Below are 55,730 nucleotides of genomic sequence, written 5' to 3'. Positions count from 1 at the left end.
AGGCCGAAGGTGAGGCCGACCGCGCCGCGCGCGAGACAGCAGCGATTGCCGCGCGAATCCAGCAGGCCGAAGCGGGCATCGCCGCCGCTCAGGCGCGCATGGTAATGATCGACAGCCAGCGCTCGCAATTGCGTGAGGCATTGGGCGAGGAGCAGCGCCCGCTTATCCGCCTGACCGCCGCGCTCCAGCAATTCGCTCGCCGACCCGTGGCCTTGTCGGTCCTGCGTCCGGGCGAAGTGCGCGATGTCGTGTATCTGCGCGCCATGCTCGCCAATGCCGTGCCGCAGGTGCAGGCGAACACCGCCGGCTTGCGCACCCGCATCGACCGCGCTGCCGCGTTGCGCCGCGAAGCCGAGGTCGCCGCCGTAAGCCTTCGCGCAGAAGAGGCTGCGCTGGACGAGCGCCGCGCTCAACTTGCCGATCTCGAGAGCGCAGCACGCCTTGCTGCCCGCGCCGCTGGAGGCCGCGCCAACCGCGAAGCCGAGCGGGCATTGGCGCTTGCCGAAGAGGCGCGCGATCTCGATGGCCTGGTAGACCAGCTCGATCGCGATGGACGGCTACGCGCCCGGCTTGCTGCTTTGCCCGGTCCGAAATTGCGGCCCGCGTCACCCGGTGAGAGCCGCGCTGCCGAGGTCACCCCTACCGCGACAGCTACCCGCTCGCCCGAAGGCCGGGCTTCGATCATGCCCTACATCCTGCCCGTATCAGGCCGCCTGCTGACCGGGTTCGGCGCGCCCGAGGCCGGTGGTCTCAGCCGCGGGATCACACTTGCCCCGCTTGCCGGAGCGCAGGTCGTCGCTCCCGCGCAGGGCCGCATTGCCTTTGCCGGGCCTTATCGCGGTTACGGGCGGATCGTCATCATCGAGCATCCGGGCGGCTGGACCAGCCTCATCACCGGACTTGTGCGCAGTGATGTGGCAGTTGGTCAGGATGTCGTAGGCGGAGCGCCGCTGGGCATTGCAGGACCAAACCGCCCGACGATCACGCTGGAATTGCGGCGGCAGGGCGAGCCGGTCAACCCGCTGCTCTACACAGGCTAGCCGGAGCTCAGGCCAGTACCCTCGCAATAAGCTGATTCTGCACATCTGGCGTTAAGTGATGGTGTGAGATACACTCGAACTTGGGACAATTCCGTACAGGAACCGCCAGATCATGAAATTCGCTTCCGCCATTCGCGCCGCTGCCTTGTGCACCGCTGTTGCGCTCCTGCCTGCCACAACGGCTGGTCTTGCACAGGTCGAAGGCCGCGCGTCGCCGGAATTCGCGCGCCTGTTCGCCACCTACCAGCGCATCAAGGCAAGCTATGTCGAGCCGGTCGAAGACGAAGTGCTGATTCGCGGCGCGATCGACGGAATGCTGAGCGCGCTCGACCCGCATTCGGCCTATATCGATGGCGCTGCGCTCGAACGGCTCAACACCATGATCGACGGCAATTACCAAGGCCTCGGCATTTCCGTGCAGATGGAAGACGGCGCGGTGAAAGTCGTGTCGCCTTTCCGTGGCAGTCCGGCCGACCAGGCAGGCATCAAGGCAGGCGATTACATTACCCATATCGATGGCCAGCTGATCTACGGTCTGGAAATTGATCAGGCTGTGGCGCAGATGCGCGGACCTGCCGGCAGCAATATCGAACTCACCATCTTCCGTCCCGGACGCGAGGACAGTTTTGAAGTCGTCGTGACGCGCGGCGTTATTGAACTGGAGCCAGTCACGTGGAGCCTGATGGAAGGCAATGTCGGCCATATCCAGGTCAACGAATTCTCCGCCGATGTCGGTTCGGACGTGCGACAGGGACTGGCAGAGCTTCAGGCCCAGGCTACCGGTCGCCTGACCGGCCTCGTGCTCGATTTGCGGCGTAATCCTGGCGGTTCGCTCGATGAAGCGGTGGCCCTGTCCGACCTGTTCCTGTCCGAGGGCCAGATCGTTTCACAACGCGGCCGCCATCGCCGTGACACCATCTTCTACGACGCCGAAACGGTTTACCGCGGCGACGTGGCAGAAGGCCTGCCGATCATCGTCTTGATCGACGAAGGCTCCGCATCTGCCAGCGAGATCGTTGCTGGCGCGCTGCAGGACCACAACCGCGCGCTGGTGATGGGTGAACGCAGTTTCGGCAAGGGCAGCGTGCAGACGCTGCTCCCGCTGACCCGAGATTCGGCGCTCAAGCTGACCACGGCACGCTATTATACGCCTTCAGGCCGCAGCGTGCAGGAAGGCGGCATCGCACCGGACATTCGCGTACCGCAATTGTCAGATCCCGATGCCGAACGTCGCCAGCGCCTCGCGCTGCGGGAAAGCGATCTGCGCGGCCACCTGATCAACGAGATCGGTGTCGAGGATGATTCGCTTACCCGCGACCGGCTCGACGATCCGCGTTTCCAGCTGACCGCTGCGCAGCTGGAGGAGATGGGAATCGATGATTTCCAGCTCGACTACGCGGTGCGTACGCTTCGCCGGACATCGGGCACGAACATTGCGAGGAACTAGGTTAGCAGCCTAAAGGGCCTTGCATGACCAATCCGCTCTCCCGATCCGACAAGCTGGCCCAGCAATTTGCGCTGGCCATACCTGCGCTGTTGCTCGCCGGTGCCTATATTTCGCAATACGGCTTCGGCCTGTTTCCTTGCGAAATGTGCTGGTGGCAACGCTGGCCGCATTTCGCTGCGGTCGGGCTGGCTTTCATCTCCACCCTCGCGCCGCCCAAGCGCATGTGGATTGCACTGGCGGCGGGCGCCGTGTTGACCTCGGGCCTGATCGGGGCGTTTCACGCAGGCGTCGAATACGGCTGGTGGCAAGGCATTACCGATTGCGTGGGTAATGATTACAGGTCGTTCGAAATGGTGCGCTGCGATGTTGCGCCGTGGTCCCTGTTCGGCATTTCGCTGGCGGGATGGAATGCGCTTCTTTCCATTGGCAGCGCAGTCACCATATGGACATTGCTGGCTGCAAAGGACCGCAAGGCATGAGCACATCGCGCGAAGACATGATCCGCGTGGATCAGGCAGGCGAATTTGGCGCCACCCGCATCTATGCAGGCCAGCTGGCCGTGATGGGCGATCGCGGACCGCATTCGGCTGAAATCCGCGCCATGGCAGAACAGGAAGCCGGTCACCGGGCGGAATTCGATGCGCTGATGGCGCGGCGCGGCGTGCGGCCCACCGCCTTGCAACCGTTCTGGAATGTCGCGGGCTATGCGCTTGGCGCTGGCACGGCCCTGCTCGGTCCCGAAGCGGCGATGGCATGCACCGCGGCAGTCGAAACCGAAATCGACAAGCATTATTCGGATCAGCTTGACGAGCTGGAACGCGATGGCGACGATCCCGAACTCGCCGCGATGATCCACCGGTTTCGCGAAGACGAACGCGAACATCGCGATGCGGCGATCGAGGCCGGAGCCGAACGTGCACCTGCATACCCGCTGCTCTCTGCTGCTATCAGGCTGGGCTGCAAGGTCGCGATCAAGGTGTCGCAGAAGGTCTGACGGACTTTCGAGAAACCGCCGCGCTTCATCGCGCGTTAAACCATCAAGGCGCTGTGTCGGTGCCATATCGTATGTCGAGGAATGCCATGACCCGCTTGTTTGCCCTGCCGCTCGCTACCGCCCTTATCGGAGCTTTCGCTGCCAGCCCCGGCGCTGCGCAGGAAGATGGTGGTGACCGGGTGAACCAGGTCATCATTTTCGGTGACGACGAATGTCCGCAATCCGACGACAACACCATCACCGTCTGCGCGCGCCTCGACGAGAGCGAGCGTTTCCGCATTCCGCCCCGCCTGCGCGAAAGCAGCTCGCCCGACAATGAAAGCTGGGCACGCCGTGCGCAGAGCCTTGAGGCCGTGGGCGCATTCGGTCCGCTGTCGTGTACGCCCGCTGGTGCTGGCGGCGACCTTGGCTGTACCATGGAAATGATCGAAGCAGCCTATGCCGAGCGCGCCCAGGGCAGCGATGTCCGTATGGCAGAACTTATCGCGCTGGCGCGTGAGGAACGGCTTGCCGAGATCGATGCCGAAGCGGCTGCCACGCAGGAGCGTGTCGAAGAGCTGGAACGCGCCGAATTCGAACGCCGCCGTGCAGCACAGAGCGCAACGGTCGATGGCGAAGACGATTCGCTGCCGGAACTGGTCGATCCCGATGCGATCCCCGACGCGCCGCCAGTCGTGCCCGAAACTGACGGCTGAGCGCCTAGGTCAGCGCGATGTCGGGCGCGTCTTCCTGCTTCATGCCGACCACGTGATAGCCCGCGTCGACGTGATGGGTTTCGCCCGTCACGCCCGATGACAGGTCCGAACAGAAATACAGGCCAGCTCCGCCGACATCCTCGATCGTGACATTGCGGCGCAGAGGCGCATTCAGCTCGTTCCATTTGAGGATGTAGCGGAAATCGCCGATCCCGCTGGCTGCCAGTGTCTTGATCGGTCCGGCGCTAATCGCGTTCACGCGGATATTAACCGGGCCGAGATCATTGGCGAGATATTGCACGCTGGTTTCCAGTGCCGCCTTGGCGACACCCATGACATTGTAATGCGGCACGACCTTTTCAGCGCCGTAATAGGTCAGCGTGACGATGCTTCCACCTTCCGCCATCAGCGGCGCAGCACGCTTGGCAGCGGCGACCAGCGAATAGGCAGAGATGTTCATCGTCATCAAAAAATTGTCGAGGCTGGTGTCGACATATTTGCCGCGCAGCTCGTTCTTGTCCGAAAAGCCGATGGCATGGACGAGAAAATCCATCTTGCCCCAGCGCTTCTCGATCTCGCCAAAGGCGGTGTCCATTGCGGCCATGTCCGATACGTCGCATTCGATCAGGAAATCGCTTCCGACCTGCTCGGCCAGAGGACCGACACGTTTTTTGAGCGCCTCTCCCTGGTAGGAGAAGGCCATTTCCGCGCCTTGTTCGTGCAGCTTCTTCGCAATCCCCCATGCGAGCGACTTGTCATTCGCCAGCCCCATGATGAGACCCTTTTTGCCTGCCATCAGCCCGCTCATGCCTGCTCGTCCTCCTCGTTTGCATCTTCCGCGTCGTCCGTCGCGGCATCACCATTTTCCGTTTCCAGCCGGTTACGCCGTTCCTCGGGCGTTTCGGTCAGTGCAGCGTTCAGTTCGGCGCCTGCCACCATTCCTAAGCCCACCAGCCAGAAAAAGAAAAGCGCGATCATGAATCCTGCCAGCGAACCGTAGGTAAGATTATAGGTGAACAGGCTGCGCAACACCGGCGGCAAGGCCAGCGTTACGAGTATCCACCAGACTGTCACCAGCAGCGCGCCGGGCCATTTGGGATAGACCTTGCGGCGATAGGCCGCAGGCGTGAGCGCCACGAACAGCATCCAGATCGATCCGAACAGGCCGAGCGCAGGCACGATGCGTGACCACGCAAGCTGACCCATCGCTTCGGTCAGTTCGGGGAAGTAAGCCTGGATCACCTGCTGCGCCGCGCCGATCATCACTTGTGCGATAAGCGACAGGATTAACAGCAGAACGGCGGCAAGGATGATGCCGGTCGAGAATATGCGGTATTTCCAGAAGGCCTGTGTCGGCCGCGTTCCGTACGCGCGCCGCAGGATGTCACGGATTGTCTCGACGAGGCTTCCCACGGTCCACAGCCCGATTGCGCCACCCGCCCATAGCAACCAGCCGCTGCGCGCCTCGATCACATTGCGCGCCACCGGTTCGATCACCCCGCCCACGACGGGAGGCAGCGCAGTCAGCAAGGCATTTATGGTGGCAGCACGCTCCGCCTCTTCCCCGATGGCGGAGAAAATCGCTGCGCCGGTAATGAAGAAGGGGAAAATCGCCAAGATTGACATGTAGGCAAGGTTGCCCGCGTGGATCGTGCCATCGTTGAAAGTGCCGATCACCACCCGCTTCATGACTTCGAAAGCCCGGGTGCCGGGGCCGATCTGGCGCACGATCCGTACATGCGCCTTGGTGGCTTCCTCGGCCCGGCGTCGGCGGGCCTCGGGCGAATAGTCGGGCAGCGGCCCGCCCTGTTCTATTTCCGTGTCGGTCAATCCGTGGCGCGCCATGTCATGGACGTTTTAACAGGCGTTAGACTCCTGTCGAGCCTTCCGGGAGCGGCAATGCCCCGCCTAACCGCCCATATCGCTGCGAATATTGCTGCTATCGCGCCAGCCCTCGAGCTTTCCAGCGAGTTCGCTGACATCATCGGGCAGGTGGATTTCGAGCGTTACAAGCTGGTCGCCGCGACCGCCGCCCTTCTTGCTGAAGCCCTTGCCCTTGAGGCGCAGGACCTTGCCCGAGCTTGATCCGGGCGCGACCGTCAGCATGACAGCGCCATCGACCGTGGGGACTTTCACCTTGCCGCCATTGACCGCTTCATCGAGCGTGATCGGCAGGTCGAGCCGCACATCGTCGCCTTCGCGCCAGAAATGCGCATGCGGCTGGATATCGATCACGACGATGCCATCGCCCGCGCCGCCTGCGCCATGCTGACCCTTGCCCTTGAGGCGCATCTGCGTGCCATCCTCGACGCCTTCCGGCAGCGAAAGGTCGATTGTCTTGCCGTCGGCCAGCGTGATGCGCTGCTTGGCGCGCGTCGCGGCATCGATAAACGGCACTGCCAGCTTGTAGCGTATGTCGGCACCCTTGCGCGGTGGAGGCGGTGGTGGCTGGCGGAACCCGCCGCCCCGCGCACTTCGCGCTCCGCCGCCGCGGCCGAAAAGACCTTCGAACAGATCGCCGATATCGACATCGTCAGCGCCAAAGCCCTGGAAATCGCGCGCGGAATAACCGTTCGGCCCGCCACCGCCCGGTCGCGCGCCGCCAAAACCGCCACCGCCGCCCATGCCAAACGGCATGGCCGGATTACCATCGGCATCGATTTCACCACGGTCGAACTGCGCACGCTTGTCCTTGTCGGACAGCAGGTCATAGGCCTGCGTGACCTTGGAAAAACGCTCGGTCGCGCCGGGATTGTCCTTGTTCTTGTCCGGGTGCAATTCCTTGGCGAGCTTGCGATAGGCGGACTTGATGTCCTTCTCGCTCGCGGAACGGCTGACGCCAAGGGTGGAATAGGGATCGCTCATGGTGTGTTAGCTAGGTAATGCGGGGGGATTCGGCAAGACATGCCTTCCCTACGTATCAGACTGGGTCTAGGTCCGTAGAGATGAAGTTGGCGACCAATTCCCGCATTTCCGACCATTCGACTGGCAGCGTCGCAGGTTTTGGTGCCAGGACACTGCTCCATGTGCTCCACTTTAGATCAAGCAGTTCGACCGGTGACAGATTCAATGCCTGAAAACAGCCCCATCCCTGATGTCGAGCCACTCGCGATTTTCGACGATTGGTTCGCTGCGGCGCGAGAAAGCGAACCGAACGATTCCAATGCGATGGCATTGGCAACAGCCACGCCCCATGGCGCACCGTCGGTCCGCATGGTGCTGCTGAAAGGGCACGGAGCCGATGGCTTCGTATTCTACACCAATGCGCAAAGCCGCAAGGGTGAGGAAATTCGCGCCAACATGCAGGCCGCGCTCTTGTTTCACTGGAAGAGCCTGCGACGCCAGATCCGTATCGAAGGGCCATTGACCGAAGTCAGCAGCGAAGAGGCTGACGCCTATTTCCGTTCACGCGCTTTCGTCAGCCAGGTGGGTTCTGCGGCGAGCGACCAGTCGCGCCCGCTCGACAGCCGCCAGACCTACCTTGATCGCGTCGCCGCGCTGGAAGCCGAATATGCGCAGGCCGGAGAAGTGCCGCGCCCGCCGCATTGGACGGGCTTTCGCTGTGCGCCCAAAGCTATCGAATTCTGGCTCGACCGGCCCAACCGCCTGCACGAACGTCGCCGGTTCCTGCTTGTGGGCGACAGCTGGACAAGCACGCTGCTTTATCCATGACCGATAGCCGCGCCTTCCTTACACGCAGCGCCGCTTTCGCTTCCATCGCGGTCGCGTTGATGCTGGTGGCGCTCAAGAGCTGGGCGAGCTGGCGAACCGGCTCGACCGCCATGCTTGGCAGTCTTGCGGACAGTACGCTCGACCTGATTGCAAGTCTTGCCACGCTGGTCGGCGTGTGGATTGCAGCGCAACCGGCGGATCGCAACCACCGCTTCGGCCATGGCAAGGCAGAGGCGGTTGCGGCGCTGGTGCAGATCATGCTGATCATGCTGTCCGCCTTCGGCATCGCCATCCGGTCGATCCAGCAATTGCTGGAAGGAGCACGCGTTTCCGCAGCGGAGGAGGGCATCGGAGTCTCGATTGTCGCTATCGTGCTCACCCTTGCGCTGTTGGGCTGGCAGCGTTTCGTGCTGGCGCGCACCGGATCGGTCGCGATCGAGACCGACCATCTGCACTACAAGTCCGACCTCTTGCTCAATTTGGCGGTCATTGCGGCGCTGGTGCTCGATGCATTTGTCGGGTTTGCCCTGGCCGACCCGCTGTTCGGCCTCGCTATTGCAGCATGGCTCGCGTGGGGTGCGCGCCGTGCGTCTTCGGAAGTGGTTGCCCAATTAATGGATGAGGAATGGCCCGAGGATAAGCGCCGCGCCTTTGTCGAACGCGCTGCACGCCATCCTGAACTGGCCAATATGCACGACCTGCGTACCCGGACGAGCGGAGCGCATGATTTCGCGCAGTTCCATGTCGACTTGCCCGCCGAAATGACGGTCGAGCAGGCGCATGACATCATCGAGCGGGTCGAGGCGGATCTGTTGCAGGCCTTCCCCAATACCGAAATCCTGATCCACATCGACCCCGAAGGCCATGTCGACGAACCCGGCAATCCGCTGGTAGAAGCCGATGAATTCAAGCAGTTGAAGGACGCGAAATGACCGATCCTGTCGCAATTCCCTACTGGCACATCGACGCCTTTGCCGAGCAGGCCCTCGGCGGAAACCAGGCCGCCGTCGTGATCGTTTCCGCATGGCCGAGTGACGATGTAATGCGCGATATCGCGGCGGAAAACATGTTCGCCGAAACCGCTTTCCTGATCGCGACGCCTGATGGCGAAGCCGATTACAAGCTGCGCTGGTTCACCCCGGCGCTGGAAGTGGCCCTTTGCGGCCACGCCACACTGGCTTCGGGCCATGCGATCCTCAGTGGCGAGGCCTCACGTGACACGGTGACTTTCTCGACCCGCAAGGCGGGCGTACTCGAGGTAAGCCGTGCGGGCGAAGGTTACGAACTGGCCTTGCCTGCAATACCCACCACGCAAGCGAGCTATGATGAGGCGGTTGCATTGCTCGGGGCGGAACCGCTTGAGGTCTGGCGCAACCCCGACGGCTACAATATCTTCCTGTACGAAAACGCACTCGCCATCCGCAATCTCGACCCTGACTTGCGCGCGCTCGCCAAGCTGGGCGACGAGCAGTTCATCTGCACCGCGCCCGGCGAGAATACCGACGTGATCTCGCGCAATTTCGTGCCCGGTGCCGGGGTCGACGAAGACCCGTTCACCGGCTCTGCCCATGCGGTGCTGACGCCGTTCTGGTGCGAGCGGCTCGGGCTGGAGCAGTTCACCGCCTTTCAGGCGAGCGAGCGGGGCGGCCATGCGACCTGTCGGCTGGAACCGGGCGAAGGCGGGGACCGCGCGATCCTCGCCGGTGGCTGCGTCACCATGGTCGAAGGACGGTTCTACCTGCCGGGATAAAGCGCGAAGATATCTGCCATTTCCTCGGCGAGGCGAGCGCGTTGTGGCTGCTCGGTTACGCCAAGCCTGACGAGCACGAGTCGCTGGTCGGGTGAGACGATCATGTACTGGCCGAACCGTCCGATACCGGCGAAGATCGTTTCCGCCCCCGCGTCCCGGAATATGGCGGACGGCTCTTCCCCGCCGTGGTGGTTGAGCCACAAGGTCGCACCATAGCTCTCCGACGCGGGGCTCGGGCTGGCCATGAATTCCACCCAGCGCCGCGGCACGATCTGGGCACCTTGAACACTTCCCTTCTTGCGCAGGAAGTCGGCAAAGATTGCCCAGTCACGTGCACTTGCCCAGAACTGGCTCCCGCCGATCAGCGTGCCGCTCGCGTCGTACTCGCCCACCAGCGTTTCCATGCCGAGCGGCACTGCCAGCCGCGCATCGACGAACTCGGCCATGGACTGCTGGCGCGCGTCTGCGCTGCCATCGGGCTCGAGCAGGTCTGTCGCTATGGCGGACAGGATCATGATCGAGGGGTCGGAATAGCGGAATGTGCTCCCCGGCTCATCCTCGAGCGGCTGCGCGATTGCCCATGCTCCCATGTCATCGCGCCCTTCGAGCAACACCATGCGGTCGGTCGGATCGGCATAGATAGGGTCATTGGGTTGACCGTAGCGCAGGCCCGAACGCATTTGCAGCAGGTGTCGCAACGTCACCCCGCCACGCGGATCGCCAGTGCGCTGCCACGCGGTGATGGGAGCGGGATCATCCAGTGCCAGGCGTCCGTCAGCCACCATCATGCCGATAAGGACAGCGGTCACGTTCTTCGACAGCGACCACCCGGGAAAGATCGTTTGCTCATCGAAGCCTTCGGCATAGCGCTCGGCCACGATCTCCCCTTCACGCAAGACAAGCACGGCCTGTGTCTCGCCAATGTCGGGCGAGGTAAACAATTCGTCGACCTGCCGCGCCAGTCGCTCGCGCGAAATTCCCGGATCGACCACCACCGCTGCCATCGCTTCATCGCTGAGCGGAGGTTCGGGTGGCGGACCATCTTGCGAACAGGCGGCCAGTGCCGTAGCGAGCGCCAGCAGCAGCGCGGGCGAGCGCTTCTCGCGGCGGTTTGATGAGCTATGGAACGACATGGCAGGACCCTCTTTCACGCAGGCTCGAACGAATGGCAACGACAAAACAGGCAAGCGGAAAAAAGGCTACGCGCTTGTTGAAAATCTTGCTGCTCGTACTGCTTTTGCTGGCGGGGATCGGCTGGATTTTCCGCGCGCCCATCAGCGGTTACGGCGAACTGGCTACGGCCCATGCCGCGCGCAATGTCTGCGCCTGCCGATTCGTCGCCGGCCAGTCCGAATCGGTTTGCGAGCAGAACTTCGTGCTTGGTACGCCGCCAGTCCTGCTGGGCGAGGACGAGGAAGAGAGGAGCGTCACCGCGCAATTTCCTCCGTTCGCATCAAACACCGCAACCTATCGGGACGGATATGGCTGCGTGCTAGAGCCTTGGGACCGGTAGTCTCGTCGGTCAGGCCGGGGAGGTAGATTCGATCCAGCCGCCGCCGACAACCCTGTCACCGGCATAGATCACTGCCGCCTGTCCTGGCGCCACGCCAAATTCGGGCGAGCCGAAGCGGATGGTGACCGTAGCGCCATTTCCGATAGAACCGTTGAGCGTGATCGGCACCGGCTTCGACAGCGAGCGAACCTTCGCGGTCAATGGCGTATCGGGAAGGGGGCCGATACGGTTTGTCTCGATGATTTGCGCCGCGCCAACGGCGAGCAGGCGCTTGGGCCCTACGCGAACTTCGGCAGCCTCAGCATCGAGCGCAACAACGTAGAGCGGTTCTGCCTGCCCGCCGATTTCGAGCCCGCGCCGCTGGCCGACGGTGTAATGGATAATGCCCGGATGCTGTCCCATCACCTCGCCGGTTTCGGTATGGACGATATTGCCCGCGCGGCCCCCTTCGGGGCGCATCGCCTTGACGATCTTGGCGTAGTCGCCATCGGGGACGAAGCAGATGTCCTGGCTGTCGGGCTTGTTGGCGACGACGAGGCCGAAGCTCTCGGCGATTGCCCGCACATCGCTCTTGGGCAGGCCACCGAGCGGGAAACGCAGGTAATCGAGCTGTTCTTCGGTCGTCGCGTAGAGAAAATAGGACTGGTCGCGCGCCGGATCATGCGCACGGTGCAATTCAACGCCTGCATCGCCCATTACGCGGCGCACATAATGCCCGGTAGCGAGGCAGTCCGCACCCAGTTCACGTGCCATGCGCAGCAGGTCTGTGAACTTGGGGCCCATATTGCAGCGGATGCAGGGTATCGGTGTGCGTCCGGCGAGATATTCGTCGGCGAAGGTTTCGACCACCTCTTCGCGAAAGCTGCTTTCGTGATCGAATACGTAATGCGCGATACCCAGCCTGTCCGAAACCATGCGGGCATCGTGGATGTCATCGCCTGCGCAACACGCGCCCTTGCGCCCGGTTGCCGCGCCATAGTCATAAAGTTGCAGTGTGATGCCAATCACTTCCGCTCCGGTCTGCGCCGCCAGGGCAGCTACGACCGAGCTGTCGACCCCGCCAGACATGGCGACCACGATGCGGCAATCGCTCGCCGCGCGCGGCAAGTCGAACAGCGCTTCGGCGTTAACCGCAATCGGCAACGCGGGAATCGTGGCAGCTTCATGTGACATGGCCGCGCGCCCTACACCTTTACAGGCTGCGGCAAAAGCCCCCCGGTCCCGCTGCAGCCGTGATGTGTAACACAAGGTTAAGGCACGTTTTACCGCTTCTTGACGGTTGCGCCCTAAAGCCCGTTGTCATGTTCGAAGGGAAACCCCCCATAGCGCCCAGCGCAAATGGTTCTGACCATGGTGAAACCATGGGCGAGGAACTGTGCGCACTCGATTGGTCAGAGCTTGTCGCGAAGTTGGCCGCTGCACGTGATTTGCGCAGCGAACTTGCATCGCAGGCGAACGGCGTTCTCGCCAGCTTCGATGCGCTGAGCGCGCATCATATCGCTCTGCAGCATGACAAGGCGCCAGAGGGGCTGACCGCAGGCAATAGCAAACACAGCGTTAACCCTGATGCTTTAGCCAATGGCAAAGACGCTTGCGCCACAAGTGATCGACGCGCTGACCGCGATGATCCGGCCAACCGAGGAAACACATGATCGAGAATCAGAAAATACGTCCTGCGCAGGTGATCGGCCCTCTTGGAGAGCCGCTGACGATCGACGATCTGCCTTCGCCCAAGACGAAGCGGTGGGTCGTGCGGCGCAAAGCCGAGGTCGTGGCTGCGGTCAATGGCGGCCTGTTGACGATCGACGAAGTTCTCGAGCGTTATGGCCTGACCCTGGAGGAGTTTGCCGGATGGCAGCGTGCTGTCGACCGTTCGGGCATGCAGGGCCTGCGTGTCACCCGGATCCAGCATTATCGTGACCTGTACGAGCGCCAGTTGAAATACTGACTTCGCTGTTTTTTTACGCCTTTCTCGGGGCAAATACCGACGAAAACAGACAAAACTCGAGTTTTCCAGAGGGAGTTTCGGAACACCGGAACTCTTTCTACGTTTGTGCTCTAGATTCCCGAATCGGGAAGAATAGAGGAGAACAGGGTTATGGGTTGGATTATCGCAATTATCGTCGGCGGCATCATCGGCTGGATTGCCAGCATGATCATGGGCCGTGATGCCTCGATGGGCATTTTCTGGAACATCGTTGTCGGCCTGATCGGTGCACTGCTTGGCGGCTGGATCGGTTCGTTGATCGGCGTGACCTCGACGCTCACCGAATTCAGCATTCCCGGCCTTCTGATGAGCCTGGTCGGCGCAGTCGTACTGCTTGGCATCATGAACATGATCCAGCGCGGTCGCGTGCGCTAATCACGCTTCGGGGGCTAGCGCCCTCGATAACTGAAGAATACGCTTTGGGGCGCAAGGTCATCGACCTTGCGCCCCTTTCGCTATTTTCATGCGTCATTGGTCGGGTGACATGGCTGTTTGGCAGACGATCGGATTGCTTATGTCGCCTGCAAGCCGCTAAAGGCGGCTTACCGCCAACCCGGTCGCCCGCCGGGGGCAATTGTGATAAGCCAAGCAAAAGCTGCCGGCAGGGCCTTGAAAAGACACGCGCCAATGAATCTCGAGACCAAAGTAAGTACGACTGACCTCGAAAGCGAAAATCCGGAGGGCCTTGGTGCCGCGCTGGATGCTGACGCTACCGACGAACAGGCCCTTGAGGGGCAGGGACGGCGCAAGCGCCGCCTGTGGATCGCGCTCGCGGTAATTCTGGTCGGTGCCATCATCGGCGGCCTGATGCTGACCGGCGGCGAAGAGGAAGTGCCTTTTGTCAACGTGGGCAACGACGGCAGCGCACCTGCTGTGACCGTCGCAATTCCAGGTGCCGGCACACTCGAAGGCACAATCAATGCAACCGGAACGCTGGCGGCGCGGCGCGAGATGCCTGTCGGCGTGGTCGGCGAAGGTGGCCGCGTAGTATCGGTCCCCGTAGAAGCGGGCGAATGGGTGCGCGCCGGACAGGTGCTGGCCGTGATCGACCGTTCGGTCCAGAACCAGCAGGCAAGCGCGCAAGCTGCGCAAATCCAGGTCGCTCAAGCTGACGCGGATCTCGCGCAAGCCAATCTGGACCGCGCCTTGCAACTGGTAGAACGCGGCTTCATCAGCCAGGCCGATATCGACCGCCTTACGGCAACGCGCGATGCAGCATTTGCGCGTGTGGACGTAGCGCGCGCGCAGTTCGCGGAACGCCGCGCCCGCAATGCCCAGCTCAACGTAGTCGCGCCATCAGCCGGTCTCCTGCTGACCCGCAATGTCGAACCCGGCCAGGTCGTCAGCCCCGGATCCGGCACTCTGTTCGCGATTGCGCGCGGTGGTGAAATGGAAATGCTCGCCCAGGTTGGCGAGAACGAGCTGGCAACGATTCCCGTCGGGGCAAGCGTGACGGTCACACCGGCCGGCAGCGAGCGAAGCTTCACCGGGCAAGTCTGGCAGATTTCGCCGGTGATCGACCGGACCAATCGCCAGGGCACGGCGCGCGTTGCCTTGTCCTATGATCCTGCCCTGCGGCCCGGTGGCTTTGCCACGGCGCGCATTACCAGCGGCACGGTGGTTGCGCCGCGATTGCCTGAAAGCGCAATCCTGTCCGACGAGACATCGAGCTACGTCTATATCGTCGATGACGAGAACAAGGCGGTGCGCCGCAATGTCGAACTCGGGATGATCCGAGAGGATGGCATCGCCATCGCTTCGGGCCTCGACGGGTCGGAGAAGGTGGTCTTGCAGGCGGGCGGATTCCTGACCGAAGGTCAGACCGTGCGCCCGATGATGCAGGACTAGGCGGTTAAAGACACCATGGATTTCAACCAGATTTCTGCGTGGTCGATCCGCAACCCGATCGTCCCCATCCTGTTGTTTGTCGGCCTGACTCTGGCCGGCATAGTCAGCTTTTCACGAATGGATGTGCAGAACAATCCGGACATCGAGTTTCCGATTGCCATCGTCAGCATTTCCCAGCCCGGCGCTGCTCCGACCGAGGTCGAGAACCAGATCACACAGCGCGTGGAAGCGGCGGTCCAGACGCTCGACGGTATCGAGAATATCCGCTCGACCGCATCGGAAGGCAATTCCTTCACCGTTATCGAATTCGAGCTGGGGACCGATATCGATGCTGTCGTCAACGAAGTGAACAGCGCGGTTGACCAGATACGCGGCGAGCTGCCCGATGGCATTCTCGAACCGCGCGTATTCAAGCAGCAAACCAGTTCACGCCCCATCGTCTATTTCGCCGTCGATGCCGACGACATGACGATCGAACAGTTAAGCTGGTTTATCGACGATACGATTACCAAGCGGCTGCTGCAGGTAGAGGGCCTTGCCGAGGTTAACCGCAATGGCGGTGTCGACCGGGAAATCCTGGTGATTCTCGACCCGGCGCGCATGCAATCGCTCGGCCTGACCGCGGCGCAAGTCAACGCGGCCCTGCGCCAGCTCAATATCAATGCGGCGGGTGGCCAGTCCGAAATCGCAGGATCGCGCCAGTCGGTGCGCGTGCTGGGCAATGCGCAATCGGTCTTTGAACTTTCGCAAGCGCAATTGTCGCTCAATGGACGCTCGATTAAATTGTCGGACATCGCCCGCGTCAGCGACTCCTACGGCGAACTACGCTCGATGTCGAAGCTCAACGGCGAACAGATCGTGACTTTCTCGGTGACACGTGCCCGCGGCGAATCGGATGTCGCCGTGTATGACGGCGTGGTCGAAGCCCTTCAGGACATCGAGGCGGGAAATCCCGGGGTCAGCTTCACCCGCCTGTTCACCGAAGTGGATTACACCAAGGCGCAGTACGAAAGTTCCCTGGCGGCAATGGTCGAAGGGGCATTGCTTGCCGTGATCGTCGTGTTCCTGTTCCTGCGGGACTGGCGTGCGACCATCATCGCTTCGCTGGCGATACCGCTCTCGGCAATACCGACCTTCTGGTTTCTCGAGGCTTGGTTCGGCTTCACGCTCAACACCATGTCGTTGCTGGCGCTGGGTCTGGTTGCGGGCGTGCTGGTGGATGATGCCATCGTCGAAATCGAGAACATCGTGCGCCATATGCGCATGGGCAAGAGCGCCTACCAGGCCAGCATAGATGCTGCCGACGAGATCGGACTCGCGGTTGTCGCCACGACATTCTCGATTGTCGCCGTGTTCCTGCCCGTCGGCCTGATGTCCGGGATTACCGGCATTTTCTTCAAGAATTTCGGGATTACCGTGGTTGTCTCGGTGCTGATGAGCCTCGCGGTGGCGCGCATGATCACTCCGATGATCGCGGCCTATTTCCTCAAGGCCAAGGGCCAGGCTTCGCACGGCGAAGGCCCCATGATGGACAGGTACATGTCCGTCCTGCGGTGGTCGCTCGACGACAGCGCACTGCGTCGCCGCGTCAGCGAACTCGGGCGCGCGCCTTTCAAATGGCAGTACGGCTTGATTGCCAGCCCGCTATTCATCCTGATTGCAGGAGCGGGCGTCGCGGCATTCGGCTATGTCATCTACTTCTGGTTCGGCAATGAAACGCTGGCGCAAAGCATGGATGCGCGCTTCTGGACTGGCGAGTTCGACGTGCTTCCCAACCCGATCGCGATGTTTATCGGATTCATTCTCGCCGTCGTTTCCATGTCTGCTGCGGTTTTCCTTGCGGGGATTGCCTCGTGGGTGGCGGGAGGGCTCTTGCGTATCGGCCTGACCTTCTTGACCGGCATTCTTGGCGGTGACTTCCATAAATGGTTCGTCAACCGCCTCGGTCGCCTTCGCGCGCGTTTCCTCGATCACAGGATGTGGATGATGGGTATCGGCGTGGGCGCGCTGGCGATGACCATTTTCACAATGGTCGTTTTGCCCAAGCAGTTCTTCCCCGCCACCGACAGCGACTTCTCGCTGGTCCGCATCGAAATGGTGCCCGGAACCACGCTCGAACAGACTGAAATCGTAGTCGATGCGGTTTCCGCGCGGCTGAAGGAAGAACAGGAGGTCGCACTGGCACTGGGAATTGCCAATGAAGGCAATGGCCTGATCCGGCTCGTACTCGCAGAAGATCGCGTGCGCGACAGTCTGCAGTTTGAGCGTGAGATGACGACTGTGCTCCAGGACTTCCCCGATGCGCGAATCAATTTCCAGGATCAATCCGGCCCCGGCGGCGGCAGCGCGACCGGGCGCGCCATTTCGAAAATGCTCGCCGGTTCCGATCCCGAAGCGCTCAACGCGACTGCCGAAACGCTTGCCGAGCAGATGCGCGGAATACCGGGTATTGTTGCACCTCGCGTAGAGCTGGACCTGCAGCGCCCGGAATTGCTGATTGAACCGCGTGAAGAGCTTGCGGCCAGCCTTGGTGTCACCACCGCCGCGCTGAGCCAGGCGATCCGCATCGCCACGCTTGGCGATATCGACCAGAACGCAGCGAAATTCTCGCTTTCGGACCGGCAGGTGCCGATCAGGGTGCGGCTTGCCGAAAGCGAGCGGCGCGACCTTTCGACCATCCGCAACCTCCCCGTGCCGACCTCCACCGGCGGCTCCGTCCCGCTCGAACGCGTGGCGGACATCCGCTTCGGAATGGGTCCGACCTCGATCGAACGTTATAACCAGAGCCGCCGGGTCTTCATCGGGGCCGACATTGCGCCCGGCTTTGCGCGCGGCGACATCATGCCGGCTATCGACCAGCTCCCGATCATGCGCGACCTGCCGACCGGCGTAACCAGCCCCGCGGTGGGGCAGGACGAGGCACAGGAGGAATTGCAGCAGAGCTTCGTTCCCGCCCTGCTGACCGGCATCCTGCTGGTGTTCGCTGTGCTCGTGCTGCTCTACCGCAGACTGGTTTCGCCGCTCGTCAATATGGGCTCGCTATTCCTCGCGCCGCTGGGCGGCCTGCTGCTCGTCATGGCAGTCGGCATGGAGTTGACGCTGCCGGTGTTCATCGGGATGCTGATGCTGTTCGGCATCGTCTCGAAGAACTCGATCTTGCTGATCGATTTTGCACTGGAAGAGCTGGAAACCGGCAAGCCCAAGCGCGAGGCGATTATCGAGGCAGGCCACAAGCGTGCGCAACCGATCGTGATGACGACGGTGGCGATGACGGCGGGCATGATCCCAACTGCGCTGGCGCTCAGTGCCGATGGTGCATGGCGTCAGCCAATGGGTCTGGTGGTGATCGGCGGCCTGATACTTTCCACGCTGCTCACGCTGCTGATCGTGCCTGCAGGATTTAGCCTGGCAGACGGGCTGGAGAAGCGTTTTGGCCCATGGATGCGTGAGCGGTTCCTGACCTACAAGCCGGGCGACGATATCGCTTCGGGTGCGGAGCCGCAGCCTGCCGAGTAATCGAACCCCTGCAATCGGCTCGGCCAATGCGCTGCCGCCTGACAAGGCCCGGCGGATGCGCCTCACCGCCACCTTGCTGCTCGTGGCGATGGCGGCAATCTTCGTCGCGACATACCAGTTGCTCGGCCAGCACCCGGCATGGGGCTATGTGAACGCCTTTGCCGAAGCGGCAATGGTCGGCGGGTTGGCGGACTGGTTCGCGGTGACCGCTCTGTTTCGCCATCCGCTTGGCATTCCCATTCCGCACACGGCGATAATTCCCGAGAACAAGAATCGTATTGCCGACACCATGGCGCAATTCCTGCGCTCGAACTTCCTGACGCCAGTGGTGGTCGCGCGGCGTATGCGTGAGATGAACGTGGCGCTTGCTGCCGGTGATTTCCTCGCCAAGCGAGGGGAAGACACCGAGGGCCGCATTCGCGCAGGGGCGGGGCAATTGCTGGTCGAATTGCTCGAATCGCTCGATCCCGACCGGCTTGGGCTACAAGTCAAAGCGGGCCTCGCACGGCAGGCCGAAAAGCTTGAAGTGTCGCCGCTGCTTGGCCGGGTTCTGGAAACCGCGATTGCCGACAATCGCCATCGCCCGCTGATCGACGGGTTCATCCGCTGGGCGGGGCTGGCGCTGGAAGACAATGAGGACATGGTTCGCGACATGGTACAGGCCCGCGCCAATGCGATCATCCGCTGGACCGGGCTCGATGCGCGCCTGGCCGAATCAGTGCTCAACGGGCTCTACAAGCTGCTCGCCGAAATGCATGTCGATCCTGACCATCCGGTGCGCGCCAAGGTGGAGGAAGGCCTCGCCAGCCTGGCGCACGACCTGCAGCATGATCCGACCATGCGCACAAAGGTGGAGCGCATGAAGAACGACCTGCTCGCCAATCCGGCCGTGGGTGACTGGTGGATGGGCGTTTGGGAGCGGCTGCGTCATTCGCTGATCGACATGTTGCGCAATCCTGACCGGGCAATGTCGGGCCAGATGGGCCAGAGCCTTGCCGAGTTGGGCGAAAGGCTGCGCGAGGATCCCGCCCTGCAGGTGCAGGTCAACCGCTTTGCCCGCCGCACTCTGGTGGGCGTGGTGACCCGTTATGGCGACCAGATCGTCAGCCTGGTGTCACATACGGTAAAGGGCTGGGATGCAGGTACGATCACCATGCGTATCGAGCGCGCGGTCGGCCGCGATCTTCAGTTCATCCGCATTAACGGCACGCTGGTGGGCGGGCTTGTTGGCGTGACCATCCATTTCCTGACTCATGCGCTCTAAGGCGCCAGCGACCTAATAGGGGTTGCGGATATGGAAGATGACGCGCTGGACGAAGAAGCCGGTGGTGGGGTTGCCATCTCTATCGCTCGCAGGCTCTAACTCACCATACTCGCGCAAAGTCGCGCACGCCGTATCGCGCAAGACGCGCGCCGTGAGATAGCTTGCGACGTGGCAATAGGTGACCTCGCCTTCGGGATCGACAATCAGGCGGAGCAGCACCGGGCCCTGTCGCCCGTCGCGTACTGCCGAGCCCGGATAGGCCACTCGCAATCGCGCATCGATAATCTCATCGTTGAGAAGCCCGGGTTGCCGGGTAGGGGCACCTGGCCCCCGCAGATCGACGCCCATGGCGATCAGCCCTTCAACCGCGCAATCCGTAAGGCTTGAAAGCGCCTGGTCGATTGCTCCGGTGCGCAGAACAATGGGGTCGGCATCTTCGCCCTGGATAACGTAATAGCGTGATCCGGGTGCAAGCGCGTACTCGTCCGCTGCGGTTTCGCCCTGCGCCACCGGGTACGGGAAGCCGGCATAGACGAAGCCGTCGCGCTCGCCGAAAGAGGCATTCGCGAGCCTTGTGTAGCGAGCCAGCCCGCTACCGGGGATGAAGCCTGCCTCGACCGGCTCGTCGACCGAGAATTCGCTCCCGATGATGGCATATTGCACCGGGAGACCCGGTTGGAGCCGCCGCATGACGAAAGTGACGGTATTGTCGCCAAGCTTGAAATCCCGCCGGACCGAACATCCTTCGTTGGAGCTCGACAAACGCCATTCTGATTGGGGGAGATGAAAACTCTCGTCACCAATCAGCGCACGCGCTTCGGGTGAAAGCTCGACGATCTCGGGATATGTCTGGGCGGCGGTCGGAACCGAAGGCACCAGCGCGACCAGGGCCAGGCCAAGAATGCAGCGAAATTTCACAAAAAGCACCTCCTGCCGCGCAACCTAACGCAGGTTGCGCGGCAGGCAAGTGCTTATGCAATCACAGCTTTTCGGTCAGTTCGGGCACTGCGTTGAAGAGGTCTGCAACTAGTCCGATGTCGGCGACCTGGAAGATCGGGGCGTCGGGATCCTTGTTGATCGCGACGATCGTCTTGGAGTCCTTCATGCCCGCAAGGTGCTGGATCGCGCCCGAAATGCCGATGGCGATGTAGAGGTCGGGCGCAACGATCTTGCCGGTCTGGCCGACCTGGTAATCGTTGGGCACATATCCCGCATCGACCGCAGCGCGGCTGGCACCGATGGCAGCGCCGAGCTTGTCGGCGAGCGGAGTGATGTATTGTTCGAAGGTCGGCCCATCCTTCAGCGCGCGGCCACCCGATACGATGATGCCGGCACTGGTGAGTTCGGGGCGGTCAGACTTGACCGCATCGAGCTTCACGAACTCGGACAGGCCCGCATCGCCATCGCCGCTGACAGGCTCGACAGATGCGCTGCCACCGCTCGCCTCGGCCTTGTCGAAGGCGGTGGTGCGCACGGTGATGACGAGCTTGGGGTCGCTGCTTTCAACCGTGGCGATGGCATTGCCGGCATAGATCGGGCGGGTGAAGCTCTTGGGGCCTTCCACGCTCATGATGTCGGAGACCTGCATTACGTCGAGCAATGCAGCAACGCGCGGCAGCACGTTCTTGCCGGTGGTGGTGGCGGGCGCAAGGACCGCGTCGTAGCTGTCCATCAGGCCAACAATCAGCGGCGCAACGTTTTCGGCCAGCCCATGCGCATAAGCGGCGTCTTCGGCGTGCAGCACCTTGGATACGCCGGCGATCTGCGCGGTGGCATCGGCGGCGGCCTTCGAGCCGGTAACGAGCACGTGAGTGTCGCCGCCCAGCGCGGCGGCAGCGGTGACAGTGGCGAGGGTCGCGTCGGCAACACTGTCGCCATGCGGTTCGGCAAATACGAGTGTGGTCATCAGGCGACTCCCAGGGCTTTGAGCTTGGCTACCAGCGCGTCGACATCCTCGACGATCTCGCCCGCCTGGCGGACCGGCGGCTCGCTGACATTGGTGGTGGTGATGCGCGGCGTGACATCGACGCCGAAATCAGCCGGCGTCTTGGTGTCGAGCGGCTTCTTCTTGGCCTTCATGATGTTGGGCAGCGAAGCATAGCGCGGCTCGTTGAGGCGCAAGTCGGTGGTGACAATGGCAGGGAGCGACAGCTTGACCGTTTCGAGGCCGCCATCGACTTCGCGCGTTATGCTGACATGATCGCCTTCGATCGTCACTTCGCTGGCGAAGGTGCCTTGCGGGCGGCCCATCAGCGCGGCGAGCATTTGCCCTGTCTGGTTGCTGTCGTCGTCGATCGCCTGCTTGCCTAGCATTACAATGCCAGCGCCTTCTTCCTCGGCAATCGCCTTGAGGATCTTGGCCACGGCGAGCGGTTCGGTCTTCGAGGCAACGCCATCATCGGCTTCGACCAGGATCGCCCGGTCTGCGCCCATGGCGAGCGCGGTGCGCAGCGTTTCCTGCGCCTTGGCCGGGCCAATGCTGACAGCGATAATTTCTTCGGCCTTGCCCGCTTCCTTCAACCGGATCGCCTCTTCCACGGCAATCTCGTCAAACGGGTTCATGCTCATCTTCACATTGGCAAGATCAACACCGGAACCATCCGCCTTCACGCGGGGCTTCACGTTGTAATCAATCACCCGCTTAACGGGCACGAGGATTTTCATTGGTCTTCGTCCTCTCTCGGATTCGGCAACTGCCGCTTATGTAAACAGTCTTACGTATAGGTCAAGCGAGGTCGCTTTACCCGCGTCCGCATTCGGCTTAGCGTCCACTGCTGTGCTGTAAAGGAGACTCCTGCATGCGTCTTCCCGTTCCCGCCACTGCGATGGCACTGGTACTTGGTGTCTCTTCGCCGGCCAGCGCGCAGGAAACGCGCATCGCTCCAGACGACCACGTGCCACCTTCCGCCGAAATAGGTCAGCTTGAATGGCTGGTCGGGCAATGGGAAGGCACCGGTATCGGTGGCCACCGTGCGATGGAAAGCTGGCTTCCGCCCACTGGCGACACCATGATCGGGACATTCGTGCAGGCGACGGCTGATGGCACCATCCGCTTTTCGGAACATATGTATCTGACGGAGGAGGACGGGTCGCTTGTCCTTCGCCTCAAGCACTTCAATGCCGATTTGACCGGCTGGGAAGCGCAGGACGATATGCTGACCTTCCGCCTCGTCGCGGTCGAGCCATGCGCGGCCTATTTCCACGCATTGACCCTGCGCTGCGATGGCGAGGACGGACTGGTGGCTGCCGTGCGAATGCGCAGCGAAGGGGAGGAGATCAGCGAGCTATTGTTCCGTTTCGAACGGATGCAATAGCCCGCCCTTTCTCCTTGCGGCTGAATTCAGGCCGCTTCCTTTACCTGCGCCACAATCTTCTTGGCGGCATCGCCCAGATCGTCAGCCGCAATAATCGGCAGGCCAGAATTGGCGAGAATGTCCTTGCCCTGCTGCACATTCGTGCCTTCGAGGCGGACAACCAGTGGCACGTCCAGATCGACTTCCTTGGCCGCGATCACGATGCCTTCCGCAATCGTGTCGCAACGCATGATGCCGCCGAAGATGTTGACGAGAATGCCCTTCACTGCCGGATCGGACAGGATGATCTTGAACGCCGCGGTCACCTTCTCGGTCGTCGCGCCGCCGCCCACGTCGAGGAAGTTGGCGGGAAAAGAACCGTTGAGCTTGATGATGTCCATCGTCGCCATGGCAAGGCCCGCGCCGTTCACCATGCAGCCGATATCGCCATCGAGCTTGATGTAGGCGAGGTCGTGCTTGCTCGCCTCGACCTCCATCGGGTCTTCCTCGGTCTCGTCGCGCATGGCTTCCACGTCGGGGTGGCGGTAGAGCGCGTTGGAATCGAAGCTCATCTTGGTGTCGAGCACGAGCAGTTCGCCGCCCTTGGTTTCGACCAGCGGATTGATTTCCAGCATGTCGCAATCGAGCTTGGTGAAAGCGGTGTAGAGCTGGCTGGCAAGCTTGCCAGCGGCCTTGCCCAGCGCGCCTTCCAGCTTCAGCGCGTTGGCCACGCTGCGGCCGTGGTGTGGCATGAAACCGGTTGCCGGATCGATGGTGATGGTGGCGATCTTTTCGGGCGTGTTATGCGCTACGTCCTCGATATCCATGCCGCCTTCGGTGGAAACGATCATGGCCACGCGGCTCGATTCGCGGTCGATCACCATCGAGAGGTAATATTCCTCCGCAATATCGACGCCATCGGTGACGTAGAGACGGTTCACCTGCTTGCCCTCGTCACCCGTCTGGACGGTAACCAGCGTGTTGCCGAGCATTTCGCGCGCATCGGTTTCCACCGCGTTCACGCTCGTGGCGAGGCGTACACCGCCCTTGGCGTCGGCGGGAAGCTCAGCGAATTTGCCCTTGCCGCGTCCACCGGCATGGATCTGCGCTTTCACCACGTACAGCGGGCCGGGCAGCTTGCCCGCCGCTTCCACGGCTTCTTCCACGCTTGTTGCAGGATAGCCTGTGGGCACACCGATGCCGAATTTGGCGAGGAGTTCCTTGGCCTGGTATTCGTGGATGTTCATGGGGGCGGGCCTTCATACCTGAAAATGGAAAGATTCGCTGCGCGCTAAAGCATCATAGCAAGCGGCTTGCAATCACTCGTTGGTAGTATCATTTGCGACTTCACGCATGATCGACACGATGAAACTCGAACAGATCTGCCGCGAGGCAGGTCATATGGCGCTTGGGCGCTGGCCGGGGGCGGGACACGCGCTCGAGAGCTGGGAGAAAACGCCCGGCAGTCCGGTGTGCGAGGCCGACCTCGAAGTCGATGCTTTCCTGAAGCGCGAACTGGGCCGGCTGCTGCCTGCTGCCGGATGGCTGAGCGAGGAAACCGCCGATCATGCCGGCCGTCTCGACAAATCGCTGATCTGGCTGGTCGATCCGATCGACGGTACGCGCGATTTCATTCGCGGCCGCAGCGGTTGGGCAGTTTCGGTATCGCTGATCAGCGGCGGGCGGCCGCTGCTCGGCACGCTGGTAGCACCGGCGCGCAAGGAAGTCTGGTCCGCGGTGGCGGGCAAGGGTGCCTGGCTCAATGGCAAGCGGTTGAGGGCGAGCAGGCGCAAGACCTTCACTGGCGCGCGGGTGCCCGCGGATTCGCTGGCAAAGGAAGACCGCATCCTTGAAATGGTCGAGAAGCCCAACTCCATAGCCCTGCGCGTGGCAATGGTGGCCGATAACCGGGCCGACATCGTGGCGACGCTGCGTTGGGGATACGAATGGGATATCGGCGCTGCGGCGCTGATCGCGCGCGAGGCCGGTGCAGCCGTGACCGACGCATTCGGCGGGCCACTCAATTACAACAAGCGGGACCCGCGTGCCTTCGGATTGCTCGTGAGCGCGCCCGCGATCCATGCCGAAGCCGTGGCGCATCTGGCGGACCGCGCCGAAGTACTGGCGATACGATAGAAAAAGGCCGCCCCGTGAGGAGCGGCCTTTTCAATTCGGCTTTTCGGTCGATCAATAGGCTTGTTCGACGTCGGCCTCGGTAATCGGCGTAATGCGGATTTCCACACGGCGGTTCTGCGAACGACCGCTGACAGTGGTGTTGTCTGCTACCGGATACTGCTCGCCATAGCCGATCGTTTCGATGCGGGCGCGGGCAACACCGCGCGATACGAGGTAGTTGGCGACCGATTCGGCGCGGCGACGCGAAAGGTCGAGGTTGTACTGGTCGCTACCGGTGGAATCGGTGTGACCCATTACGTCGATCAGGCTGTTGGGGTAGTCGATCATGCTCTGCGCAACACCATCGAGCGTGGTGCGCATCTGCGGCGAAATCGTGGTCGAATCGACGGCGAAGGTCACTTCGGGGAAGTTCACCAGGATGCCATCACCGTTCGGGGTCTGGCCGACGTCGACACCGGTACCGGCGGTGACTTCTTCCAGCTCGCGAATCTGTTCGTCCATGCGATAGCCGACATAGCCGCCCGCTGCTGCGCCGATGCCTGCACCCACGATACGTGCAGTCTTGCCGCCGACGAGGCCGCCCAGCAGATAGCCAAGGCCAGCACCGCCGATGCCGCCAATAGCGGTGCGCGAGATATGACGCTCGCCGGTGTTGGGATCGGTTACACAAGCCGTGGTCGTGCCAATTAGCGCAATCGCAGCGATGGACGAGGTGAGAATGTTCTTCGTTTTCATGTAGTTCTTCCTCCAAAGATCGTTGACCACCGTTGCGAGTGGCTGGTCATACAATGCGTGAAACGGCTGGATGCCCCTGGTGTTCCAACAGTCTGTGCAAATAGGACTCTTCGCGCCGCGCGCCTTATCTGCTAGCGCCGCAGACCTGATGTCCCCCTTTCCCTGGCCGTTCCTTGCCGCCCTCGCTTTCCTGATCGTGCTCAATGGCGTTTTCGCCATGTCCGAGCTGGCGATTGTTTCTGCCCGTACCGCGCGGCTTAAAATGGCTGCCGAGCGCGGCAGCAAGAGCGCCGAGATCGCGATGCGGCTGGCGCTGGAGCCGGGCAAGTTCCTCTCTACTGTGCAGATCGGGATCACGCTGATCGGGATTATCGCGGGCGCGGTTTCGGGTGCGACACTCGGCCAGCCCGTGGGCGAGCGCATCGCGCTGCTCGGGATAGAGGCAGAGCTCGCACAGGACATTGGCTTCGTCCTCACCATCGCCCTCACGACCTATTTCAGCCTCGTGATCGGCGAGCTGGTGCCCAAGCAACTGGCGCTGCGCACCGCAGAACCCATCGCCATCATCATGGCGCGGCCGATGGACCTGTTGGCCCGCGTAGCCGCACCCTTTGTCTGGCTGCTCGATACATCTTCCAACCTCCTGCTCTGGGCGCTGGGCATTCGCCACAAGGGCGACCATCACCTGACTGCCGAAGAGCTGCAGATGATCTTTGCCGATGCCACACGCACCGGGGTGATCGAGGAGCAGGGGCGCGCGATCCTGTCGGGCATCATGCGCCTGCAGGATCGCCCGGTGCGCGAGTTGATGACCCCGCGCACGGATCTCGACTGGCTCGATGCAAGTGCCAGCGAGGAAGAGATGCGAAGGGTGATCGCCGAATCGCCGCATTCGCTGCTGCCTGTTGCAGAAGGCTCGCCCGACAAGGTGATCGGCGTGGTCAAGGTGCGCGAACTTCTCGCGCTGCTGGTTGCTGGTGAACCCGTGGTACTGACGGACTTGCTCCACAAGAGCGGGGTAGTTCCCGACCAGCTCGATGCGATGGATGCGCTGCGCTCGCTCCAGCAATCGGGGACGGGCATGGCAATGGTGCACGACGAATACGGCCATCTCGATGGCATCGTGACGACTGCCGATCTGCTGTCCGCCATTGCCGGCGATTTCGCCAGCCATCAGGACGAAGGCGACACACCGATGATTACCGAGCGCGAGGATGGCTCGCTGCTGGTGTCGGGCGCGCTGTCGGCCGATGCGCTGGAGGAAAAGCTCGGACTGGACCTGCCCGAAGGCCGCGAATTCGCCACGGCTGCGGGCTATGCGTTGTTCCAGCTCAAGCACCTGCCAACCGAAGGCGAGTATTTCACCGATCAGGGCTGGCGCTTCGAAGTGGTCGACATGGACGGCCGCAAGATCGACAAGCTGCTGGTGAGTGAAGTATAATCTGTCTCATGAAGCTGCATCCGCAGCTTCGTCGTCCCGGCTATTCCCTTCGCTGCGCTACGGGGCCGGTCCGGGCGGCCAGTCGGCCTTTGTCGGCCGCTAGTCTCGACCGAAATATTTCCAGCAGATACAGTGCAGGCGCGGGTATCGGTGCCGACCAGGCAACGACAGTGCGCGAATTGCGCTCCCGCAGGCGCCCGGCAGCGTAGCGGAGGGAGCAGCGCCGAGGATGCGAGCGCGGATGCGCTCGCCTAAATCAGGAAGGTATCACGCTCCGCGCGGACTGGCCGTCGCCTTCGGGGGCGGCGAGGATGGCGCGGACTTCGGTGCCCTTGTTGACCGTGTAGGTCTCGGCATCGCCAACGCTCGAGCGAATGCCGGGAGCGGCCGTGCCGGCCTGGCTGATCGTTGCGTTTTCGACGGCGCTGCGCTGTGCGGGGCCGCCAAACAGAGCTTCCAGCGCCTGCTCGGACGCGGTGCCTTCGGTCGGGCGCGGCGCGCCGGGTGCCGGCGGGACGAGGTCGAAGTCAGGCGGGATCACCAGCGGAGCCTGGCGCTGGACCGCAAATTCGTCGGGCCGTTCGCGATTGCCAAGGTCGATGCCGCCGCAGGCCGCAAGCGTGCTGGCGGCGGCAGAAACGATTAGGATGCGGGTGTACTTGGTCATGATCTAAGAACTCTTGTCTGGCATTGCGGCGTCCTGCCCATCATCCGGTTTCTCGCGCATGAACAGCGCGCGGGCAAGGATAATAACGACACCGATGGTGATTGCCGCATCGGCAATGTTGAAAATAAGGAAAGGGCGAAAGTCCCCGAAGTGCAGATCGGCATAGTCGATGACATAGCCATGCAGCCAGCGGTCGCGGATATTGCCCAGCGCTCCGCCGAGTACCAGTGACAGCGCGGCGATATCGCCGAACAGTTTCTCGCGGAACATCCACACCGCCACAACGCAGGCGATTATCGCGGTGACGCCCACGAGAATCCAGCGCATTTCCATGCTCGTCGCTTCGAACAGGCCGAGCGAAACGCCGTAATTGTTGGTGCGGGTAAAATCGAAGAAGGGCAGCAGCGGATATTGCTCGCCGATCCGGTCGAGGCCGAGATCTTCGACAACGAATTTCTTCACCCACTGGTCGGCAATGAAGATTAGCAGCGCGATAGCGAGGCCGATGGCGCGGAACTTGTTGAGTGTGCTCATGATGCGGAATCCAGCTCGGCAACCACGGTCTCGCAGCGACCGCACAGATCGCCTTCTTCGGGCACTTCGGGAAGGAGACGCCAGCAGCGACCGCATTTGGAATCGCTTGTCTTGGTGACCGTCACCGCGTCGGCTTCGCCCAGCGTCACCGCGCCGGTGATGAACAGCGCGGCCAGATCGTAAGGCGTGAAGCCATTGGGCACGGCGGCGGCGGGAACGGTCACTTCGGCTTCGAGGCCGGAGCGGATCGTCTTCTCGCGGCGCAGCGGCTCGATAGCCTCGGTCACACGCTCACGAAGATCACGCAAGGCTTCCCAGCGGACGGTGTCGGCATCGGCATCAGGCACACCATCCAGTTCGAGCAAGTGCACGCTGCCACCCTCGGGATAGCGCGTGCTCCACACTTCCTCTGCGGTGAATACCAGCACCGGCGCGGCGTAGCGGATCAGCGCGTGGAACAGCGTGTCGAGCACGCTGCGGTAGGCGCGGCGTTCCAGACCGTCGGGCGCGTCGCAATAAAGCCGGTCCTTGCGGATATCGAAGAAGAAGGCCGAGAGGTCTTCATTCATGAAATCCACCAGCGCGCGGGTGTATGTGTTGAAGTCGTAATCCTCGATAGCCTTGCGCATCTTCGCATCGAGCGCGCCGAGCAGGCTGAGCATGTAACGCTCAAGCTCGGGCATGTCGGCGACATCGACGCGCTCGGCATCGTCAAAGCCCTGCAGCGCGCCGAGCATATAGCGGAAGGTGTTGCGCAGCTTGCGGTACTGGTCCGCCACGCCTTTCAGGATTTCCGGTCCGATGCGGTGATCTTCGGTGTAATCGACGCTGAGCGCCCACAGCCGGATGATATCCGCGCCGTATTCTTCCATCACCTTGAGCGGATCGACCGTGTTGCCGAGGCTCTTGGACATCTTGCGACCATCTGCGGCCATGGTGAAGCCGTGGGTCAACACGCCCTTGTAAGGCGCAACGCCGCGCGTGGCGCAGCTTTCGACGAGGCTGGACTGGAACCAGCCGCGATGCTGGTCGCTGCCTTCGAGATAGAGATCGGCGGGCGAGCGCAAATCGGGCCAATTGTCCGATTCGAGCACGAAGGCGTGGGTGCAGCCCGAATCGAACCAGACATCGAGGATGTCGGTGATCATCTCGAAATCGTCCGGATTGCGCTCGGGGCCGAGCAGCATGGCAGCGTTGTCCTCGCTCCAGCCATCGACGCCTTCGGCATTGATGGCGGCAACGATGCGCTGGTTTACGTCGCTGTCGACCAGGTACTCGCCGGTCTTGCGGTCGACGAACAGGGTGATCGGCACGCCCCAGGCGCGCTGGCGCGAGAGCACCCAATCGGGCTTGCCTTCGACCATTGAACCAATACGGTTCTTGCCCTTGGCCGGAACGAACCGTGTCTTTTCAATTTCCGCCATGGCGGTCTGACGCAGGGTCGCGGTGTGATCGGCTTGTACCGCAAGCGCGACGGCGCCGCCGATGGGGTCCGGTACGGCTACCGGATAATCGAATTCGCCAAGTGGCTTGTCCATCGGCACAAACCATTGCGGCGTGCAGCGGAAGATGACCTTGGCTTTCGAGCGCCATGAATGCGGGTAGGAATGTTCGTAGTCGGCCGCAGCGCTGAGCAGCGCGCTCGCCTCGCGCAGATCCGAGCAGATCGGCCCGTCGGGCGCGTTGAACTTGGGATTGATGACCGAGCCGGAACGCTCGTCATTGCGGCCCAGCCACTCCCAGTCCTCGCGGTAACGCCCATCGGCATCGACCACGAATTTGGGGTTCAGCCCGTGCGCCTTGCAAAGGTCGAAATCGTCCTCGCCGTGATCGGGTGCCATATGGACGAGGCCGGTGCCGCTTTCCGTAGTGACAAAATCGCCGGGCAACAGCGGACGCGGCTCGGCAAAGAACCCGCCGAGATGGTGCATCGGGTGGCGGGCGATGGTGCCGGCGAGGTCGGAGCCTTTGCCAGACCAGACTTCACCACCCCAAATCCCATCCTCACCGACACAGCGAAAGTCTTTGCCTAGCCTGGCAAGAAAGCTTTCTTTTAGCTCGCGCGCGACCAAAAACCGTTGGACGAAGTCTTCCTCTTCGACTTCACCATTTTCCAGCTCTACCCGGACCGGTTGATCGATGAGCAAACAGACGTAATCAACTTCCGGTCCATACGCCAAAGCTTGGTTGACTGGGATCGTCCAAGGCGTCGTCGTCCAGATCGCTGCGAAGGCGCCTTCAAGTGATGCGATCGGGCTCTCGGTAATCTCGAACGCCACATCGATCTGCGTCGAGATGATGTCCTCATACTCGACCTCGGCCTCGGCGAGCGCGGTCTTTTCGACCGGCGACCACATCACCGGCTTGGCGCCGCGATAGAGCTGGCCGCTTTCGGCGAATTTCAGCAATTCGGCGACGATGCCCGCTTCGGCCTCGGGAGCCATTGTCAGGTAGGGCTTATCCCACTCACCGGCCACGCCCAGCCGCTTGAACTGCTCGCGCTGCACATCGACCCAGTGGGCGGCATATTCGCGGCATTCGGCGCGGAATTCGCGCGGTGGAACCTCGTCCTTGTTGCGCTTCTTCTTGCGGTATTTCTCCTCCACCTTCCATTCGATGGGGAGGCCGTGGCAATCCCAGCCGGGAACATAGGGCGCATCCTTGCCCAGCAGGCTCTGCGTGCGCACCACCGCATCTTTCAGCACCTTGTTCAGCGCATGGCCGATATGGATATTGCCATTGGCGTAGGGTGGGCCATCGTGGAGGATGAAAGTCTCGCGCCCGGCACGCGCTTCGCGCAGCTGCTGGTAGACATTGTCTTCTTCCCAGCGCGCCAGAATGCCCGGCTCCTTCGCAGGGAGGCCGGCCTTCATGGGAAAATCGGTCTTCGGCAGGAAGACGGTGTCCCGGTAATCGCGTTTCGCTGTATCGTCGCTCATCAGGAGGCGGCACCTAGAAGGCTTCGCGCCTCTTCGCAATCGCGTTCCATCTGCGACTTGAGCGCTTCGAGATCATCGAACTTGGCTTCGGGACGAATGAAGTGGTGGAAGGCAACGTCCACCTCCTCTCCATACAGGTCGCCGTCGAAGTCGAAGAAATAGGGCTCGAGCAGTTCCTTGGGAGGCTCGAATTGCGGGCGCACGCCCATGTTGGCCGCGCCTTGCAGCAATTGCCCGCTTGAGAGCACGCGCCCCGTCACCGCATAAATGCCGAAGCGTGGGCGCAAATAATGGCCAAGCTCGATATTGGCGGTGGGATAGCCCAGCTCGCGCCCGCGCTTGTCGCCATGCACCACCGTCCCGCGAATGGTGAACGGGCGGGTGAGCAGCTTGGCGGCAACGTCGCATTCGCCCGCTTTTAACGCATCACGGATCCGGCTGGAGGAGATCGTCTGCCCGTCCTCGCCCACCGGACCGATGGCGCGCGCTTCGATACCGCATTGCGCGCCGATATCGCGCAGCACCTGCGTATTGCCGCCGCGCCCCTTGCCGAAGGTGAAGTCCTCACCCGTCACTACGCCGCCCGCGCCGATATGGATGCCAAGCAAATCGCGCACGAAGCTCTCGGCGCTCATCGCGGCAAGATCGTCGTCAAAGGTGAAGACCAGCATGGCGTCGGCACCCGCGGCACCGAACAATTCCTCACGCTGGCCGAGCGTGGTCAGGCGGAAGGGCGGAACGTGCGGCGCGAAATGACGCACCGGATGTGGATCAAACGTCGCGACTATCGCGGGGCGACCTTCTGCACGCGCCCACCTTACCGCTTCGGCAACGACATGCTGGTGGCCGAGGTGGAACCCGTCAAAATTGCCCAGCGCAATGACAGCGCCGCGCAGGTTTTCCGGGATCGTGTCGCGGTGCGAAAGCCTCATGCCGCCTCCTCCATCGGTGCGATCCCGGCGCGGATTACCCGCAGGGCGTTAAGGCCCATGATCGCGCGGATCTCGTCCTCGGAGAAGCCGTCATCCAGCAAGGCCTGCGTCAGTTGCACCAGCTGCGCGGTGTCGAAGCGGACTTCGACCGTGCCATCGTAATCGCTGCCGAGCGCGACATGCTCGACGCCGACAAGCTCCGCGATATGGCGCATGGCCGCGACAATCAAGGCGGGCGAGATGTCGCACACCGCGCCGTCGAAATAGCCCACGCCGATCACACCGCCGGTCGCCGCCACGCCGCGAATTTCATTATCGGAGAGATTGCGGTTGACCGGACAGGTCGCCTGCACCCCGCCATGGCTGGACACCACGGGGCGACGCGCCATGGCGAGCACTTCGGCAACGCATTGATTGCTGCAATGGGCAATGTCGACGATCACACCGAGCCGTTCCATCTCGGTCACGATCTCGCGCCCGAAGTCGGTCAGGCCGCCTTTTTCCTCGCCATGCATCGATCCGGCGAGATCATTGTCGAAGAAGTGGACAATGCCCGCCATGCGCAGGCCCTTGTCGTAGAGCCGCTGCAAATTCGTCGCATCGCCTTCCAGATCGTGCAGCCCCTCGACCGAGAACATCGCCCCGATCGGGCGGCCGGTGATGTTGCGTTCGCCCAGCAGCGCGTCGAGGTCCTCCGGCGAGCGAATCGTGCGAAGTGCGTCGGGCGCTGAATTGGCAGCCAGCTGCAGGCGCGATGCGTGCCAGGATGTGCGTTCGTAGGGAGAGAACCAGGTCGAGAACGGTTGCAACTGGCCAATCGACATCAAGGTGATGAGGTCGAATGCATCGGCGGAATTGCTGTCGAAATTCTGTCCCGAAGGCACTTTGCTGACGCTGGAGAAAACCTGCAGCGCGACATTGCCTTCGATCAGGCGTGGCAAATCCATATGCCCGCGACCGGCGGCCCGCGTCATGTCGCGCTTCCACAGCAGGGTGTCCGAATGCAGGTCGACGATGGTGAGGGAGGCGTGCAATTCACGCGCCTCGTCCGAGATTTCGAGCAGCGGCCCGCCATCGAGCGTGTTCATCCGGCGCTCGGCAACTCCCGGACCGAAGATGAGAAACCCGCCGATCGCGAAGAGCAGGACAATCCCCAGCCACTTGGCGAACTTGCCGATCATGCAATGCGCTCGAAAGTTACAAAGTCAAAGGGCGGGAAGCCGCCTGCCGCCTCGCGATGCTCGCGTTCGACCTCATTCCATGCCGGATCATCGCCGGGAGATCGCATGGTGACATCGCCGCAAGTGTCTTCATGGACTTCGGTCAATTCGAACCGCGTGCCCCGGTCCCACAGCAGGTCGAAGATTTCCGCCCCGCCGATCACCGCATAATCCTCTTCGCCGATAAGCGCCATCGCCTCTTGCACGGTGCGCGCAGCCTCGGCTCCCTCTGCGCTCCAGCCATCTTGCCGGGTGAGCACTATGTGGCGGCGACCGGGCAGCAGTCCGGGCAGACTTTCAAAGGTCTTGCGGCCCATGACCATCGGCTTGCCCATGGTCAGCCGCTTGAAGCGCTTCAAATCCTCGGAAATGGCCCAGGGGACAGCTCCGTCGCGGGCGATCACGCCGTTGGTCGCACGGGCGACGATGAACAGGACCTGCTGCGCCATGCCTCAGCCCACCCGCGTAATATGGCCCATCTTGCGCCCGTCGCGCGCCTCGGCCTTGCCGTAGAGATGGAGGTGCGCCGAGGGTTCGGACAGGTGCCGCGCCACTTCGAGCGCCTCCGCGCCGATCAGATTGTCCATCACAACGCGCGCCGCGACGCTTGACGTGTCGCCAAGCGGCAGGCCGGCGATGGCGCGAATGTGGTTCTCGAACTGGCTGGTGACGGCACCTTCGATTGTCCAATGGCCTGAATTGTGCACGCGGGGAGCCATTTCGTTGAACACCGGCCCCTCGCCGGTGGCGAAGAATTCGCAAGTCATCACGCCGACATAGCCGAGTGCTTCGGCCAGCTTCCGCGCCAGCTCGCGTGCCTGCCCGACTTGTTCGCCAACGATGTCCGGCGCGGGAAGTTCGCTGTGCGAAAGAATGCCGCCTTCATGTGTATTGAGCGTCGAATCCCAGAAGCGCACTTCTCCGTCGCTGCCGCGCACGAGGATAACCGAGAATTCGCATTCGAAGCTGACGCGCCCTTCAAAGACGCAGCCGCTTTGCGGGATGCGGATGCCCTGTGCGTCCGCAGCGCTGGTGATGACCCATTGCCCCTTGCCATCGTAACCATCGCGCCGCGTCTTGAGGATGCCGGGCGTTCCGATCCGGTCGACCCCGGCGGCAAGCTCGCTGTCATGGTCGATGGCGATATAGGGCGCCGGACGACCGCCGAGGCCTTCGACAAAGCGTTTCTCGTTCACCCTGTCCTGAGCCACCTCCAGCGGGCGCGTGCCGGGCGCGAGCTTGTCTGCCGGAATGACCGAAAGCGGATCGACAGGGACATTCTCGAATTCGTAAGTGACGACGTCGCAGGCCTTTGCGAACCGCGCGAGAGCATCGCGGTCATGCCAAACGGCATTGGTAAATTCGGCGGAGACTTCGGCAGCCACGCTATCGTCTTCAGGTGCGAAAATATGGCAGCGATAGCCAAGCCGGGCAGCGGCCATGGCGAGCATCCTGCCAAGCTGGCCTCCACCGAGAATGCCGATTGTCGCGCCTGGAGCTAACACAAAATCCCCGCCCATCTTGGACCCAGTGAAGGATCGCCCTTTGTTTCTGCTTATCGCGCTATAAGAAAAGCGCGCCCTTCGACAAGTTCAGCGCATGCCGAAGGTGTTAATCGACGGGCCGCTCGGCCACGCTATCGGTCTGCGCACTGCGCCATTCCTGTAGCCGTGCCGACAGCTCCTCGTCACCAAGTGCGAGGATCGAGGCGGCCAGCAATCCGGCATTGGTCGCGCCCGCATCGCCTATCGCCAGCGTGCCCGTCGGGACCCCTGCGGGCATCTGCACGATCGACAGCAGGCTATCGAGACCGCTGAGCGCCTTCGACTGCACCGGAACACCGAGCACCGGCAAATGCGTGAGAGCGGCGATCATTCCGGGCAGGTGGGCTGCGCCGCCCGCTCCTGCGATAACAACCTTGAAGCCTTCATCCGCTGCGCCCTTGCCAAACTCGTGCAGCCTGTCGGGTGTGCGGTGCGCCGAAACGATGCGCGCCTCATGCGACACGCCCAGTGCATCAAGCACATCGGCGGCGCGCTGCATGGTTGGCCAGTCCGACTGGCTGCCCATCACGATTGCGACTTGTGCTGCCATGCTCTCAGCTATCCTTCAGGTAATAACGCTCGCCCGGCTGCATCGCGTCATCGAAATCATAGATGATCGGCTGGCCGGTGGGGATTTCGAGGCCCGTGATCTCGTCGTCCGATATGTTCGACAGGTGCTTCACCAGCGCGCGCAGCGAATTGCCGTGGGCGGAGATGATGACCGTTTCGCCCTTGGCGAGTTCGGGCAGGATCGTGCTTTCCCAATAGGGCAGCACGCGCTCGATCGTCAGCTTCAGGCTTTCGGTCTGCGGCACGTCGATGCCTTCGTAGCGCGGATCATTGCCGGGATCGTATCTGTCGCCCTTTTCCATCGGCGGCGGGGGTACGTCGAAACTGCGGCGCCAGATGTGCACCTGTTCGTCACCATGTTTGTCGCGCGTCTCCTGCTTGTTGAGCCCGGTCAGTCCGCCATAGTGACGCTCGTTGAGCTGCCAGTTCTTGATTTCGGGAATCCACAGTCGCTCGCATTCTTCCAGCGCCAGATGCAGCGTCTTGATCGCGCGTTTCTGCACGCTGGTGAAAGCGAGCGTGGGGAACAGCCCCTTGGACTTGAGCAGCCGACCGGCCTCGCGCGCTTCCTCGACGCCTTTTTCGGTCACATCGACATCCCACCACCCTGTGAAGCGATCGGCAAGGTTCCACTCGCTCTGGCCGTGACGAACGAGGATCAGTGTCGGCATTGATGGATTCTCCTGTTGGCGCGCAAGGGCTGCGCGTTAGCTGTCCTTGGCGTTCTTGGAAAGGTCGGAGCGATTCTCCGCTTCATCAACCTTGTCGCCCTGCGCCATACCCTTGGCCTGCGCCTTGCGTTTGCGCAGGTTCTCGCGCAGCTTGGCGGCCAGTCTTTCCTCGCGGCTCATGTCCTTGCTCATCGCTCCCCCTTGCATCAAGCGACGCATTCGCTCAACCTTGGCTTGACTTTCGCGGGCCACGCGACAATAGCGCGCGCCTGTTTCGGTAAGCCGCGGTAGCTCAGTGGTAGAGCGCACCCTTGGTAAGGGTGAGGCCGAGAGTTCAATTCTCTCTCGTGGCACCATTTTGTTTTTGGGATCGTGCATCCGCACGATCATCCTCGGCACTTTTCCCTCCATTCGGCTTCGCCTTCACTTCGGGGTGCCTGCGGGCGGCCAGTCGGCCTTTGTCGGTCGCTGGGAGCGACCGAATTTCAAGTTCTTTTCCATGTCGCGCCCGGATTCGAGTGCCGAAACAAACAATTTTACCCGCTCACTGTGTTGTGGCAATAAACCACCTATGGATGCAGAACCACTGACACAGCTCGATCCCGGTTACACCACGGTCATGCGGATCGAGGGGTTGCTGGCAACCCTTCCATTCGTGATCGCGGCCGGGGTGCTTTCCTTCGCCGAGGTCGTGCCTGCATGGGCGCCGGGGATTCCAGTGCTGATCCTCGCGATCCTGCTGATCATTGTCCTGCCGATGAAGCGCTATCGCTCGCGCGGGTACAACATGGCGGGAGACCGGCTGCGGGTGGTGAAGGGCGTCTTGTTCCATTCGGACACTGTCGTGCCGTTCAGCCGTGTGCAGCATCTCGATGTGGAGCAGGGCCCGCTCGAGCGCGCTTTCGGCATTTCCCGCCTGATCCTGCACACGGCAGGCACGCACAATGCCTCGGTCACGCTGCCGGGTCTGGCCTTTGATAATGCCAAGGCCATGCGCGAGGAAATTCGCCAGCATGTGAAGCGCGAATCGCTGTGACAGCCGGGGCGAGCGAGGGCGATGCCATTGAAGTCGGCGAATGGCGGCGCGTCAGCCCGCTGACCATCGCCGCGCAGGGCGTAAGGACGCTGGCGAGCGCGATCATCCCGGCGGCAATCGTGCTCTACAGTGCAGCTTCGGGAAGCGAGAGCAGCGAAGGGCTGCGTTTCGTCGCGCCCTATCTTGTCCCGATCCTGCTCCTCATTATTGCCGCTAACCTGCTGCCCGCATGGCTCGGTTGGTATCGCTTGCGCTACCGCATCGGCACGAGCGACGTGCGGCTGGAACAGGGCATCATCAGCCGCTCGGCTCGCTCGGTCCCCTATGACCGCATCCAGGATGTCAGCCTCGAACAAAAACTGATCCCGCGGCTGCTCGGGCTTGTCGAGGTCAAGTTCGAAACCGGAGCTGGCGGCAAGGAGGAGCTCAAACTCGCGCTCGTCACAGAAGACGAAGGCGAACGATTGCGGGAAACCGTGCGCGCTCTCGTCGAAGGTGCGGAAGAAGATGCAGCGCAGCCCTTGGCGACTGATCAGGAGGCGGCAGCAACAGAGGTCGCAGCATCGGAATTCGCCACGCAGGGCAAATTGCTATTTGCCATGGGGCAGGGGCGCTTGCTGACCTATGGACTGTTCAGCTTTTCGCTGGTGGTCTTCGCGGTCCTGCTCGGCGCGATGCAGCAGCTCGAGTTCCTCCTGCCCTTCGATCCGTGGGACTATGTCGGCGACTGGATCGAGGACGAGCGGTATACCGAGGCTGGCAGCTATCTCAGCGGGCTGGACATGGCCGCGAGGATTTTTGCGGTCCTGTCCTTCATCTTCACCGTGGTTGTAGTCGGCCTCGCCAGCGGCGTGGTGAAAACCGTAGTGCGCGACTGGGATTTCCGGCTGGAGCGTACCGCCAAGGGCTTTCGTCGCCGTCGCGGGCTGCTGACCAAGACCGACGTCGTGATGCCTGTCCACCGCGTGCAGGCGTTGATCGTATCTACGGGAATCCTGCGCCGACGTTTCGGATGGCATGGCCTCAGCTTTATCAGCCTCGCGCAGGATTCGGGCAGCGCCAATCACGACGTTGCCCCCTTTGCGAAGATGGAAGAGATCGAACCGATCGCGGCAGAAGCGGGCTTCACCCTGCCCGATGGCGCGGAGGAATGGCGCAGGCCCAGCCCCAATTACTATTCGGACAGCGCTATAATCACGACAATTGTGATGTCCATCCTCGCGGTGGGCGTGATCATCGCTGGGTTTGCCTGGGCCAGCATTCCGATTGGATTGCTGGCGGTGGTACTGATCGCGCGTGAATTTTATCTTTGGCGGTATGATCGCCATGCGCTCGACCCGGCGCAGGTGTTGTCACGGCGCGGCTGGCTCGCCCCGCGCACACAGATCGCCAACCGCGTGAAACTGCATTCGGTAGAGATTGCGCAAGGGCCGCTCGGTCGCTGGCGCGGCTATTGCGACCTCAAGTTCGGGCTTGCCGGCGGCAGTTTCAGTTTTGACGGATTGGCACTTGAAGACGCGCACAAGCTGCGTGCCGCCGTGCTCGATTCGATTGCTTCGGTCGATTTCGCCAATTTGCCCAGATAGCTTCAGCTCGGGGTTTCGGCCCGCACATCAGCCCAGTCGGGGTTCTTGCGGAACAGCGCCGCGACATAGGGGCATTGCGGCACGATGGTGAAACCCTGCTCGCGCGCATCGGCAATCATCTTCTCGACCAACTGTGCGGCAATTCCCTGCCCGCGTGCAGCCGGAGGCGTGAAGGTATGGTCGGCGATCCGCGCATTGCCGCGTGCCTTCCAGGTCAGCTCGGCCTTCGTGTCGGTTCCGTCCACATCGGCGCGGTAAGCGCCGTGGGTGGTCTCGTCGGTAACTTCGATTTCGATGGCGGGCATGAATTTCTCCTTCTTGCGCTCAACCTTCAGCGCGGCCATTGCGTTCCATGATGCAATTCATGTCAGACAATGCCGCCCCTGTGCACCCCCGCGTGTGGGACGCGATGCGCGCCGCCGATAGCGCCGACACGCCATATGATACCGATGCACTGAGCCGGGAGCTGGACGCACGCTTTTCCGCGCTGTTCGGGCGCGAATGCGCGGCGCTGTGGGTCGCGACGGGTACGGCGGCCAACTGCCTCGCACTATCCACGATGGTCGAACCGCATGGCGGCGTGATCTGCCACGAAGAAGCCCATATCGAGATGGACGAATGCGGCGCGCCGGGCTTCTACCTGCACGGCGCCAAACTGCTGCTGGCCGGTGGCGTGGGCGCAAAGCTTGCACCCGAGGCGATTGCAGAGGTGCTCGCCGGGATCACCCGCGGTGTGCACCAGGTGCCTGCCCAGGCGATTTCGATCACTCAGGCGAGCGAATACGGACTGGTCTATAGTCATGGCGAACTTGACGCGGTCGCTGCTCTGGCCCGCGAACATGGGCTAGGCCTCCACATGGACGGCGCGCGATTTGCCAATGCGGCGGCGCATCTTGCCTGCTCTCCCGCCGAAGCGGCAGGGGCAGTCGATGCGCTCAGCTTCGGCTTCGTAAAGAATGGCGGAATGGGAGCCGAGGCTATCGTATTCTTCGATCCCGAAAAGGCGGCGACGATTCATTTCCGCCGCAAGCGCGCAGGCCATCTGCAAAGCAAGGGGCGGTTCCTCGCGGCGCAAATCCTCGCCATGCTGGACGATGACCTGTGGCTCGCCAATGCGCGCGCGGCCAATGACGCCGCGCAGATCGTGGCCAAGGCCGCAGGCGAGCGACTTGTTCATCCCGCGCAGGTGAACGAATTGTTCGTGCGGATGAATGCGGTAGAGCGCGCCGCGCTGCGGACACAGGGTTTCGCCTTTTACGATTGGGACGACAGTAGCATTCGCCTCGTCACAAGCTGGGCGACCGATCCGGGTCATGCGCAGGCTCTGGGCAAGGCCATCGCTGCCCTGTGACCGGCGACCAGCCTTCGATGCTGAGCTGGCGCGTCATCCTGCCCTTCGTCCTCACCGGGACGATCTGGGGCTCGACCTGGTACGTAATCACGGGACAGATCGACGGTGTGCCAGCCGCATGGTCGGTATTCTACCGCTTTGCGCTTGCCACCCCGGCGCTGTTCCTTGTCGCGCGGCTGATGCGGCGGCGGCTGGTGCTTACAAGGCGCGAACACCTGCTCGCCGCTTTCATCGGCCTGTTCCAATTCAGCGCCAATTTCCTGTTCGTCTACCACGCCGAGCTGTTTGTCACTTCGGGGATCGTCGCGATGATGTTTGCGCTGCTGATGGTGCCCAATGCGCTGTTTGCGCGGTTCTTCCTTGGCGAGCGGGTGACGGGCGGCTTCCTGCTCGGCAGCGCGGTGGCTATTGTCGGGACGTCCTTCCTCTTGTTCAACGAATGGCAGTCCAATCCGGACGCAGGCGTGATCGGTGGCAACGTGGCGCTTGGCATTGGCCTGGCGCTGCTAGGCATCCTTGCAGCGTCGATCGCCAATGTCGTGCAGGCGAACCCAACGGGGCGCGGCGTGCCGATGGTCAGCCTGCTCGCATGGGCGATGCTTTATGGCACGGCGATTGATCTGTTCTTCGCGCTGATTACCGCCGGGCCGCCGCCCCTGCCGATGCGCGGCGAATATTGGGGCGGGATCATTTATCTTGCTCTGATCGGATCGGTGGTGACGTTTCCGCTGCACTATAACCTCGTGCGCGAGATCGGTGCGGGCCGCACGGCCTATAACTCGATCCTCACGATTGGCGTGGCGATGCTGCTCTCGACCCTGTTTGAAGGCTATCGCTGGACCGCGCTTCCCGCCGTGGGCATGGCGTTGGCGGTGCTGGGCATGGTGCTGGCCCTGCGCGCGCGCAAACAGAAAAGCGTGCAGGTGCAGCAGTCGGTACGGATGCGGCAGGGCGAAAGCTAGAGCAGGCTGGCGAGGCCTTCGCGGTATGTCGGATAGGCGGGCCGCCAGCCGAGGACGCGCCTGGCCTTGCCATTCGCCACCCGGCGGTTCTCCGCATAGAAACCGCGCGCCATGTCGGACAGGCCTGCCTCGTCCATCGTTTGCAGCGGTGGCGGCTCGCTGCCCAGCAGGCGGCAGGCCTGCTCGATCACGGCGTTCTGGCTGCACGGAAGATCATCGCCAAGATTATAGGCTCCTAGCGGCGCATCGCCCGTAATCGCAGCAAGCACGCCGCTGGCGATATCCTCTACATGGACCCTGCTGAAGACCTGTCCCGTCAAATCGATCCGATGCGCCTTGCCGCTGCGCACGCGGTCGAGCGGACTGCGGCCCGGCCCGTAGATTCCGGGCAAGCGGAATACATGCGCCCCGTGTTCCATCCACGCCGCATCACAATATGCGCGGGCGGTTCGCCGACCGGTGCCGGTGGGAGCGCTTTCGTCGACCCAGGCCCCTTTTGTGTCTCCGTAAACCCCCGTTGAAGACAGGTAGCCGAACCGCTTGGAATCCAGCGTCTTGCCATATTTTGCGAGCACCGGATCGCCGCCCTCGGCAGGCGGTACCGACGACAGGACATAGTCGGCACTGTCGATATGCCGCGAAACAGCATCCACGTCGTCAAAAGCCACTTCGCCATCGCTTCCTGTTGCCGAAACATGCCAACCGCCTGCTTCGGCAAGTGCCTTGATCCGTTTCGCCGTGTACCCCAGCCCAAGAATGAACATATGTGCCATGTCGTGCGTTTAGACACTCGACAGCCCGAAGATAAGGACCCAAATTCCCACCATGGATATCGCCCGCACCCCATCGACGCCGGAAGGCAATCCCGAAATGGCAGATGCTGCCCGTGAACCGAAGGCTCCGGCAACGATCAGGCGCGAGGATTACAGGCCGTTTGCCTGGCTGGTGCCCGAAGTGTCGCTTGATTTCGATCTGGGACTTGAGTCGACCAAGGTTGTTGCGACGCTGACAGTCCGGCGCAATCCGAATGCGGAGGCGTCTCCCACAATCCGGCTCAATGGTGATGCGCTGGTGCCGGTTCGGGTCAAGGTGGATGGAGAGGCGACTACAAGTTGGGCAATGGATGATGACGACCTGCTGGTCAGCCTGCCGGGCGATGCGCACCAGATCGAGGTGACCACGCACATCAACCCTACCGAAAATACCGCGCTCATGGGCCTGTTCGCGTCCAATGGGATGCTCTGCACCCAGTGCGAGGCGGAAGGCTTCCGCCGCATCACCTTCTTCCCCGATCGGCCCGATGTACTTTCCACTTATCGCGTGCGGATGAGTGGCCCCACGGCGCTGTTCCCCGTGCTGCTTTCAAACGGCAACCTCGAATCCGAGGGCGAGGGTGAAGGCGGCACGCATTGGGCCGAATGGCACGATCCCTGGCCCAAGCCGAGCTATCTGTTCGCGCTGGTTGCAGGCGACCTGATAGCCAATTCCGACACGTTCACGACCATGTCGGGACGCGAGGTGGCTCTCAACATCTGGGTGCGCGAAAGCGATGAGGGGCGCACCGGCCACGCGATGGAATCGCTCAAGAAATCGATGCGATGGGACGAGGAAGTGTTCGGTCGCGAATATGACCTCGACCTGTTCAACATCGTCGCAGTCAGCGATTTCAACATGGGCGCGATGGAGAACAAGGGCCTGAACGTCTTCAACACGAAATATGTGCTCGCCGATGAAGACACGGCGACAGATGGCGATTTCGACGGAGTCGAAGGCGTCATCGCGCATGAGTATTTCCACAATTGGTCGGGCAACCGTGTCACCTGCCGCGACTGGTTCCAGTTGAGCCTGAAGGAAGGCTTCACCGTTCTTCGCGACCAGCTGTTCAGCCAGGACATGGGCAGCGCGCCGGTCAAGCGCATCGAGGACGTGCGCGTGCTGCGCGGTGCGCAATTCCCCGAAGATAGCGGACCGCTCGCGCATCCGATCCGGCCCGACAGCTACCGCGAGATCAGCAATTTTTACACCGCGACGATCTATAACAAGGGTGCTGAAGTCATCCGCATGATGCGCACCATGGCTGGCGAAGAAGCCTTCCGCAAAGGCACCGACCTATATTTCGACCGGCACGATGGCGAGGCCGCAACCTGCGAGGATTTCGTCAAGGCGATGGAAGATGGCGCCGGACTGGATCTTGAACAGTTCCGCTGGTGGTATTCGCAGGCAGGCACGCCGAAAGTGACGGTCAGGCTCGAGCATGAGGGCGATACCGCGACGCTGCATCTGGCGCAGGATGTTCCGCCGACGCCGGGCCAACCCAAGAAGCAGCCGATGCCCATTCCGCTCAAGCTGGCGTTGTTCGACCGGGAATCCGCGCAACACCATGGTGAACAACTGGTTGTGCTGAACAAGGCTGAAGATAGCTTGAGTTTTACCGGCTTCGCCAAACGTCCCGTGCTGTCGATCAATCGCGGCTTTTCCGCGCCCGTTTCGATCGAGCGCGATATTGCGCAGGACGATCTCGTTTTTCTCGCCGCCCATGATGACGATCCTTTCGCCCGCTACGAGGCCTTGCAGGATCTGGTTGTCGGCCATTTGAAAACCGTCGTCAGCGGAGAGCTTGATAATACGGCGCGAGATCACGCGCGCTCAGCCATCACTTCCGCAATCGCGTCGGTACTTGCCGACGAAGCGCTGGACGATCTGATGCGCGGCGAACTGCTGATCCTGCCGAGCGAGACCTATCTTGCCGAAACCATGCTGATCGCCGATCCCGGACGCATCCACGCAGAACGCCAGGCACTGCGAACGCATATCGGCAAAGCACTGGAAAGCGAATTCGTCGACTTGCACGAGCGGGCTTCCAGTGTGCCCTACAGCCTCTCGGCCGAGGCTCGAGGTGCGCGCAAGGTCAAGACGCAGGCGCTCATCTATCTCGGCGCCGGTAATCCCGAACGCGCGGCAGACCTGGCCGCCGCGCAATATGACGCAGCCGACAACATGACCGACCGGCAGGGCGCTCTGTTGGTCCTGTGCGGCTTGCAAGGTGTCGAACGGACCAACAAGCTGATCGATTTCTACAACCGCTATCAGGGCAACGCGCTGGTGGTGGACAAGTGGTTCGCCCTCCAGGCAGGTTCGATGCACCCATCCGCGCTAGCCCATGTGAAGGCGCTGGCCGATCATCCCGACTTCACGATGAAGAACCCCAACCGTGTGCGGTCCTTGTATATGGCGTTCGCCTATAACCCGCACGCCTTCCACGCCGAGGATGGCGAGGGATATCGCTTGATCGCCGATGTCATTCTGGCGCTCGACCCGATCAATCCGCAGACCGCCGCGCGCTTTGTGCCGCAACTGGGGCGCTGGCGGCGGATCGAGCCGGGCCGCTCGGCGCTGATGCGAAAGCAGCTCGAGCGCATCGCTGCGGCTCCCGGCCTCTCGCGCGATACCCACGAACAGGTAAGCCGCAGCCTTGATTGAAGAGCGGGAGATTATCCGCGCAGACGTGCTAGACGGTGTGCCTCATGGCTTCCTGACAGGCGTTGGGCACTCAGGCGAGCCCGACCCCGCGTTTGTCGTGCCCGGCGGGCGGCTTGTGCTTGTGCAGCAGGTCCACTCGCCGCTGGCACTGGCGGTAGCTGCGCCATTTACTGGTGGTCCCCGGCCCGAAGCCGATGCACTGGTGACCGCAACGCCCGGCCTCGTTCTCGGAATAAAGACCGCAGACTGCGCACCTGTCCTGTTGGCAGATCGTGCGGCAGGCGTTGTCGGCGCAGCTCACGCAGGATGGCGCGGTGCGCATTTCGGCGTGCTCGAAGCGACTGTGCGACGCATGGAAGAGTTAGGTGCAAGCCGCAGCAGCATCAATGCCGCAATCGGCCCCACGATTGCGCTGGAGAATTACGAAGTCGGTTTCGATTTCGTCGAGCAATTCGAAGATCGCCACCGCAGCTTCTTTACCCGCAGTACGCCGGGAAAATGGAAGTTCGACCTGCCAGCATACGTGCGATGGCGGCTCGAATCGCTGCATCTGGCTAAGGTCGCACTGATCGGGATCGACACATATGCCGATGAAACCCGTTTCCATTCGTACCGCCGCGCAACCCATCGCGGCGTACCAGACGGGGGTCGCCAGTATTCCTTGATTGCTTTGCCGGAATAGGTGCTTCGCCACCACTGTCGGCAGCTGGACGTGGACCAAGGCCAAAAGGCGGGTTGGCAGGGCGGATTTGCTCGTCTATCAGCCGCGCCAAGCATGCGTCCGGCGCAGGGTCGGCGCGCGTGATTTGAACACGATTCCCTAGCGGGCCGCATCTTCCGACTTCTCGGTCACCCGGCGGTTCGATTTGCAAGGCAAGGACATGGCAACCACTACAGGCACTCCTGAAGCGAATGAAGTTGCTGGCGAGGATGGCGTTCGCCGCCGCGACTTTATCGAGATCGCAGCGGTCTCCGCTGCCGGCGTTGGCGGACTGGTCATGGTCTACCCGCTGGTCAGCCAGATGGCACCGTCGGCTGATGTTCTGGCGGAAAGCACCACCGAACTTGACATCGGTGCGCTCGAAACCGGGCAGGCGGTCAAGGCGGTATTCCGCAAGCAGCCGGTTTTTGTCCGTCGTTTGACTCCCGCCGAAATGCAGGCTGCCGATGCAGTCGATGCCGAATCGCTTCGCGATCCACAGACGCTGGCCGACCGCACTCAGGAAGGCCATGAGGACGTTCTCGTCGTAATGGGTGTCTGCACCCACCTCGGCTGCGTTCCGCTGGGTGCCGCAGAAGGCGAGAACAAGGGTGAGTACGGCGGCTATTTCTGCCCCTGCCACGGTTCGCACTACGACACTGCCGCACGCATTCGCAAAGGCCCGGCGCCGACCAATCTTGAAGTGCCGGAATACACCATCACCGATACGACCCTCGTGATCGGCTAAGGCTAAGAAGAGACTTGCTATGAGCTTCCCCTGGGCGAAGGAATATGAGCCGAAGTACGGGCTGACCAAGTTTTTCGACGAAAAACTGCCTCTGCCGCGTCTGGTCTACAATGCTGTCGGCGCTGGTTATCCGGTGCCGCGCAACCTTTCCTACTTCTGGAATTTCGGCGTGCTGGCGGGCTTCTGCCTGATGCTGCAAATCGTCACCGGCATTGTGCTGGCGATGCATTATGCCGCCAATGCCGACGTTGCTTTCGCCTCGGTCGAGCACATCATGCGCGACGTCAACTGGGGCTGGCTGATGCGCTATGCGCACGCCAATGGCGCCAGTTTCTTCTTCATGGTGATTTACATCCATATCTTCCGCGGCTTCTTCTACGCTTCTTACAAGCCTCCGCGCGAAATGATCTGGCTGCTCGGCGTGGTCATCTTCCTGCTGATGATGGCAACTGCCTTTATGGGTTACGTCCTGCCGTGGGGCCAGATGAGCTTCTGGGGCGCAAAGGTCATCACCGGCCTGTTTGGCGCCATCCCGCTCGTAGGTGAGCCGCTGCAAATCTGGCTGCTGGGCGGCTACGCACCGGACAACGCCGCGCTCAACCGCTTCTTCAGCCTGCACTATCTGCTGCCGTTCGTGATTGCGGGCGCTGTCATCCTGCACATTTGGGCATTGCACATTCCCGGCTCATCGAACCCGACCGGTGTCGAGGTGAAGCAGGAAAGCGATACGCTGCCGTTCCACCCCTACTACACCGCCAAGGATGGTTTCGGACTGGGCGTTTTCCTGCTGCTGTTCTTCGCCTTCGTGTTCTTCCTGCCCAATATCCTGGGTCATCCGGATAACTACATCCCGGCGAATCCGCTTTCGACACCTGCGCACATCGTGCCCGAATGGTATTTCTACCCGTTCTACGCGATCCTGCGCGCCTTCACCTTCGATTTCATCCTGCCGGCCAAGCTGTGGGGTGTGCTGGCGATGTTCGCGGCGATCCTGGTGTGGTTCTTCCTGCCGTGGCTCGACAAGGGTCCGGTGCGCTCGGGCCATTATCGCCCGCTGTTCCGCAAGTTCTTCTGGTTCGGCCTGATCCCGACGATGATCGTCCTGTTCATCTGCGGTGGCGCTCCGGCTGAAGAGCCCTATGTGATGATCAGCCAGCTGGCGACCGCATACTACTTCCTGCACTTCCTGGTGATCCTGCCGATCGTGTCCTCGATCGAACGGCCCGACCCTATGCCCTACTCGATTACCGAGGCGGTGCTGGGATCGGACAAGAAGGCGGTGCTGGGCGAAAACGCCGAGCCGGTGGCCGTTTGAGCGGCCGGGTTTAAGGGAAAGACGATATTATGATCCGCCTCATTGGTATTCTTGTCGGCCTTGGCTTCGCCTTCGTGGTCTTGTTGACCTTTGCTATCGGGTTTTACACCTGGTCGACCGAGGAAAGCACGGAAACTGCCGAGCATGCATTCCACCAGGAAGCAATCGCGCCCGACGGCGGCTTTGCCTTCGACGGCCCGCTCGGCAATTGGGATATCGCCCAGTTGCAGCGCGGCTACCAGGTTTACAAGGAAGTGTGCGCGGCCTGCCACTCGCTCAACTACGTTGCCTTCCGCAACCTCGGCGATCTTGCCTATTCCGAAGCACAGGTGAAGGCAGAGGCGGAAAGCTGGATGGTGCCGGGCATCAATCCCGACACCGGCGAAGCAGCGATGCGCGCCGCCACTCCGGTCGATTATTTCCCGTCGCCCTATCCCAATGCGGTGGCAGCAGCTGCGGCGAACAACAATGCCATTCCGCCTGATCTTTCGCTGATGACCAAGGCGCGTCCGAACGGCTCCAACTATGTCTATTCGCTGCTGACCGGTTACGATGACGCAGCCACTTACACGAATGAAGATGGCCACAGGTTTGCCGAACAATTCCCCGATTCGATGCCGGGAACGGGCCTCTACTTCAATCCGTATTTCGCCAACCTCAACATCGCCATGGCACCTCCGCTTACGACTGCTGGCCAGGTGACCTATGCCGACGGTACCGAAGCAACGGTCGACCAGATGTCTGCCGACGTTGCCGCCTTCCTCACCTGGACTGCCGAGCCGAAGATGATCGCGCGCAAGCAGACCGGCTGGTGGGTGCTTGCCTTCACGCTGTTCGCAACGATCCTGGCGTGGTTCGCCAAGAAGCAGGTCTGGGCAGCCGTAAAGCCCAAGCGCGAAGATTGAGCGGACACTGACGAAGCGCGCCATGACCGCTGAAGCGATCAAGGCGCGCATTCGCACCATCCCGGATTTCCCCAAACAGGGGATCCAGTTCCGCGATATCACTACGTTGCTCGCCGATGCCGAGGGCCTGTCCCTCGCCGTTGATGCGCTCGCGAATTTGGCGGGCGAAGCCACAGTGGACGCGGTCGCCGGTATCGAGGCGCGTGGGTTCATCTTCGGGAGTGCGCTCGCCGTAAGGCTTGGCACCGGTTTCATTCCGCTCCGCAAGGCGGGCAAGCTGCCCGTCGACGCCATAGGCGAGGATTATTCGCTCGAATATGGCACTGCCCGCCTTGAGCTCGATCCCGGTCTGATCAGAGATGGGGAGCGGATACTTCTGGTTGATGACCTGCTTGCTACGGGCGGCACTGCCATCGCCGGAGCAAAGCTGCTCAGGCGTGCCGGGGGAATCGTGGACCGGGCATTGTTCGTAGTCGAATTGCCCGAGCTCGGCGGCGCGCAGGCATTGGCGTCCCAGGGTCTTGCGACGGGCGCAGCGGTGTCATTCGAGGGTCATTGACGGGTTGCGCCATCGAGCGGAATTTCGGGGATACGGGAGAAAAATCCGGTTTCGGTCATTAATGCGCTAAAGGGATGTTCGTCCCGGGGAGAATCATGGAACAGCAAGCACTCACTATCGCCCTCGTCGGCGTGCTTGGCATCGGCGCACAATGGCTCGCCTGGCGCACCGGCTGGCCGGCGATCGTGCTCATGCTCGCTGCGGGCTTCCTTGCCGGACCAGTGCTTGGATATTTCGGATATCGCATTCTCGACCCCGAAGCTGCATTCGGCGATCTGCTCGGCCCCATGGTTGGTATCGGCGTTGCCCTGATCCTGTTCGAGGGCGGTCTCAGTCTCGACTTCCGCGAACTGAGAAAATATGGCGAAGGTGTCTGGCGGCTGGTGTTCCTGGGTGTCCCGATCGGCTGGCTGCTAGGGTCGCTTGCCTGCTATTACATCGCCGGTCTCGCATGGCCGGTAGCAATCCTGTTCGCAGGCATCCTCGTGGTGACCGGACCGACCGTCGTGCTTCCGTTGCTGCGACAATCGTCGGTGCAACAGCGCCCCGCTGCCCTGCTCAAATGGGAATCCATCGTCAACGATCCGATCGGCGCACTATGCGCCGTGGTGGCTTATGAGTATTTCCGCGCCACCGTTGAGGATGGCGGCACAGCCTTCGAGGTCATCCCCGAGATCGCCATCGCCGGGATTATTTCGGGCGCGATAGGCTATGCAGCGGCGAGATTGATCGCCTGGAGTTTCCCGCGCGGCCATGTGCCCGAATACCTCAAGGTTCCCGTACTGCTTGTTGCGGTGATCGGCACCTTCGTCATCTGCAACAAGATCGAGCATGAGGCGGGCCTCGTTGCTGTTACTGTAATGGGTGTCGCGCTTGCCAACATGCATGTCTCGAGCCTGCGGAGTATCCACCCCTTCAAGCAGAACGTTGCGGTCTTGCTGGTGTCGGGCATCTTCATCCTGCTGTCGTCTTCGCTCGACCTGTCGGAATTGCGATACCTCAACCCGTTCGAGGTCGCCGGGCTGCGGCTTTTCCTCTTCCTTCTTGCACTGCTGTTCCTTGTTCGACCGGCGACGATCTTGCTGTCGATGCTTGGCAGTTCAGTACCCTGGAACGAGCGCCTGTTCCTCGCATGGATCGCACCGCGCGGCATCGTGCTGGTTGCCATCAGCGGCCTGTTCGCCTTGCGCCTGTCCGACCTCGGCTATGCCGATGGCTCGATCCTGATCGGGCTCAGCTTTGCAGTAGTCGTGGCAACCATTGTTGCGCACGGTTTCACCGTCAATTTTGTCGCCAGCCTGCTCAAGGTAAAAGGTGCGTCGCGGCCCGGGCTGCTGATTGCCGGGGCAACGCCGTGGAGCATCGCCCTGGCCGAGCGGCTGCATAATCTGGAAACCCCGGTGATGGTCGTAGATTCATCCTGGCAACGGCTCAAGCCAGCACGCGCTCTGGGCCTTCCGACGTATCACGGCGAAATCCTGAATGAGGCAACCGAGCACAATCTCGACCTGACCCCGTTCCAGTCGCTCGTCGCGGCGACCGATAACGAGGCATATAACGCGCTGGTGTGTTCCGAGTTCGCTCCCGAGATCGGGACCGACAAAGTGTACCAGCTTGGCGAAGGTGACGAAGACGATGACGATCACCGGGCCTTGCCCGCATCGTTGCGTGGTCGCGCCCTGTTTGCCTCGGGCTTCGGCGTGGATGACGTGCAGCAACGCCAGCAGGAAGGCTGGGTTTTGCGGCGAACGAAGCTGTCAGAACAATTCAACATAGAGGATGCGCGGGAATCTTTGCCCAATGCCGCCAATATGTTGTTGCTGATCAAGCCCGACGGTGAGTTGAAGTTCTTCACCCACGCCTCTGCACCCGAACCGCAACCCGGCGATTCGGTCATCTCATTCTCCCCGCCGCGAGAGCACAGCGAGGAGAAGGCAGCACGAAACGCCGACAGGACCGCCGCACGCAAGGGGTCGAAATCCGATCCCACACCCGATCCGGCATGATCTTCAGGACAAGATATATGAAAAACCGATTCCCGATTTTCCGTATCGCATTGCTCGGTGCAGCCGCCGTTTCGCTTACTGCATGCGAAATGCGCCGCGATGGAGCCAGTGAGGATGATCCCGAGCCAGTAGCTACTGAAACGCCAGATGGCGGCGAGCCCACGTCAGCGGCCTCGCCCACACCAAGCGAAAGTGCTTCGCCTTCGGCATCAATATTCCGTGATGACCTGGAGGAAATCGACGGTCTCGAAGTTGATACGCCGACCGAACCACTTGCCCTGACGATTCCCTTCCCCGACGGCGCCGATATCAATGCGCGCGCCGAGCGAGTGCTGGCGAGCGTGATCCGTTCGGACGCTCTTGAAGAGGATTGGCCGGTAATCCTTGAAGGCCACACAGACAGCTCGGGCAATGACCAGGCAAACCTGCGTGCTTCGCGCTCACGTGCAGAGGCGGTCGCTGCCTGGCTGGTCGAGCGCGGCGTGGATGACGACCGCATACAGGTTATCGCCTTCGGAGAGCAAAATCCTGCCGAGCCCAATGCCTTGCCCGATGGATCGCCGAATGAACCCGGTCGCCGCGCCAACCGCCGCGTCGAGTTGCGTATAGCGCCGCCGGTAAGCACCGACGAACCTCGAGCCGAAAGGCCCAACCGCTCGGGCAATTGATAAGAAGGCTTGACGCAGGCAGCTTGCCGGTGGCAATCGCCTCGCCGGAGCGCGGGTATAGCATAGTGGTAATGCTCCAGCCTTCCAAGCTGGCTAGAGGGGTTCGATTCCCCTTACCCGCTCCACGCTCGCCCGCGGCGAGCGCAGCCACTACCAACCTTAAGTGCCAATCACCGCCATGTTGTCGATCAGCCGTGTGCCGCCAATGCGCGCGGCAACGAACAGGCGGGCATTGCCGTTATCCGAGTCGAGTAAATCGATCGAATCGGCATCGCGCAACTCGGCGTAGTCGACGCTGGCAAATCCTGCGCCGAGCAATGCATCTTCGAGCATCGCAAGCGTCGGGCGTACTTCCTGACCATCCACTATGCGTGCGATCGCTTCCTGCATGGCCCGTGGTAGCGTGCCGGCAGCTTCACGCTGCTCTGGAGTGAGGTAAGCGTTACGGCTGCTCATCGCCAAACCGTCGGCCTCGCGCACGGTTGGCACGCCGAGGATGCTGTCTGCATGGGGCAGGACGAGGTCGAGATCACGCGCCATTCGGCGGATTACCGAGAGCTGTTGCCAGTCCTTCTCGCCGAACAGGGCCATATCGGGTCGCACCTGGTTGAACAGCTTGCACACCACGGTTGCCACGCCATCAAAATGGCCAGGCCTATCTCCGCCGCAGAGCCCACTGCTGACACCCGAAACGCTGACATTGGTGGCGTAGCCTTGCGGATACATCGCTTCGACGTCCGGTGCCCACAACAGGGTGACGCCCTCGGCTTCCAGCTTTGCGGAATCCTCTGCCAATTGGCGCGGGTAGGCATCGAGGTCCTCGTTCGGACCGAATTGACGCGGATTGACGAAGATCGAGGCGGCAACGTGATCGGCGACCTTGGCGGCCTCGCGGATCAGGGTCAGGTGCCCTTCGTGCAGGGCGCCCATTGTGGGGACCAGCGCGATACGCCCGCTGGCGCGCAATTCATCCACAGCTGAGCGCAAGGTTTCGAGTGCGGTGATGGTTTGCAAGCGCCAAAGCCTCCGATAGACTGATCAAACACTGCTAGCTGCCCACAAAGCCGAGAGAAAGCCCGTAAATGTCCACGCCGCATCGCATTGTCTTCGCCAATGAAAAGGGCGGCACGGGCAAATCCACCACCGCGGTGCATGTCGCGGTGGCGCTCGCTTATCAGGGTGCGAAGGTCGCCGCGCTCGACCTTGATACGCGGCAGGCAACCTTCTTCCGCTATTGCGAGAACCGCGCGACCACCCAAGAACGGCGGAGTATCACGTTGCCAGGCCCGGTCTTCGATACGTGCCGCGGCGACACCATCGCGCAATTGGAAGACGAAGCGGCACGCATCGGCGAAGGCGCAGACTTCATCATCTTCGATACGCCGGGCCGCGATGATCCCTTCGCGCGCCACGTCGCAGCGAGCGCCGATACGCTGGTCACCCCGATGAACGACAGCTTTGTCGATTTCGACCTCATCGGGCAGGTCGATGCCGAGACTTTCAAGGTGCGCAAGCTGTCCTTCTATGCGGAACTGATTTGGGAAGCACGGATCAAGCGCAGTCGAGCGCAGATTGAAGAACAGAAGCGCGAGATGGACTGGGTCGTGGTGAGGAACCGCACCGGCTACACCGACGCACGCAACCAGCGACGTATCGACCAAGCACTTACCGAGCTATCCAAGCGTGTGGGTTTTCGCGCGGTCCAGGGATTGTCCGAGCGCGTGATCTACCGTGAGCTGTTTCCGTCCGGCCTGACCCTGCTCGACAAGGGCCAGCTTGGCGAATTGGGGACAAGCCACCTCGTTGCACGGCAGGAATTGCGCAATCTGGTGCAGATCCTGCGCCTGGCGGTCCCCAAACGCAGCAGCGAGCATGCAAAAGACCTCAGCGCCACCAAACCCGCACCAATGGCTGCCTGACGTGCTGAAATTCGCCATTATCGCCGGCGCCGTGCTGTTGCTGTTCCGCTGGACATTCGGCCGGTGGCCATGGCAGCCCAAGATCAGCACCCGGAACCAGGCTGTTTTCCGCGCTCGCCGCCTGTTGGGAGTAGAGGCGGATTCCAACCGCGCCGACATCATTGCCGCGCACAAGCGGCTGGTGGCCATGGTTCATCCCGATCGCGGTGGCTCGAACGAGCAGGTCCACGAAGCCAATGCCGCCCGCGATCTTCTGCTAGACGAGTTGCCCCACGAAGTGCGCTAAGTTATCGCAGGGTCAAAGAAAGGCCCTCGCTTCCATGACTTATAATTTTCACTCAACAGTCCTGCGCGAATATGACATCCGCGGCATCATTGGCGAAACGCTCGGACCCGACGATGCGCGCGCCATCGGGCGCGGTTTCGGTACGCTGCTTGTGCGCGATCTCGGTGACTCGAAAAAGCCGAAGGTGGCGGTCGGCTACGATGGCCGTGTCAGCTCCCCCATACTCGAACACGCGCTGATCGAAGGCCTGACATCGAGTGGCTGCGATGTGCGCCGTATCGGCATGGGTGCGACCCCGATGCTCTACTACGCCGAAGCCTCAGCCGAAGAGGTGGATGGCGGCATTCAGATAACTGGCAGCCACAACCCCGCCAATTACAATGGCTTCAAAATGGTATTTCGCGGGCGACCGTTCTTCGGTGCCGACATCCAGACGCTCGGGGCCATGGCTGCCGAAGGTGACTGGGTCGACGGGTCCGGCGAAGTCGAGAGTGTCGACATCATTGACCGCTACATTGACCGGATGCTTACCGCGCTCGACGAGATTGACAGCGCTGCGTTGGAAGGTCTCACCGTGGCCTGGGATGCGGGCAATGGCGCTGCCGGTCCCGCGCTGGAAAAGCTCGCCGCGCGCCTGCCCGGAACACACCATCTGCTGTTCACCGAAGTGGACGGAAACTTTCCCAACCATCACCCTGATCCTACTGTCGAGGCGAACCTTGCCGACTTGCGCAAAGTGGTCGCCGAGAAGTCTTGCGACTTCGGGATTGCCTTTGACGGCGATGGCGACCGGATTGGCGCAATCGACGGCGAAGGCCGCGTCATCTGGGGTGATCAACTACTGATGATTTACGCTGAGGACCTCCTCGGGAAACTACCTAATTCGACCATTATCGCCGATGTGAAGGCCAGCCGCGCGTTGTTCGACCATGTCGAAAAGCATGGCGGACAGCCGATTATGTGGAAGACCGGTCACTCGCTGATTAAATCCAAAATGAAGGAAGTTTCTTCCCCTCTGGCGGGCGAGATGAGCGGACACGTGTTCTTTGCCGACGAATACTATGGTTTCGACGACGCGCTCTACGCCGGGATTCGCCTGATCGCGGCCTCGGCCCGGCTGGGCAAGTCGGTGACACAGCTACGCGGAGAGATGCCGGCGATGCTCAACACGCCTGAAATGCGTTTCCAGGTCGATGAAAGCCGCAAGTTCGCTGCGATTGAAGAGGTGAAGGCACGGTTGACGGGCGATGACGTGCCCGAAGGCGTCGAGGTCAACGCGACCGATGGCGTGCGCGTCAACACGCCCGACGGGTGGTGGCTGCTCCGCGCCTCCAATACGCAGGATGTGCTGGTCGCGCGCGCGGAGAGCAACACCGAGGACGGGCTGGAACGCCTGATGGGGCAGATCGACGAGCAACTGGCGCTGAGCGGCCTAGAACGCGGTGAGAGCGTGGGGCACTAACGGGTGAGCACGGTCAGTCCGGAAAGCTGGCCGTGGTCTGCGCTCGGCATTACAGAAACTGCCGACAAATCCGCCATTCGCGCAGCCTATGATGTGAAGCGGGCGGCGCTTGATGGCGGCGGCTCAATATCGGCCTTTGCCGACCTCACTGCGGCACGCGAGAAAGCGCTCTTCCTCGCCTCGGAACTGCAACGTGATGCGGAGCGGATGGCTGAGGCCGAAGTTGACACCTCGTCGCCACCGCAGGAGGCGCCTGCCGAACCCGAACCCGAACCCGAACCCGAACCCGAACCCGAACCCGAACCCGAACCCGAACCCGAACCCGAACCCGAACCCGAA

Annotated in this window: 56 protein-coding genes, 2 tRNA genes and 1 pseudogene (1 of these 59 running past the window's edge); 36 read left to right on the top strand and 23 right to left on the bottom strand. The window is 61.9% G+C overall.

Translation table 11 applies throughout. From position 1 onward, the window contains the following. The 5 genes from AAC850_RS07990 to AAC850_RS07970 form a co-directional block, all read left to right on the top strand. On the top strand, window positions 1–1,040 hold the 3' portion of the coding sequence (locus AAC850_RS07990) for a murein hydrolase activator EnvC family protein (RefSeq protein WP_340588179.1). Its footprint begins 187 nt before the window's first position; the window shows 1,040 of its 1,227 coding nt (coding positions 188–1,227); the start codon falls outside the window, past its left edge; its stop codon occupies window positions 1,038–1,040. 112 nt (window positions 1,041–1,152) lie between these two features. Continuing rightward, window positions 1,153–2,487: a S41 family peptidase gene (locus tag AAC850_RS07985; protein WP_340588178.1), complete on the top strand. Its 1,335-nt coding sequence runs from the start codon at window positions 1,153–1,155 to the stop codon at window positions 2,485–2,487. Between the two features lie 23 nt (window positions 2,488–2,510). Then, complete coding sequence (locus AAC850_RS07980; protein ID WP_340588177.1) at window positions 2,511–2,966, top strand: disulfide bond formation protein B; 456 nt, start codon at window positions 2,511–2,513, stop codon at window positions 2,964–2,966. Then, window positions 2,963–3,481 carry a demethoxyubiquinone hydroxylase family protein gene (locus AAC850_RS07975; RefSeq protein ID WP_340588176.1) on the top strand — a complete coding sequence of 173 codons (519 nt, stop codon included), beginning with the start codon at window positions 2,963–2,965 and terminating at the stop codon, window positions 3,479–3,481. Before AAC850_RS07980 ends, AAC850_RS07975 begins: the two co-directional genes overlap by 4 nt. A gap of 86 nt (window positions 3,482–3,567) precedes the next feature. After that, a complete protein-coding gene (locus AAC850_RS07970) occupies window positions 3,568–4,176 on the top strand; it encodes a hypothetical protein (RefSeq protein ID WP_340588175.1) in 609 nt (202 codons plus the stop codon). A gap of 4 nt (window positions 4,177–4,180) precedes the next feature. Here AAC850_RS07970 and fabI read toward each other — a convergent pair whose 3' ends face one another. The 3 genes from fabI to AAC850_RS07955 form a co-directional block, all read right to left on the bottom strand. Next, window positions 4,181–4,984 (bottom strand): enoyl-ACP reductase FabI, encoded by an 804-nt coding sequence (fabI, locus tag AAC850_RS07965; protein ID WP_340588174.1) that lies wholly within the window; start codon window positions 4,982–4,984, stop codon window positions 4,181–4,183. Next, the gene (locus AAC850_RS07960; protein WP_340588173.1) at window positions 4,981–6,021 is read right to left on the bottom strand and encodes a YihY/virulence factor BrkB family protein; all 1,041 of its coding nucleotides are present in this window, start codon (window positions 6,019–6,021) and stop codon (window positions 4,981–4,983) included. The genes fabI and AAC850_RS07960 overlap by 4 nt, the downstream gene beginning before the upstream one ends. A 63-nt stretch (window positions 6,022–6,084) precedes the next feature. Continuing rightward, on the bottom strand, window positions 6,085–7,041 hold the full coding sequence (locus AAC850_RS07955; RefSeq protein WP_340588172.1) for a DnaJ C-terminal domain-containing protein: 957 nt from the start codon (window positions 7,039–7,041) through the stop codon (window positions 6,085–6,087). 204 nt (window positions 7,042–7,245) lie between these two features. On the opposite strand from AAC850_RS07955, the gene pdxH reads away from it, so the two are divergent. The 3 genes from pdxH to AAC850_RS07940 are packed head-to-tail and all read left to right on the top strand — an operon-like array spanning window position 7,246 to window position 9,598. Continuing rightward, entirely contained in the window at window positions 7,246–7,848 is a 603-nt protein-coding gene (gene pdxH, locus AAC850_RS07950; protein ID WP_340588541.1) for a pyridoxamine 5'-phosphate oxidase, read from the top strand. After that, window positions 7,845–8,780, top strand: a complete 936-nt coding sequence (locus AAC850_RS07945; RefSeq protein WP_340588171.1) for a cation diffusion facilitator family transporter — start codon at window positions 7,845–7,847, stop codon at window positions 8,778–8,780. Before pdxH ends, AAC850_RS07945 begins: the two co-directional genes overlap by 4 nt. After that, entirely contained in the window at window positions 8,777–9,598 is an 822-nt protein-coding gene (locus AAC850_RS07940) for a PhzF family phenazine biosynthesis protein (protein ID WP_340588169.1), read from the top strand. The genes AAC850_RS07945 and AAC850_RS07940 overlap by 4 nt, the downstream gene beginning before the upstream one ends. Here the strand turns inward: AAC850_RS07940 and AAC850_RS07935 are convergent. Further along, on the bottom strand, window positions 9,583–10,731 hold the full coding sequence (locus tag AAC850_RS07935; protein ID WP_340588168.1) for a serine hydrolase domain-containing protein: 1,149 nt from the start codon (window positions 10,729–10,731) through the stop codon (window positions 9,583–9,585). The two genes, AAC850_RS07940 and AAC850_RS07935, sit on opposite strands and share 16 nt — an antisense overlap. A 32-nt stretch (window positions 10,732–10,763) precedes the next feature. On the opposite strand from AAC850_RS07935, the gene AAC850_RS07930 reads away from it, so the two are divergent. Then, window positions 10,764–11,111 carry a hypothetical protein gene (locus AAC850_RS07930; protein WP_340588167.1) on the top strand — a complete coding sequence of 116 codons (348 nt, stop codon included), beginning with the start codon at window positions 10,764–10,766 and terminating at the stop codon, window positions 11,109–11,111. A 9-nt stretch (window positions 11,112–11,120) separates the two neighbouring features. Here the strand turns inward: AAC850_RS07930 and mnmA are convergent, their stop codons facing one another. After that, the gene (gene mnmA, locus AAC850_RS07925; protein WP_340588166.1) at window positions 11,121–12,284 is read right to left on the bottom strand and encodes a tRNA 2-thiouridine(34) synthase MnmA; all 1,164 of its coding nucleotides are present in this window, start codon (window positions 12,282–12,284) and stop codon (window positions 11,121–11,123) included. Between the two features lie 188 nt (window positions 12,285–12,472). Between mnmA and AAC850_RS07920 the strand changes: the two genes are divergently transcribed. The 6 genes from AAC850_RS07920 (at window position 12,473) to AAC850_RS07895 (ending at window position 19,726) form a co-directional block, all read left to right on the top strand. Beyond that, window positions 12,473–12,763 (top strand): hypothetical protein, encoded by a 291-nt coding sequence (locus AAC850_RS07920; protein ID WP_340588165.1) that lies wholly within the window; start codon window positions 12,473–12,475, stop codon window positions 12,761–12,763. Next, entirely contained in the window at window positions 12,760–13,059 is a 300-nt protein-coding gene (gene sciP, locus AAC850_RS07915) for a CtrA inhibitor SciP (protein WP_048884638.1), read from the top strand. The genes AAC850_RS07920 and sciP overlap by 4 nt, the downstream gene beginning before the upstream one ends. 150 nt (window positions 13,060–13,209) lie before the next feature. After that, window positions 13,210–13,473: a GlsB/YeaQ/YmgE family stress response membrane protein gene (locus AAC850_RS07910; RefSeq protein WP_340588164.1), complete on the top strand. Its 264-nt coding sequence runs from the start codon at window positions 13,210–13,212 to the stop codon at window positions 13,471–13,473. A 252-nt stretch (window positions 13,474–13,725) separates the two neighbouring features. After that, window positions 13,726–14,946 (top strand): efflux RND transporter periplasmic adaptor subunit, encoded by a 1,221-nt coding sequence (locus AAC850_RS07905; RefSeq protein WP_340588163.1) that lies wholly within the window; start codon window positions 13,726–13,728, stop codon window positions 14,944–14,946. Window positions 14,947–14,961: 15 nt separating this feature from the next. Continuing rightward, entirely contained in the window at window positions 14,962–18,462 is a 3,501-nt protein-coding gene (locus AAC850_RS07900; RefSeq protein WP_340588162.1) for an efflux RND transporter permease subunit, read from the top strand. A 55-nt stretch (window positions 18,463–18,517) separates the two neighbouring features. After that, window positions 18,518–19,726 carry a DUF445 domain-containing protein gene (locus AAC850_RS07895; RefSeq protein WP_340588161.1) on the top strand — a complete coding sequence of 403 codons (1,209 nt, stop codon included), beginning with the start codon at window positions 18,518–18,520 and terminating at the stop codon, window positions 19,724–19,726. A 12-nt stretch (window positions 19,727–19,738) separates the two neighbouring features. Here the strand turns inward: AAC850_RS07895 and AAC850_RS07890 are convergent, their stop codons facing one another. The 3 genes from AAC850_RS07890 to AAC850_RS07880 all read right to left on the bottom strand — a co-directional run bounded on the left by AAC850_RS07890 (window position 19,739) and on the right by AAC850_RS07880 (window position 22,390). Next, entirely contained in the window at window positions 19,739–20,644 is a 906-nt protein-coding gene (locus AAC850_RS07890; RefSeq protein WP_340588160.1) for an energy transducer TonB, read from the bottom strand. Between the two features lie 61 nt (window positions 20,645–20,705). Beyond that, entirely contained in the window at window positions 20,706–21,632 is a 927-nt protein-coding gene (locus AAC850_RS07885; protein ID WP_340588159.1) for an electron transfer flavoprotein subunit alpha/FixB family protein, read from the bottom strand. Then, window positions 21,632–22,390, bottom strand: coding sequence for an electron transfer flavoprotein subunit beta/FixA family protein (locus AAC850_RS07880; RefSeq protein ID WP_340588158.1), 759 nt, complete (start codon window positions 22,388–22,390; stop codon window positions 21,632–21,634). The genes AAC850_RS07885 and AAC850_RS07880 overlap by 1 nt, the downstream gene beginning before the upstream one ends. Before the next feature lie 134 nt (window positions 22,391–22,524). Here AAC850_RS07880 and AAC850_RS07875 point away from each other — a divergent pair, with 134 nt between their 5' ends. Continuing rightward, window positions 22,525–23,040 (top strand): DUF6265 family protein, encoded by a 516-nt coding sequence (locus AAC850_RS07875; RefSeq protein WP_340588157.1) that lies wholly within the window; start codon window positions 22,525–22,527, stop codon window positions 23,038–23,040. A 26-nt stretch (window positions 23,041–23,066) separates the two neighbouring features. Here the strand turns inward: AAC850_RS07875 and sucC are convergent, their stop codons facing one another. Further along, complete coding sequence (gene sucC / locus AAC850_RS07870) at window positions 23,067–24,266, bottom strand: ADP-forming succinate--CoA ligase subunit beta (RefSeq protein WP_340588156.1); 1,200 nt, start codon at window positions 24,264–24,266, stop codon at window positions 23,067–23,069. Window positions 24,267–24,372: 106 nt separating this feature from the next. Here sucC and AAC850_RS07865 point away from each other — a divergent pair, with 106 nt between their 5' ends. Continuing rightward, a complete protein-coding gene (locus tag AAC850_RS07865; RefSeq protein WP_340588155.1) occupies window positions 24,373–25,155 on the top strand; it encodes a 3'(2'),5'-bisphosphate nucleotidase CysQ in 783 nt (260 codons plus the stop codon). Window positions 25,156–25,206: 51 nt separating this feature from the next. Here the strand turns inward: AAC850_RS07865 and AAC850_RS07860 are convergent, their stop codons facing one another. After that, a complete protein-coding gene (locus AAC850_RS07860) occupies window positions 25,207–25,890 on the bottom strand; it encodes a YiaD family glycine zipper/OmpA-like lipoprotein (RefSeq protein ID WP_340588154.1) in 684 nt (227 codons plus the stop codon). Window positions 25,891–26,038: 148 nt separating this feature from the next. On the opposite strand from AAC850_RS07860, the gene AAC850_RS07855 reads away from it, so the two are divergent. Further along, window positions 26,039–27,331, top strand: a complete 1,293-nt coding sequence (locus AAC850_RS07855; protein ID WP_340588153.1) for a hemolysin family protein — start codon at window positions 26,039–26,041, stop codon at window positions 27,329–27,331. A gap of 256 nt (window positions 27,332–27,587) precedes the next feature. On the opposite strand, the gene AAC850_RS07850 is transcribed toward AAC850_RS07855, so the two are convergent. The 10 genes from AAC850_RS07850 to AAC850_RS07805 form a co-directional block, all read right to left on the bottom strand. Beyond that, window positions 27,588–27,998: a DUF3035 domain-containing protein gene (locus AAC850_RS07850; RefSeq protein ID WP_340588152.1), complete on the bottom strand. Its 411-nt coding sequence runs from the start codon at window positions 27,996–27,998 to the stop codon at window positions 27,588–27,590. Between the two features lie 3 nt (window positions 27,999–28,001). After that, on the bottom strand, window positions 28,002–28,532 hold the full coding sequence (lspA, locus tag AAC850_RS07845) for a signal peptidase II (protein WP_340588151.1): 531 nt from the start codon (window positions 28,530–28,532) through the stop codon (window positions 28,002–28,004). Next, window positions 28,529–31,471: an isoleucine--tRNA ligase gene (gene ileS / locus AAC850_RS07840; RefSeq protein WP_340588150.1), complete on the bottom strand. Its 2,943-nt coding sequence runs from the start codon at window positions 31,469–31,471 to the stop codon at window positions 28,529–28,531. Before ileS ends, lspA begins: the two co-directional genes overlap by 4 nt. Next, on the bottom strand, window positions 31,471–32,403 hold the full coding sequence (locus AAC850_RS07835; RefSeq protein ID WP_340588149.1) for a bifunctional riboflavin kinase/FAD synthetase: 933 nt from the start codon (window positions 32,401–32,403) through the stop codon (window positions 31,471–31,473). Before AAC850_RS07835 ends, ileS begins: the two co-directional genes overlap by 1 nt. Then, on the bottom strand, window positions 32,400–33,584 hold the full coding sequence (locus AAC850_RS07830; RefSeq protein ID WP_340588148.1) for a dipeptidase: 1,185 nt from the start codon (window positions 33,582–33,584) through the stop codon (window positions 32,400–32,402). Before AAC850_RS07830 ends, AAC850_RS07835 begins: the two co-directional genes overlap by 4 nt. After that, a complete protein-coding gene (locus tag AAC850_RS07825) occupies window positions 33,581–34,072 on the bottom strand; it encodes a dihydrofolate reductase (protein WP_340588147.1) in 492 nt (163 codons plus the stop codon). Before AAC850_RS07825 ends, AAC850_RS07830 begins: the two co-directional genes overlap by 4 nt. Window positions 34,073–34,075: 3 nt before the next feature. Continuing rightward, the gene (locus AAC850_RS07820; protein WP_340588146.1) at window positions 34,076–35,128 is read right to left on the bottom strand and encodes a 5-(carboxyamino)imidazole ribonucleotide synthase; all 1,053 of its coding nucleotides are present in this window, start codon (window positions 35,126–35,128) and stop codon (window positions 34,076–34,078) included. Between the two features lie 106 nt (window positions 35,129–35,234). Beyond that, window positions 35,235–35,717: a 5-(carboxyamino)imidazole ribonucleotide mutase gene (gene purE / locus AAC850_RS07815; protein WP_340588145.1), complete on the bottom strand. Its 483-nt coding sequence runs from the start codon at window positions 35,715–35,717 to the stop codon at window positions 35,235–35,237. 4 nt (window positions 35,718–35,721) lie between these two features. After that, entirely contained in the window at window positions 35,722–36,408 is a 687-nt protein-coding gene (gene gpmA / locus AAC850_RS07810) for a 2,3-diphosphoglycerate-dependent phosphoglycerate mutase (RefSeq protein WP_340588144.1), read from the bottom strand. 36 nt (window positions 36,409–36,444) lie between these two features. Beyond that, a complete protein-coding gene (locus AAC850_RS07805; protein WP_340588143.1) occupies window positions 36,445–36,600 on the bottom strand; it encodes a hypothetical protein in 156 nt (51 codons plus the stop codon). An 89-nt stretch (window positions 36,601–36,689) separates the two neighbouring features. Between AAC850_RS07805 and AAC850_RS07800 the strand changes: the two genes are divergently transcribed. The 3 genes from AAC850_RS07800 (at window position 36,690) to AAC850_RS07790 (ending at window position 39,030) form a co-directional block, all read left to right on the top strand. Further along, window positions 36,690–36,764, top strand: a tRNA-Thr gene (locus AAC850_RS07800). 215 nt (window positions 36,765–36,979) lie between these two features. Next, on the top strand, window positions 36,980–37,444 hold the full coding sequence (locus tag AAC850_RS07795) for a PH domain-containing protein (protein ID WP_340588142.1): 465 nt from the start codon (window positions 36,980–36,982) through the stop codon (window positions 37,442–37,444). Beyond that, window positions 37,441–39,030 (top strand): PH domain-containing protein, encoded by a 1,590-nt coding sequence (locus tag AAC850_RS07790; protein WP_340588141.1) that lies wholly within the window; start codon window positions 37,441–37,443, stop codon window positions 39,028–39,030. The genes AAC850_RS07795 and AAC850_RS07790 overlap by 4 nt, the downstream gene beginning before the upstream one ends. A 2-nt stretch (window positions 39,031–39,032) precedes the next feature. On the opposite strand, the gene AAC850_RS07785 is transcribed toward AAC850_RS07790, so the two are convergent. Further along, on the bottom strand, window positions 39,033–39,374 hold the full coding sequence (locus AAC850_RS07785) for a GNAT family N-acetyltransferase (protein WP_340588140.1): 342 nt from the start codon (window positions 39,372–39,374) through the stop codon (window positions 39,033–39,035). Between the two features lie 11 nt (window positions 39,375–39,385). Between AAC850_RS07785 and AAC850_RS07780 the strand changes: the two genes are divergently transcribed. Next, complete coding sequence (locus AAC850_RS07780) at window positions 39,386–40,381, top strand: threonine aldolase family protein (protein WP_340588139.1); 996 nt, start codon at window positions 39,386–39,388, stop codon at window positions 40,379–40,381. A gap of 17 nt (window positions 40,382–40,398) precedes the next feature. Further along, window positions 40,399–41,343: a DMT family transporter gene (locus AAC850_RS07775; RefSeq protein ID WP_340588540.1), complete on the top strand. Its 945-nt coding sequence runs from the start codon at window positions 40,399–40,401 to the stop codon at window positions 41,341–41,343. Here AAC850_RS07775 and AAC850_RS07770 read toward each other — a convergent pair. Continuing rightward, a complete protein-coding gene (locus tag AAC850_RS07770) occupies window positions 41,340–42,116 on the bottom strand; it encodes a Rossmann-fold NAD(P)-binding domain-containing protein (RefSeq protein ID WP_340588138.1) in 777 nt (258 codons plus the stop codon). The genes AAC850_RS07775 and AAC850_RS07770 overlap by 4 nt on opposite strands. Before the next feature lie 52 nt (window positions 42,117–42,168). Here AAC850_RS07770 and pepN point away from each other — a divergent pair, with 52 nt between their 5' ends. From pepN to AAC850_RS07725, 9 genes are all read left to right on the top strand, one after another. Further along, window positions 42,169–44,823 (top strand): aminopeptidase N, encoded by a 2,655-nt coding sequence (gene pepN / locus AAC850_RS07765; RefSeq protein WP_340588136.1) that lies wholly within the window; start codon window positions 42,169–42,171, stop codon window positions 44,821–44,823. Next, window positions 44,816–45,505, top strand: a complete 690-nt coding sequence (pgeF, locus tag AAC850_RS07760) for a peptidoglycan editing factor PgeF (protein ID WP_340588135.1) — start codon at window positions 44,816–44,818, stop codon at window positions 45,503–45,505. The genes pepN and pgeF overlap by 8 nt, the downstream gene beginning before the upstream one ends. Before the next feature lie 199 nt (window positions 45,506–45,704). After that, a complete protein-coding gene (petA, locus tag AAC850_RS07755) occupies window positions 45,705–46,271 on the top strand; it encodes a ubiquinol-cytochrome c reductase iron-sulfur subunit (RefSeq protein ID WP_340588134.1) in 567 nt (188 codons plus the stop codon). Between the two features lie 19 nt (window positions 46,272–46,290). Then, on the top strand, window positions 46,291–47,586 hold the full coding sequence (locus tag AAC850_RS07750) for a cytochrome b (RefSeq protein ID WP_340588132.1): 1,296 nt from the start codon (window positions 46,291–46,293) through the stop codon (window positions 47,584–47,586). A gap of 29 nt (window positions 47,587–47,615) precedes the next feature. After that, window positions 47,616–48,491 carry a cytochrome c1 gene (locus tag AAC850_RS07745; RefSeq protein WP_340588131.1) on the top strand — a complete coding sequence of 292 codons (876 nt, stop codon included), beginning with the start codon at window positions 47,616–47,618 and terminating at the stop codon, window positions 48,489–48,491. Between the two features lie 22 nt (window positions 48,492–48,513). After that, a complete protein-coding gene (locus AAC850_RS07740) occupies window positions 48,514–49,050 on the top strand; it encodes an adenine phosphoribosyltransferase (RefSeq protein ID WP_340588130.1) in 537 nt (178 codons plus the stop codon). A gap of 95 nt (window positions 49,051–49,145) precedes the next feature. After that, window positions 49,146–51,056, top strand: a complete 1,911-nt coding sequence (locus AAC850_RS07735) for a cation:proton antiporter (RefSeq protein WP_340588129.1) — start codon at window positions 49,146–49,148, stop codon at window positions 51,054–51,056. Between the two features lie 17 nt (window positions 51,057–51,073). Beyond that, window positions 51,074–51,724, top strand: coding sequence for an OmpA family protein (locus AAC850_RS07730; protein WP_340588128.1), 651 nt, complete (start codon window positions 51,074–51,076; stop codon window positions 51,722–51,724). Window positions 51,725–51,775: 51 nt separating this feature from the next. Beyond that, a tRNA-Gly gene (locus AAC850_RS07725) sits at window positions 51,776–51,849 on the top strand. A gap of 34 nt (window positions 51,850–51,883) precedes the next feature. Here AAC850_RS07725 and panC read toward each other — a convergent pair. Then, window positions 51,884–52,738, bottom strand: coding sequence for a pantoate--beta-alanine ligase (panC, locus tag AAC850_RS07720; RefSeq protein WP_340588127.1), 855 nt, complete (start codon window positions 52,736–52,738; stop codon window positions 51,884–51,886). 68 nt (window positions 52,739–52,806) lie between these two features. Here panC and AAC850_RS07715 point away from each other — a divergent pair, with 68 nt between their 5' ends. The 4 genes and pseudogenes from AAC850_RS07715 to AAC850_RS07700 all read left to right on the top strand — a co-directional run. Continuing rightward, window positions 52,807–53,643 (top strand): division plane positioning ATPase MipZ, encoded by an 837-nt coding sequence (locus AAC850_RS07715; RefSeq protein ID WP_340588126.1) that lies wholly within the window; start codon window positions 52,807–52,809, stop codon window positions 53,641–53,643. Further along, the gene (locus tag AAC850_RS07710) at window positions 53,597–53,929 is read left to right on the top strand and encodes a J domain-containing protein (RefSeq protein WP_340588125.1); all 333 of its coding nucleotides are present in this window, start codon (window positions 53,597–53,599) and stop codon (window positions 53,927–53,929) included. Before AAC850_RS07715 ends, AAC850_RS07710 begins: the two co-directional genes overlap by 47 nt. Window positions 53,930–53,963: 34 nt before the next feature. Beyond that, complete coding sequence (gene pgmG / locus AAC850_RS07705) at window positions 53,964–55,391, top strand: phosphoglucomutase/phosphomannomutase PgmG (RefSeq protein ID WP_340588124.1); 1,428 nt, start codon at window positions 53,964–53,966, stop codon at window positions 55,389–55,391. A 3-nt stretch (window positions 55,392–55,394) separates the two neighbouring features. Then, a pseudogene (locus tag AAC850_RS07700) lies at window positions 55,395–55,730 on the top strand (hypothetical protein); the annotation flags it as partial.

Origin of the sequence: Erythrobacter alti (assembly GCF_037996805.1) — a bacterium.
Lineage (GTDB): Bacteria > Pseudomonadota > Alphaproteobacteria > Sphingomonadales > Sphingomonadaceae > Alteraurantiacibacter > Alteraurantiacibacter alti.
Note: the sequence above shows the minus strand (reverse complement) of the source record. Positions and strands in the feature narration are given on the sequence as shown.

Coding starts and splice junctions, on each gene's coding strand:
- AAC850_RS07945 (WP_340588171.1), top strand. CDS start 7,845: ATGACCGATAGCCGCGCCTTCCTTACACGCAGCGCCGCTTTCGCTTCC.
- AAC850_RS07920 (WP_340588165.1), top strand. CDS start 12,473: ATGGGCGAGGAACTGTGCGCACTCGATTGGTCAGAGCTTGTCGCGAAG.
- AAC850_RS07895 (WP_340588161.1), top strand. CDS start 18,518: ATGCGCCTCACCGCCACCTTGCTGCTCGTGGCGATGGCGGCAATCTTC.
- AAC850_RS07865 (WP_340588155.1), top strand. CDS start 24,373: ATGATCGACACGATGAAACTCGAACAGATCTGCCGCGAGGCAGGTCAT.
- AAC850_RS07985 (WP_340588178.1), top strand. CDS start 1,153: ATGAAATTCGCTTCCGCCATTCGCGCCGCTGCCTTGTGCACCGCTGTT.
- AAC850_RS07715 (WP_340588126.1), top strand. CDS start 52,807: ATGTCCACGCCGCATCGCATTGTCTTCGCCAATGAAAAGGGCGGCACG.
- AAC850_RS07885 (WP_340588159.1), bottom strand. CDS start 21,632: ATGACCACACTCGTATTTGCCGAACCGCATGGCGACAGTGTTGCCGAC.
- AAC850_RS07940 (WP_340588169.1), top strand. CDS start 8,777: ATGACCGATCCTGTCGCAATTCCCTACTGGCACATCGACGCCTTTGCC.
- AAC850_RS07740 (WP_340588130.1), top strand. CDS start 48,514: ATGACCGCTGAAGCGATCAAGGCGCGCATTCGCACCATCCCGGATTTC.
- purE (WP_340588145.1), bottom strand. CDS start 35,717: ATGGCAGCACAAGTCGCAATCGTGATGGGCAGCCAGTCGGACTGGCCA.
- ileS (WP_340588150.1), bottom strand. CDS start 31,471: ATGAGCGACGATACAGCGAAACGCGATTACCGGGACACCGTCTTCCTG.
- sciP (WP_048884638.1), top strand. CDS start 12,760: ATGATCGAGAATCAGAAAATACGTCCTGCGCAGGTGATCGGCCCTCTT.
- pepN (WP_340588136.1), top strand. CDS start 42,169: ATGGATATCGCCCGCACCCCATCGACGCCGGAAGGCAATCCCGAAATG.
- AAC850_RS07780 (WP_340588139.1), top strand. CDS start 39,386: ATGCAATTCATGTCAGACAATGCCGCCCCTGTGCACCCCCGCGTGTGG.
- AAC850_RS07710 (WP_340588125.1), top strand. CDS start 53,597: ATGCAAAAGACCTCAGCGCCACCAAACCCGCACCAATGGCTGCCTGAC.
- AAC850_RS07980 (WP_340588177.1), top strand. CDS start 2,511: ATGACCAATCCGCTCTCCCGATCCGACAAGCTGGCCCAGCAATTTGCG.
- AAC850_RS07750 (WP_340588132.1), top strand. CDS start 46,291: ATGAGCTTCCCCTGGGCGAAGGAATATGAGCCGAAGTACGGGCTGACC.
- AAC850_RS07875 (WP_340588157.1), top strand. CDS start 22,525: ATGCGTCTTCCCGTTCCCGCCACTGCGATGGCACTGGTACTTGGTGTC.
- AAC850_RS07850 (WP_340588152.1), bottom strand. CDS start 27,998: ATGACCAAGTACACCCGCATCCTAATCGTTTCTGCCGCCGCCAGCACG.
- gpmA (WP_340588144.1), bottom strand. CDS start 36,408: ATGCCGACACTGATCCTCGTTCGTCACGGCCAGAGCGAGTGGAACCTT.
- AAC850_RS07860 (WP_340588154.1), bottom strand. CDS start 25,890: ATGAAAACGAAGAACATTCTCACCTCGTCCATCGCTGCGATTGCGCTA.
- AAC850_RS07935 (WP_340588168.1), bottom strand. CDS start 10,731: ATGTCGTTCCATAGCTCATCAAACCGCCGCGAGAAGCGCTCGCCCGCG.
- AAC850_RS07955 (WP_340588172.1), bottom strand. CDS start 7,041: ATGAGCGATCCCTATTCCACCCTTGGCGTCAGCCGTTCCGCGAGCGAG.
- AAC850_RS07730 (WP_340588128.1), top strand. CDS start 51,074: ATGAAAAACCGATTCCCGATTTTCCGTATCGCATTGCTCGGTGCAGCC.
- lspA (WP_340588151.1), bottom strand. CDS start 28,532: ATGAGCACACTCAACAAGTTCCGCGCCATCGGCCTCGCTATCGCGCTG.
- sucC (WP_340588156.1), bottom strand. CDS start 24,266: ATGAACATCCACGAATACCAGGCCAAGGAACTCCTCGCCAAATTCGGC.
- AAC850_RS07975 (WP_340588176.1), top strand. CDS start 2,963: ATGAGCACATCGCGCGAAGACATGATCCGCGTGGATCAGGCAGGCGAA.
- AAC850_RS07855 (WP_340588153.1), top strand. CDS start 26,039: ATGTCCCCCTTTCCCTGGCCGTTCCTTGCCGCCCTCGCTTTCCTGATC.
- AAC850_RS07745 (WP_340588131.1), top strand. CDS start 47,616: ATGATCCGCCTCATTGGTATTCTTGTCGGCCTTGGCTTCGCCTTCGTG.
- AAC850_RS07905 (WP_340588163.1), top strand. CDS start 13,726: ATGAATCTCGAGACCAAAGTAAGTACGACTGACCTCGAAAGCGAAAAT.
- AAC850_RS07735 (WP_340588129.1), top strand. CDS start 49,146: ATGGAACAGCAAGCACTCACTATCGCCCTCGTCGGCGTGCTTGGCATC.
- AAC850_RS07785 (WP_340588140.1), bottom strand. CDS start 39,374: ATGGCCGCGCTGAAGGTTGAGCGCAAGAAGGAGAAATTCATGCCCGCC.
- AAC850_RS07805 (WP_340588143.1), bottom strand. CDS start 36,600: ATGAGCAAGGACATGAGCCGCGAGGAAAGACTGGCCGCCAAGCTGCGC.
- pdxH (WP_340588541.1), top strand. CDS start 7,246: ATGCCTGAAAACAGCCCCATCCCTGATGTCGAGCCACTCGCGATTTTC.
- pgmG (WP_340588124.1), top strand. CDS start 53,964: ATGACTTATAATTTTCACTCAACAGTCCTGCGCGAATATGACATCCGC.
- AAC850_RS07835 (WP_340588149.1), bottom strand. CDS start 32,403: ATGAGGCTTTCGCACCGCGACACGATCCCGGAAAACCTGCGCGGCGCT.
- AAC850_RS07960 (WP_340588173.1), bottom strand. CDS start 6,021: ATGGCGCGCCACGGATTGACCGACACGGAAATAGAACAGGGCGGGCCG.
- fabI (WP_340588174.1), bottom strand. CDS start 4,984: ATGAGCGGGCTGATGGCAGGCAAAAAGGGTCTCATCATGGGGCTGGCG.
- AAC850_RS07900 (WP_340588162.1), top strand. CDS start 14,962: ATGGATTTCAACCAGATTTCTGCGTGGTCGATCCGCAACCCGATCGTC.
- AAC850_RS07770 (WP_340588138.1), bottom strand. CDS start 42,116: ATGGCACATATGTTCATTCTTGGGCTGGGGTACACGGCGAAACGGATC.
- AAC850_RS07930 (WP_340588167.1), top strand. CDS start 10,764: ATGGCAACGACAAAACAGGCAAGCGGAAAAAAGGCTACGCGCTTGTTG.
- petA (WP_340588134.1), top strand. CDS start 45,705: ATGGCAACCACTACAGGCACTCCTGAAGCGAATGAAGTTGCTGGCGAG.
- AAC850_RS07910 (WP_340588164.1), top strand. CDS start 13,210: ATGGGTTGGATTATCGCAATTATCGTCGGCGGCATCATCGGCTGGATT.
- AAC850_RS07880 (WP_340588158.1), bottom strand. CDS start 22,390: ATGAAAATCCTCGTGCCCGTTAAGCGGGTGATTGATTACAACGTGAAG.
- AAC850_RS07775 (WP_340588540.1), top strand. CDS start 40,399: ATGCTGAGCTGGCGCGTCATCCTGCCCTTCGTCCTCACCGGGACGATC.
- AAC850_RS07830 (WP_340588148.1), bottom strand. CDS start 33,584: ATGATCGGCAAGTTCGCCAAGTGGCTGGGGATTGTCCTGCTCTTCGCG.
- AAC850_RS07795 (WP_340588142.1), top strand. CDS start 36,980: ATGGATGCAGAACCACTGACACAGCTCGATCCCGGTTACACCACGGTC.
- mnmA (WP_340588166.1), bottom strand. CDS start 12,284: ATGTCACATGAAGCTGCCACGATTCCCGCGTTGCCGATTGCGGTTAAC.
- AAC850_RS07970 (WP_340588175.1), top strand. CDS start 3,568: ATGACCCGCTTGTTTGCCCTGCCGCTCGCTACCGCCCTTATCGGAGCT.
- AAC850_RS07825 (WP_340588147.1), bottom strand. CDS start 34,072: ATGGCGCAGCAGGTCCTGTTCATCGTCGCCCGTGCGACCAACGGCGTG.